Origin of the sequence: Pontibacter lucknowensis (assembly GCF_900156415.1) — a bacterium.
GTDB lineage: Bacteria > Bacteroidota > Bacteroidia > Cytophagales > Hymenobacteraceae > Pontibacter > Pontibacter lucknowensis.
This window is the reverse complement of the sequence record NZ_FTNM01000001.1, coordinates 749168-806838: the sequence shown is the minus strand read 5'-3', so window position 1 is coordinate 806838 and position 57671 is coordinate 749168. Positions and strand designations below refer to the sequence as shown.

Annotated in this window: 52 protein-coding genes and 1 tRNA gene (2 of these 53 running past the window's edge); 23 read left to right on the top strand and 30 right to left on the bottom strand. The window is 51.2% G+C overall.

Annotated features, from left to right (window positions below; genetic code table 11):
* On the bottom strand, positions 1 to 913 hold the 5' portion of the coding sequence (locus BW972_RS03595; protein ID WP_007660504.1) for a type III polyketide synthase. Its footprint begins 209 nt before the window's first position; only the first 913 of its 1122 coding nucleotides appear in the window; the start codon lies at positions 911 to 913; the stop codon falls past the left edge of the window.
* A 174-nt stretch (positions 914 to 1087) separates the two neighbouring features.
* A complete protein-coding gene (locus BW972_RS03590; protein ID WP_007660505.1) occupies positions 1088 to 2197 on the bottom strand; it encodes an NAD(P)/FAD-dependent oxidoreductase in 1110 nt (369 codons plus the stop codon).
* Between the two features lie 194 nt (positions 2198 to 2391).
* Here BW972_RS03590 and BW972_RS03585 point away from each other — a divergent pair, with 194 nt between their 5' ends.
* Positions 2392 to 2727 carry a T9SS type A sorting domain-containing protein gene (locus BW972_RS03585; RefSeq protein ID WP_007660506.1) on the top strand — a complete coding sequence of 112 codons (336 nt, stop codon included), beginning with the start codon at positions 2392 to 2394 and terminating at the stop codon, positions 2725 to 2727.
* Positions 2728 to 2797: 70 nt separating this feature from the next.
* Here the strand turns inward: BW972_RS03585 and BW972_RS03580 are convergent, their stop codons facing one another.
* From BW972_RS03580 to BW972_RS03570, 3 genes are all read right to left on the bottom strand, one after another.
* Positions 2798 to 3133 (bottom strand): hypothetical protein, encoded by a 336-nt coding sequence (locus BW972_RS03580; RefSeq protein WP_007660507.1) that lies wholly within the window; start codon positions 3131 to 3133, stop codon positions 2798 to 2800.
* A gap of 148 nt (positions 3134 to 3281) precedes the next feature.
* Positions 3282 to 3356 (bottom strand) — tRNA-Arg (locus BW972_RS03575).
* Positions 3357 to 3426: 70 nt separating this feature from the next.
* A complete protein-coding gene (locus BW972_RS03570; RefSeq protein ID WP_076421091.1) occupies positions 3427 to 4680 on the bottom strand; it encodes a Pycsar system effector family protein in 1254 nt (417 codons plus the stop codon).
* Between the two features lie 365 nt (positions 4681 to 5045).
* Here BW972_RS03570 and BW972_RS03565 point away from each other — a divergent pair, with 365 nt between their 5' ends.
* A complete protein-coding gene (locus BW972_RS03565) occupies positions 5046 to 8855 on the top strand; it encodes a metallophosphoesterase (protein WP_234986283.1) in 3810 nt (1269 codons plus the stop codon).
* Between the two features lie 80 nt (positions 8856 to 8935).
* Entirely contained in the window at positions 8936 to 9985 is a 1050-nt protein-coding gene (locus tag BW972_RS03560; protein ID WP_076421089.1) for a DUF6268 family outer membrane beta-barrel protein, read from the top strand.
* Positions 9986 to 10063: 78 nt separating this feature from the next.
* On the opposite strand, the gene ppk1 is transcribed toward BW972_RS03560, so the two are convergent.
* The 3 genes from ppk1 to hflX all read right to left on the bottom strand — a co-directional run bounded on the left by ppk1 (position 10064) and on the right by hflX (position 14194).
* Positions 10064 to 12160: a polyphosphate kinase 1 gene (ppk1, locus tag BW972_RS03555; protein ID WP_076421086.1), complete on the bottom strand. Its 2097-nt coding sequence runs from the start codon at positions 12158 to 12160 to the stop codon at positions 10064 to 10066.
* A gap of 97 nt (positions 12161 to 12257) precedes the next feature.
* Positions 12258 to 12752 carry a SixA phosphatase family protein gene (locus BW972_RS03550; protein ID WP_040574717.1) on the bottom strand — a complete coding sequence of 165 codons (495 nt, stop codon included), beginning with the start codon at positions 12750 to 12752 and terminating at the stop codon, positions 12258 to 12260.
* 233 nt (positions 12753 to 12985) lie between these two features.
* A complete protein-coding gene (hflX, locus tag BW972_RS03545; RefSeq protein WP_076421084.1) occupies positions 12986 to 14194 on the bottom strand; it encodes a GTPase HflX in 1209 nt (402 codons plus the stop codon).
* Positions 14195 to 14405: 211 nt separating this feature from the next.
* Between hflX and rfbC the strand changes: the two genes are divergently transcribed.
* Positions 14406 to 14948 (top strand): dTDP-4-dehydrorhamnose 3,5-epimerase, encoded by a 543-nt coding sequence (gene rfbC, locus BW972_RS03540; RefSeq protein WP_007654104.1) that lies wholly within the window; start codon positions 14406 to 14408, stop codon positions 14946 to 14948.
* A 128-nt stretch (positions 14949 to 15076) separates the two neighbouring features.
* Here rfbC and BW972_RS03535 read toward each other — a convergent pair whose 3' ends face one another.
* From BW972_RS03535 to BW972_RS03525, 3 genes are all read right to left on the bottom strand, one after another.
* Complete coding sequence (locus BW972_RS03535) at positions 15077 to 16252, bottom strand: T9SS type A sorting domain-containing protein (RefSeq protein WP_076421081.1); 1176 nt, start codon at positions 16250 to 16252, stop codon at positions 15077 to 15079.
* A 674-nt stretch (positions 16253 to 16926) separates the two neighbouring features.
* Positions 16927 to 17637, bottom strand: a complete 711-nt coding sequence (locus BW972_RS03530; RefSeq protein WP_007654095.1) for a hypothetical protein — start codon at positions 17635 to 17637, stop codon at positions 16927 to 16929.
* Between the two features lie 293 nt (positions 17638 to 17930).
* Positions 17931 to 19217, bottom strand: coding sequence for a UDP-N-acetylmuramoyl-tripeptide--D-alanyl-D-alanine ligase (locus tag BW972_RS03525; protein WP_076421078.1), 1287 nt, complete (start codon positions 19215 to 19217; stop codon positions 17931 to 17933).
* Between the two features lie 107 nt (positions 19218 to 19324).
* On the opposite strand from BW972_RS03525, the gene BW972_RS03520 reads away from it, so the two are divergent.
* Together BW972_RS03520 and BW972_RS03515 are read left to right on the top strand one after the other, a co-directional pair.
* On the top strand, positions 19325 to 21586 hold the full coding sequence (locus BW972_RS03520) for a T9SS type A sorting domain-containing protein (RefSeq protein ID WP_143731827.1): 2262 nt from the start codon (positions 19325 to 19327) through the stop codon (positions 21584 to 21586).
* Positions 21586 to 21963: a hypothetical protein gene (locus BW972_RS03515; RefSeq protein ID WP_007652794.1), complete on the top strand. Its 378-nt coding sequence runs from the start codon at positions 21586 to 21588 to the stop codon at positions 21961 to 21963. The genes BW972_RS03520 and BW972_RS03515 overlap by 1 nt, the downstream gene beginning before the upstream one ends.
* On the opposite strand, the gene BW972_RS03510 is transcribed toward BW972_RS03515, so the two are convergent.
* The 3 genes from BW972_RS03510 to BW972_RS03500 are packed head-to-tail and all read right to left on the bottom strand — an operon-like array spanning position 21955 to position 24577.
* On the bottom strand, positions 21955 to 22728 hold the full coding sequence (locus BW972_RS03510) for an amidohydrolase (RefSeq protein WP_076421072.1): 774 nt from the start codon (positions 22726 to 22728) through the stop codon (positions 21955 to 21957). The genes BW972_RS03515 and BW972_RS03510 overlap by 9 nt on opposite strands.
* Positions 22729 to 22784: 56 nt before the next feature.
* The gene (locus BW972_RS03505; RefSeq protein WP_007652784.1) at positions 22785 to 23933 is read right to left on the bottom strand and encodes a pyridoxal phosphate-dependent aminotransferase; all 1149 of its coding nucleotides are present in this window, start codon (positions 23931 to 23933) and stop codon (positions 22785 to 22787) included.
* 59 nt (positions 23934 to 23992) lie between these two features.
* Positions 23993 to 24577 carry a uracil-DNA glycosylase family protein gene (locus BW972_RS03500; RefSeq protein ID WP_007652783.1) on the bottom strand — a complete coding sequence of 195 codons (585 nt, stop codon included), beginning with the start codon at positions 24575 to 24577 and terminating at the stop codon, positions 23993 to 23995.
* A 62-nt stretch (positions 24578 to 24639) separates the two neighbouring features.
* Here BW972_RS03500 and BW972_RS03495 point away from each other — a divergent pair, with 62 nt between their 5' ends.
* Positions 24640 to 25227, top strand: a complete 588-nt coding sequence (locus BW972_RS03495; protein ID WP_076421070.1) for a hypothetical protein — start codon at positions 24640 to 24642, stop codon at positions 25225 to 25227.
* Positions 25228 to 25245: 18 nt separating this feature from the next.
* Here the strand turns inward: BW972_RS03495 and BW972_RS03490 are convergent, their stop codons facing one another.
* From BW972_RS03490 to BW972_RS20000, 6 genes are all read right to left on the bottom strand, one after another.
* Positions 25246 to 25689 (bottom strand): acyltransferase, encoded by a 444-nt coding sequence (locus BW972_RS03490; protein ID WP_076421068.1) that lies wholly within the window; start codon positions 25687 to 25689, stop codon positions 25246 to 25248.
* A 233-nt stretch (positions 25690 to 25922) separates the two neighbouring features.
* The gene (locus tag BW972_RS03485) at positions 25923 to 26753 is read right to left on the bottom strand and encodes a hypothetical protein (protein WP_076421065.1); all 831 of its coding nucleotides are present in this window, start codon (positions 26751 to 26753) and stop codon (positions 25923 to 25925) included.
* 155 nt (positions 26754 to 26908) lie between these two features.
* Positions 26909 to 27316, bottom strand: a complete 408-nt coding sequence (locus BW972_RS03480) for a response regulator (protein ID WP_007652775.1) — start codon at positions 27314 to 27316, stop codon at positions 26909 to 26911.
* Between the two features lie 70 nt (positions 27317 to 27386).
* On the bottom strand, positions 27387 to 28988 hold the full coding sequence (locus BW972_RS03475; RefSeq protein WP_076421063.1) for a PAS domain-containing protein: 1602 nt from the start codon (positions 28986 to 28988) through the stop codon (positions 27387 to 27389).
* 182 nt (positions 28989 to 29170) lie between these two features.
* Positions 29171 to 32542 carry a transcription-repair coupling factor gene (mfd, locus tag BW972_RS03470; RefSeq protein WP_076421061.1) on the bottom strand — a complete coding sequence of 1124 codons (3372 nt, stop codon included), beginning with the start codon at positions 32540 to 32542 and terminating at the stop codon, positions 29171 to 29173.
* 153 nt (positions 32543 to 32695) lie between these two features.
* A complete protein-coding gene (locus BW972_RS20000; protein ID WP_076421060.1) occupies positions 32696 to 33223 on the bottom strand; it encodes a hypothetical protein in 528 nt (175 codons plus the stop codon).
* A gap of 103 nt (positions 33224 to 33326) precedes the next feature.
* Here BW972_RS20000 and BW972_RS03460 point away from each other — a divergent pair, with 103 nt between their 5' ends.
* The 4 genes from BW972_RS03460 (at position 33327) to BW972_RS03445 (ending at position 37459) form a co-directional block, all read left to right on the top strand.
* Entirely contained in the window at positions 33327 to 33812 is a 486-nt protein-coding gene (locus BW972_RS03460) for a hypothetical protein (protein WP_076421057.1), read from the top strand.
* A gap of 412 nt (positions 33813 to 34224) precedes the next feature.
* A complete protein-coding gene (locus BW972_RS03455) occupies positions 34225 to 34974 on the top strand; it encodes a class I SAM-dependent methyltransferase (RefSeq protein WP_076421055.1) in 750 nt (249 codons plus the stop codon).
* Positions 34975 to 35171: 197 nt separating this feature from the next.
* Positions 35172 to 35966, top strand: coding sequence for an alpha/beta fold hydrolase (locus BW972_RS03450; protein ID WP_076421474.1), 795 nt, complete (start codon positions 35172 to 35174; stop codon positions 35964 to 35966).
* Positions 35967 to 36064: 98 nt separating this feature from the next.
* Positions 36065 to 37459 carry a CPBP family intramembrane glutamic endopeptidase gene (locus BW972_RS03445; RefSeq protein WP_076421053.1) on the top strand — a complete coding sequence of 465 codons (1395 nt, stop codon included), beginning with the start codon at positions 36065 to 36067 and terminating at the stop codon, positions 37457 to 37459.
* A gap of 70 nt (positions 37460 to 37529) precedes the next feature.
* On the opposite strand, the gene BW972_RS03440 is transcribed toward BW972_RS03445, so the two are convergent.
* The 5 genes from BW972_RS03440 to BW972_RS03420 all read right to left on the bottom strand — a co-directional run bounded on the left by BW972_RS03440 (position 37530) and on the right by BW972_RS03420 (position 43221).
* Positions 37530 to 38618 carry a J domain-containing protein gene (locus BW972_RS03440; RefSeq protein WP_234986282.1) on the bottom strand — a complete coding sequence of 363 codons (1089 nt, stop codon included), beginning with the start codon at positions 38616 to 38618 and terminating at the stop codon, positions 37530 to 37532.
* A 53-nt stretch (positions 38619 to 38671) separates the two neighbouring features.
* The gene (locus BW972_RS03435; RefSeq protein ID WP_076421049.1) at positions 38672 to 39301 is read right to left on the bottom strand and encodes a hypothetical protein; all 630 of its coding nucleotides are present in this window, start codon (positions 39299 to 39301) and stop codon (positions 38672 to 38674) included.
* Between the two features lie 68 nt (positions 39302 to 39369).
* Positions 39370 to 41127 carry an ABC transporter ATP-binding protein gene (locus tag BW972_RS03430; RefSeq protein ID WP_076421047.1) on the bottom strand — a complete coding sequence of 586 codons (1758 nt, stop codon included), beginning with the start codon at positions 41125 to 41127 and terminating at the stop codon, positions 39370 to 39372.
* A gap of 186 nt (positions 41128 to 41313) precedes the next feature.
* Positions 41314 to 41760, bottom strand: coding sequence for a PepSY-like domain-containing protein (locus BW972_RS03425; RefSeq protein WP_007652756.1), 447 nt, complete (start codon positions 41758 to 41760; stop codon positions 41314 to 41316).
* Between the two features lie 105 nt (positions 41761 to 41865).
* Entirely contained in the window at positions 41866 to 43221 is a 1356-nt protein-coding gene (locus tag BW972_RS03420; RefSeq protein ID WP_234986281.1) for a mechanosensitive ion channel family protein, read from the bottom strand.
* A 219-nt stretch (positions 43222 to 43440) separates the two neighbouring features.
* Here BW972_RS03420 and BW972_RS03415 point away from each other — a divergent pair, with 219 nt between their 5' ends.
* Positions 43441 to 43968: a DUF2911 domain-containing protein gene (locus BW972_RS03415; protein ID WP_076421046.1), complete on the top strand. Its 528-nt coding sequence runs from the start codon at positions 43441 to 43443 to the stop codon at positions 43966 to 43968.
* Positions 43969 to 44054: 86 nt separating this feature from the next.
* Here the strand turns inward: BW972_RS03415 and BW972_RS03410 are convergent, their stop codons facing one another.
* Positions 44055 to 45002 carry a glutamate--tRNA ligase family protein gene (locus tag BW972_RS03410; RefSeq protein ID WP_234986280.1) on the bottom strand — a complete coding sequence of 316 codons (948 nt, stop codon included), beginning with the start codon at positions 45000 to 45002 and terminating at the stop codon, positions 44055 to 44057.
* 248 nt (positions 45003 to 45250) lie between these two features.
* Between BW972_RS03410 and BW972_RS03405 the strand changes: the two genes are divergently transcribed.
* From BW972_RS03405 to BW972_RS03365, 9 genes are all read left to right on the top strand, one after another.
* Positions 45251 to 46861 (top strand): sensor histidine kinase, encoded by a 1611-nt coding sequence (locus tag BW972_RS03405; RefSeq protein ID WP_076421043.1) that lies wholly within the window; start codon positions 45251 to 45253, stop codon positions 46859 to 46861.
* A gap of 1 nt (position 46862) precedes the next feature.
* Entirely contained in the window at positions 46863 to 47615 is a 753-nt protein-coding gene (locus tag BW972_RS03400) for a LytR/AlgR family response regulator transcription factor (protein ID WP_083674059.1), read from the top strand.
* A gap of 200 nt (positions 47616 to 47815) precedes the next feature.
* Positions 47816 to 48379, top strand: a complete 564-nt coding sequence (locus tag BW972_RS03395) for a Crp/Fnr family transcriptional regulator (RefSeq protein WP_040573442.1) — start codon at positions 47816 to 47818, stop codon at positions 48377 to 48379.
* 83 nt (positions 48380 to 48462) lie between these two features.
* Positions 48463 to 48885, top strand: coding sequence for an inner membrane protein YiaA (gene yiaA, locus BW972_RS03390; RefSeq protein ID WP_076421041.1), 423 nt, complete (start codon positions 48463 to 48465; stop codon positions 48883 to 48885).
* Between the two features lie 72 nt (positions 48886 to 48957).
* A complete protein-coding gene (locus tag BW972_RS03385; RefSeq protein WP_076421038.1) occupies positions 48958 to 49923 on the top strand; it encodes a DUF2157 domain-containing protein in 966 nt (321 codons plus the stop codon).
* A complete protein-coding gene (locus tag BW972_RS03380) occupies positions 49913 to 50989 on the top strand; it encodes a DUF4401 domain-containing protein (protein WP_076421036.1) in 1077 nt (358 codons plus the stop codon). Before BW972_RS03385 ends, BW972_RS03380 begins: the two co-directional genes overlap by 11 nt.
* Positions 50979 to 51494 carry a GDYXXLXY domain-containing protein gene (locus tag BW972_RS03375; protein WP_076421034.1) on the top strand — a complete coding sequence of 172 codons (516 nt, stop codon included), beginning with the start codon at positions 50979 to 50981 and terminating at the stop codon, positions 51492 to 51494. The genes BW972_RS03380 and BW972_RS03375 overlap by 11 nt, the downstream gene beginning before the upstream one ends.
* A 30-nt stretch (positions 51495 to 51524) precedes the next feature.
* Positions 51525 to 52010, top strand: coding sequence for a hypothetical protein (locus BW972_RS03370; protein ID WP_076421032.1), 486 nt, complete (start codon positions 51525 to 51527; stop codon positions 52008 to 52010).
* Positions 52011 to 52014: 4 nt separating this feature from the next.
* A complete protein-coding gene (locus tag BW972_RS03365) occupies positions 52015 to 52455 on the top strand; it encodes a hypothetical protein (protein WP_076421031.1) in 441 nt (146 codons plus the stop codon).
* Positions 52456 to 52462: 7 nt separating this feature from the next.
* Here BW972_RS03365 and BW972_RS03360 read toward each other — a convergent pair whose 3' ends face one another.
* Entirely contained in the window at positions 52463 to 52987 is a 525-nt protein-coding gene (locus BW972_RS03360; RefSeq protein WP_007652727.1) for a YfiT family bacillithiol transferase, read from the bottom strand.
* A gap of 136 nt (positions 52988 to 53123) precedes the next feature.
* The gene (locus BW972_RS03355; RefSeq protein WP_007657356.1) at positions 53124 to 55499 is read right to left on the bottom strand and encodes a TonB-dependent receptor; all 2376 of its coding nucleotides are present in this window, start codon (positions 55497 to 55499) and stop codon (positions 53124 to 53126) included.
* Between the two features lie 259 nt (positions 55500 to 55758).
* Here BW972_RS03355 and BW972_RS03350 point away from each other — a divergent pair, with 259 nt between their 5' ends.
* Together BW972_RS03350 and BW972_RS03345 are read left to right on the top strand one after the other, a co-directional pair.
* Complete coding sequence (locus BW972_RS03350) at positions 55759 to 56106, top strand: DUF4174 domain-containing protein (protein WP_234986279.1); 348 nt, start codon at positions 55759 to 55761, stop codon at positions 56104 to 56106.
* A 10-nt stretch (positions 56107 to 56116) separates the two neighbouring features.
* Entirely contained in the window at positions 56117 to 56740 is a 624-nt protein-coding gene (locus tag BW972_RS03345) for a hypothetical protein (RefSeq protein WP_007657361.1), read from the top strand.
* 30 nt (positions 56741 to 56770) lie between these two features.
* On the opposite strand, the gene BW972_RS03340 is transcribed toward BW972_RS03345, so the two are convergent.
* Entirely contained in the window at positions 56771 to 57319 is a 549-nt protein-coding gene (locus BW972_RS03340) for a lipocalin family protein (protein ID WP_007657363.1), read from the bottom strand.
* A 13-nt stretch (positions 57320 to 57332) separates the two neighbouring features.
* Positions 57333 to 57671, bottom strand: partial view of a GNAT family N-acetyltransferase gene (locus tag BW972_RS03335; RefSeq protein WP_007657364.1) — the 3' portion only. Its footprint extends 93 nt past the window's final position; 339 of the gene's 432 nt are visible here — the last part of the coding sequence; its start codon lies off the right edge, out of view; it ends in the stop codon at positions 57333 to 57335.

Here is a 57671-nt window from a genome sequence, read left to right as displayed (position 1 = left end):
GGCCGAGTTCCTGCTCTATCACCTCGAGTATGCGGCGCCCGCCAGGGTGTATGGCAAACAGCTTGATCTCCGAAACGGTAGTGCGGAGGCCTTGCAGCAAACGTTCTGTGAGTTGTTTGATGCCGTTTTTGATCAGATCCGGAACATACGAGGAGAGGGTCATCTCAAAACCTGTGTCGCCGATGTGCCATGCCATTTCGCGTTTGCCGGCAGGCGCCAGGTCACAGTGGAAAGACTGCAGCTCCAAGCTTACCTCCCGACAAGGCTGCCCCTGCATGAGCACTGCCGCTGCGCCATCGCCAAAGAGCGCGTTCGACACCAGATGGTCCTGCTCCTGATTTTTCTGAAAGTGGATGGTGCAGATCTCGGTGCACACTAGCATCACCCTGGCACTTGGGTCAGCCTTGCAGATGGCGTCGGCCAGCTTAATAGCATTGAATGCTGCATAGCAGCCCATGAAATTAACAGCCGTGCGCTGCACACAGGAGTTCAGTTCGAGTCGCTCCACAAGCTCAATATCGAGACCGGGGGCATACATGCCCGTGCAGCTCACGGTGATCAGGTGGGTAAGGCTCTGCAGGGTAGTATCGCTGACCTGGGCCAGGCAATTGCGAACCGCCTGCTCTGACAGGTCGAGGGCGTGCTTGCGGTATACCTCCATGCGCTGCTGCACCGTGGGGAAGGGCTCGAGGTCATGCGTGTTGGGGAAGAAGGTATAGTCTCCGTTTTGTCGGGTGAAGTCTTCGAGCACGCTGTAACGCTGGCTTATGCCTGATACGCGGTAGAGGGCTTTGAGCTTGCGGCTTCCTTGCTCATCGAGCTGGTGAGCCGCTGCCATAAAATCGGCCACCTGCATCTGAGGGATTTTGTGTGGCGGGTTAGCCGTGCCGATACCGCATATATAGCTTTTCATAAGCTGGTGTGTGCTAAGAATTTGTTTCAAGGCAATTGGAATGCTATGGGCTTGCCCGTCTGTCATAGGTATAGCGGCAACAGGCAAGTAAACACTATGTTTGTGCTTCTTCCTAAAAAGACGCAGCCACAGGTTTGGATAAGTACGAAAGCGACCGTTTTAAGATGTATAGGTTTAGAAAGGCTGACCGTGGGTTTGGCGCATGATCAGGCGCACCGCTGCGGGCAGGTAACGCAGTGTGCCTACCGCCAGCTCCGAGAGCAGCGGGTTGCCAAACAACCGCTGCACGGCACGCCCAACCTGCAAGCGTTGTTCAAACTGCTTTTTCCAAGCCAGGGTATATCCCCTCTCCAGTGACTCCCGATTGTGGCCGTTTTCAAAATAGCGCACCACCTGCTCTGACGCCAGTTTGCCTGCGTGTATGGCCATGGCCATGCCGTTGCCGCAAAGTGGCGTGATCATACCGGCCGCATCACCGCACATCAGCATGTGGTGCTCCACACAGGTTTTAGTGGCGAAGGATATCTCATTGATAACTTCGGGGTGTTCATATAGAAACTCAGCCTCTGCAAAAATGCGGCGAAGGTGCGGGTTCTGCTGCAGTATGGCCTGCTCCATGGCAGGTATAGAACCGTGGCGGCGCAGGTTCTCGCGGGTAGTCAGGTAGCAGAAGCAGTAGCGGCCGTCCTCAATGGCGGAAATGCCGGCATAGCCGTCTTTGAAATTGTGAAGCGCGATCAGGTCGGTGGGCATGTCGAAGCGCAGGTGGTACTTCACGCCGATGTAAGGGGAGCGCCTGGTAAAGTAGGAGCGGTTGAGCTGGCGGTCGAGGGCACTACGTTTGCCGTAAGCGCCAAGTACGATTTCTGCACGAAGGGTGTCGCCGTCCGAGAGTTTTAGTGCAAATCGGTTATCCGTGAACTGCACGTCCTGCACCGCCGTCTGCAGCCTTACCTGCACTCCTTTGGCCAATGCCACCTGGTACAGGAAGTGATCCAGGGTATAGCGGCTTATGCCAAACCCGCCCAGGTCGAGTGGCGACTCCAGCGTAGCCCCTTTGGGAGAGGTGAGCATAAAGCGGGAAATAGAAGCCGGTTGTAGCGTTGCCGGATCAGCTCCGATACTGCGCAAATAGGGAAGTACTTCGTTTGAGACATACTCTCCGCACACCTTATGCAAGGGGTAGGACTTTTTTTCGATGAGCGTCACAGAAAGCCCTCGCCCGGCTAGTGCAATTGCACTGGTTAACCCGGCAAGGCCCCCTCCGATAACCACTATCTGCATAATTGACAAGCTTTATGTTTTAAGTCCAAAAAAACTTTCGGCTATTTAGTGAAAGCATTCGTTCTGGTGCGTAAAATGCAAGAACAAATTATCACTCCAGACGTTAACAATATGGAACAACTTTTGTATATACTAAGAAGGACAAGATCTTAATTTTCAATATGAAGCAAATTATACTTACTCTCTTTTTCTGTATGGCAGTTTTACTGGCACAGGCCCAGGTACGGGAGCCGGCTCCGGGACAAACTGAAACAAAGAATAAGAGCTTAGAGCAACAGGAAAAAGAGGTTGCCATATACCCTAACCCCAACAACGGGGTTTTTACGATTTCGTTTGCCCAGCTAGATGCCCGGCAGGTGGAGTTGCGTATTCTGAATGTGATCGGCAATGAGGTGTATCAGGAAGTGATCAGCCGTCCGGACATTCAGACAACCAAAACCGTAGACCTGACCCGGCTTGCCAAAGGGCTGTACTATGTGAAGATAGAAGCTGAAGGCTACAGTTCTGTCAGAAGGGTTGTAGTTAAATAAGAAAACATGCATTTACAACGAAGGCCGCCCTGCAAGCAGGGCGGCCTTCGTTGTTTTAGGCTTAAAGGGTTTATTCCGGCAGGATGGCCTTGGATACAAAGCCGGTATAAGCGGTAGTGTCGCGGTGCACTCGCGCTTTTACAAACATGGCATCGGAAGTGTCGAGCACCTGGATGAGCTGTGTGGTGTCAAAGTGCAGCAGGCTGTTTGCCTGAAAGCTGGCTGTTTTGTAGACCTCTCCACCAATCAGAGGTCTGGTGGCGTATAGCACGTCTGCAGGGAGCCCTCCGGTCTCGCTGGCTACGGTAGCTTCAGAGTCGTCCGCTTCCATACTCCGCTGTTCGCTGTTGCAGGCCGTAATGCTGACAAAGATAGCCAGCATGCAGGCAGTTAAAGTTGTTTTCATGGTGTTAGAGAGTGGCTTCAGCTCTAATATAGGGAATAAAATATGAAATCGGAAATATAGCGTCGTTGCAAAGTAGCTCAGACTCTTCCTATTAAGTGGAGCCAGTAGGGGTTAGTTCCCCAAATACACTGAAAAATAACTCTTGCATTGGTGGCCCTGTCAGGAATCGAACCTGAATCTAGAGTTTAGGAAACTCCTATTCTATCCATTGAACTACAGGGCCAGGTAATCCGGAATAAGCTTCCGGGCAGCCTGCACAAATTTAGCTTAATTCCGACTATTTACAAGTTCGACTACTGCTGCGGGGTTTGCTCCTGTGCTGGCAGTCCCTGTGGGGTCGGTTCCACGATAGGTGCATCATACAAGGCTATTGAAATGCCAAAGGCGATTACCGTAAGTACCAATCCCACCATAAAGATGGAGTAGGAGATGCGCAGGATCTTGTACTTGCGGCTCAGTACTTCGCCCAGGTAGTAAATGTCGGTAATCATGTTGGTGTAAAGCGACTTTTTGTCGCGCATGATCTCATGCATGCCATTCTGGAAATCCTCCAGTGGAATATTAGTGAAGTTACCGAAGAAAAGCAGGTTCACCTTTTTGCTATTGATCTTTTTTCGGTTGAAAGAGAAACTCGTCACTTCAGGCTGCGCTGAGATGATGGCGAAGATGACAGAGCCAAGTGTGGTGAGCAGCAGCATGCCGACGGGTATAAGCAGCGAGCGGTGCTGGGCAAACTCAGCTCCTGTAATGGAGGTCTTGGTACTGAGGTACGTGATGATTACCGACATGATAATGGCGTTAAGGCTGATCATCATGTTGGCCTTGTTATCGGCAATGGCGCTCAGGTTGAGGTGAGTACGATAGGTGTTGCGAAACATAGTCTCGATACCGCGCTTCGGCTGGGCGAGTGTTTCGCGTTGCTCTTTCTCTTCCTTTTTTTTCTTTTTCGACTCTTTGTGCAGCTGGTTACGCTGCTCCTGTATGTTCAGGCCAAGCTGCGCGGCGTATTTATGCTGGGCTTTGGCGGTATAGAAGGTTGTGGAAAGCAGAAATTCCATCTGAAACTGCGCCCACTCCTGATCTGAGAAAAACTTCTCTTTAAAGATCTCCCACTCCACGCGCAGCAGCTCGGCTGTGGCAAAAAATGTTTCTTTGCCAATGTTTGCCATATCTGCATCAATAATAATCTCCTGCAGCAGTGTTTCAGGCTTGGTGCCGTGCCTGGTGGCCATGATGCAATCGGTTACGCGGGTAATGCGCTCAGGCGGGTAGTTGTTTTCCTGCAGCCACGAGGTGGCGAAACGCACGCTCTCCTCTTCGTGTCCGTCGTAAGCGGTTACATAGCCGGTATCATGAAACCAGGCTGCCAGTTCCAGGTCCTGCAGCTCTTCCGGGCTCAGATCGTATAGCTCTCCCAACTGGCGTGCTTCGTTGGCAGTCTCGAAGGTGTGTTTATAATTGTGATAAACAAGCTTTTTAGACAGTTGTTCCTTAAAAAGCCTGAAAACGTACTCACTGGCTTGTTTGACGATATCTTGTTCTTCCATAACGGTGTTTGCCGCCATTGTCAGGTAGCTCTGCAGTAGATGCACAGTTGTGAGCGGCGGTTGAAGGTGGTGCTAGTATTCTTTTGCCGTTACGGTGAATAGCGCTTTTTGTTGAAAAGAGCAATCCCGACGCTCAAAACGCTCTATATAGTGAAGCAATAACTTAATGCCGCCGCCATACGTTATCTATTTCAGCCCGGACGCAACCGTGGCGCACTTTCGGGCTCTGATACCAACCATGCATTACCAAACCCAAGCACCGCTTTCAGTCCTCTCCGTACGGCAGCAAACCCATCGTCAGTCGTTGTGTTTATACCGTCACACTTGCTTTTGCTAGACAGGACATCCCGTACACACAGAACCTTATGAAAAACCGTCTTCACCTTATTTCTGTTATCCTGCGTCCCCTGGCCGTGGGCTTCTTCTTGATACTCCTACAGGCCTGTGCCACCAAAAAACCTTACTACAGCCGTGACGTGCTCAACTGGGAACAGAAAGAGCCCAAGCCCGACAACAAAGTAAACTACACCGTGTTCCTGATCGGTGACGTGGGCGCTCCTGACTTAAAGGAACAGGAGCCTTCGCTGAAGCTCATGCAAAAGCAGATGAACGAAGTGGGGGCACAGAGCGCGACCATCTTTTTGGGTGACAATGTGTACCACAATGGCCTGCCTGAGCCGGGCCGTTACGACCGGGAGGTATCGGAGCAGCGCCTCAATGCGCAGCTTGATGTGCTGCGTGGCTATAAAGGAGAGAAGTACATGATCCCGGGCAACCACGACTGGAACCACAGCGGCCGCGGAGGTATAGAGTATGTGGTGCGCCAGCAAAACTACGTGAACGAGTACCTCACCGAAGAAGGCATAGTGGTAGGAGGCGATTTTTACGTGCCCGGCGATGCTTGCCCCGGCCCTTATGAGGTGAAAATAAGCGATGACGTGGTACTGATTGCGCTCGACTCTGAGTGGTGGCTGCACCCCTGGGAGCGTCCCTACGGTGCCGGCAGCAACTGCTGGGCCTCTACAGAGGCCGACTTGCTGGTGAAGCTCGAAGACATTATTGAAAAGCACCAGGGCTCTAATATCGTGGTAGTGGCGCACCACCCTTTGTTTACCCGTGGAAATCACGGCGGCTTCTTCACCCTGAAAGACCACGTTTTCCCCCTCACCATGCTACGAGACTGGATCTACCTGCCGCTGCCTGTGATCGGGTCCATCTATCCTTTTGCCCGCAAGTACGGCGGCATCCTGCAGGATATTCCGCACCCACGCTACACGGCTTATATCGAAGGGCTGCTCAACATATTTGATAAGTATGATAACATCGTGTACGCCGCAGGACACGAGCACTCGTTGCAGCACTACAAGTACAACAACCTGACGCACATCGTAAGCGGCTCAGGCTGTAAGACACAGCATGTAAAGCCGGGTGGCACGGCCATGTATACCCACGAAGTAAAAGGTTTTGCCAAACTGCTTTACTATGAAAATGGAGAAGCCTGGGTAGAGTACTGGACGCCGGTGGGCGATGGTTCAGAGGGCACCATGACTTTCCGGACGCCGCTCTATGCCAAGGAGCCCCGCCGCAAGAGAGGAGCTGTGGTCGATGAGACCAACTACGCTGACAGCACCATTGTAGTCGCTGCCAATGACGACTACACCGCCAGAGGCCTGCGTCGCACGCTGCTGGGCGAGCATTACCGCCGCGAATGGGCCACCCCCGTGGAAGTGCCACTGTTGGATATGCGCAACGAAATGGGTGGTCTCACCCCATACCAGAAGGGTGGAGGCAAACAGACAGCCTCCCTGAAAGTGCGCAACCCGGATGCTCGGGAGTATACCCTGCGCACCGTTGACAAAGACCCGACAATGGCCTTGCCGGAGTACCTGCGCCAAACCGCCGCCAAGGCGTTGCTGCAGGACCAGGTATCGGCCCAGCACCCTTATGGTGCATTGGCTATACCTAAGCTGGCAGATGCCGCAGGCGTGTTTCACACCAATCCCAAACTGGTATACATTCCCCAGACGCCCTACCTGCGCCAGTACATGGATGAGTTCAGCAACACACTGGCCTTTCTGGAAGAAGACGCTGACGAAAACCACGAGGACGTGGAGAGCCTGGGCTTTGCCGAAAACCTGGTGGGTACCGATAAGGTGCTGAAAGAGCTGCGGCAGGACAATGATAATCAGGTAAATCAGCAGGAATTCGTGCGAGCCCGCCTGTTCGACATGCTCGTCGGCGACTGGGACCGTCACGAGGGACAGTGGCGCTGGAAAGAGGAGAAGACCGACAGTGGCAAGGTATACATCCCGGTGCCCGAAGACCGTGACCAGGTGTTTTTCAAAGCAGATGGCGTCATACCCTGGCTGGCTACCCGTAAGTGGGGCGTGCGCAACGTGCAGAACTTTAGCCACGACTTCCGCGACATTGTAGGACTCAACCTGAGCGCCCTCACCATCGATCGCTCCTTTACGCCAGCCATCACGCGACAGGACTGGATTCGCATTGCCGAGGAGATAAAAGCAGGTGTGACCGATCAGGTGATAGAAGAGGCCATCAACCAATGGCCGGCAGAGGTGCGGGCGATATCAGGTAATGAGATCAAAGCCAAGCTGCGCTCCCGCCGCGACAAGCTGCCGCAGGCGGCAGAGGCCTACTACGAGCACATCTCTGAAATGGTGGATGTAGCCGGCAGCGACAAGCACGAGCACTTTGTGGTGAACCGCCTGAACGACGAGGAAACGCACCTGACGGTATACAAGATCAATAAAGAAGGCGAACTGCGTGACACTTTGTACAAACGCACCTTCTACACCTCCGAAACCAAAGAGCTGCGCCTGTACGGGCAGCGTGGCAAAGATATGTTTGAGGTGAATGGGGATGTGAACAAAGGAATAATTGTGCGCATTATCGGTGGTAACGACGAAGACGTGATCAGCGATAACTCACGCGTGGCTGGTCTTAGAAGACACACGGTGGTGTATGACACGAAGGAGGGCAACGTGTTCAACTTCGGGCCAGAAACAAAGGACCAAACCAGCATCAGTCCGGATGTGAACTTCTATGACCGTGATAATCACAAACTGCCTTACCTGGGCCCTCGTTTGTCGCTGGAATATAACGTGGATGACGGGCTGTTTATAGGGGCAGGGGTGCTGGCACGCACACATAAGTTCCGCAAATCGCCTTATGCGGCGGAACACCTGCTGGAGGGAAATTACGCCTTTTACACCAACTCCTTTAACGTGCGCTATGCCGGCGATATCCGACAGGTATTCGGCAACTGGAACATCGGGGTAAACGCCGCCATACAGGGGCCGCAGTACCAGCGCAACTTCTACGGCTACGGTAATGATACCCGACAGCAGGACGGACTGGATGACTCCTTTTACCGTGTCCGGTTTAAGCGGGTGAACGTAGGAGCGACGCTCAATAACAACTTAGCGCCATTCTTTAAAATCGGTATAGGGCCGACTTACGACCGCTTCCGGGTGGTGAACTCTGAGCAAGACACATACCTGGTGAACGAGGCAATGAATGGCCGTTTAGAACCGGGGACCTATGACTTTGAGCAGGACCGCTTTGAGTCGCAGCATTATGTAGGGCTGATGGCTTTTGCTGATCTGGACGTGCTGGGCGAGGGCAATCAGAAGAACCCGCGCATTGGGATGCGCCTGCACAACCGCCTGAGTTACAACAAGCAGACAGACGGCGAAGGACTCAGCTATACCCATGTAAGCTCTGAGTTCGCCTTTTACCTGACGCCTAACTTCCCATTCCAGCTCACCTGGGCGGGGCGTCTGGGGGCAGCGCATAATTTCGGTGACTTCCGCTTCTATCAGGCCAACACGCTGGGTGGCATGGACAACATGCGCGGCTACCGCCGTACCCGGTTTGCCGGCCGCAGTGCGATCTTTGCCAATGCCGAGGCCCGCCTGTCGCTTTTCGACTTCAACCTATACCTGACGCCGGGCCGACTGGGCGTGCTGGGCTTGTATGACGTAGGCCGAGTGTACTACGATGGTGAGCGCGACGCCGCCTTCTTCCGCAGTTTACACACGGGCATCGGCGGGGGCGTGTGGGCCGATATCATGCAGAAGAACGTGATTGTGCTGACCTATGCCAAAGGCGACGTGGAGAGGCTATGGACATTAAGCTTCGGCTTTTTATTCTAAAATAATCTAAAGACGTATAGCAAAAAGTGCCGTGATTCAGGCACTTTTTGCTTTTACCGCTCCTTAACAAGCCTTAAACTATGAAATTAATCCTGCCTAAATTACTCCTTATACCTTTGCTCCTGATAGGAGAACAAGCACTAGCCCAGGAAACTGAACGGGACCTGATGGATGTGCAGAAACAAACGATAGATTACGCCAGCCCGGGGGTGCGGGGTATGGGCCGAAGCCGTGGCATTGTGATCGGCTATGAGCGTCTGCCGCAATTCAATATGGAGTCGGAGTCAGATCACCCGGAGGTGGGCAATGGGCGTGCGCGGGTACGGCGGCACAATAAGTTTTTTGTGCGGGCATTGGCTCCGATCATGAACAAGCCTAATAACAAGCTGATCCTGGGTATAGACCATAAATTTGAGGAGTTCAACTTCGAGAGTGTATCACCGGCTTCCTACAGCCTTTACCGTAACCTGGAAGATAAAAACCTGAAGAGCCTGGGCTTGCAGCTGGCTTTCCTGCATTCGTTTGATGAGGTACGCTTTATGCTGGTGCGTGCAAAAGGTGAACTGAACGGGGACTATACCCGCGACAATGTAAACGTATCAGACTACCTGAAAACAACCGTGGACCTGGCCTATGGCTGGAAACGCAGCCCTGATTTTGCCTGGGGTGTGGGCCTGCAGCTTGGCTATACCTTCGGGCGTCAGCGTATCTACCCAGGCATTATGTACAACCGCACCTTCAACGATCGCTGGGGCGTGGAGTCCATCTTCCCGGCTAACCTGCGGGTGCGCTACAATGTGTCCGAAAAAACACTGCTCTATACCGGCTACCGCATTGAGGGTGCCAGTTACAACCTGTACGCCGACGAACCGCCGCTCTCACAGTTCAACGACATTGAGCTGCGCCGCACCGACATTAAGGCGCTGTTGCGACTGGAGCAGGAGATCTATGACTTCCTGTGGTTTGCCGTGGAAGGCGGCTTCCGGCAGTACTACCGCCACCGTGCTTTTGATGTAGTAGGCTCTCGCGACGAGCTGATTACCAATACCCTGGCCGGAGCAGGCTACATCGGTATAGAACTCTATGCAGTGCCGCCCCGCAAGCTGCTGGAGCGTAGTCAGAACAGATAAGTAACTCAGGTCTAGGTATAGCAAAGCCCGACCCGCAGGTATAGCGAGTCGGGCTTTGTTGCTTTGGGGGGCCTACTTCTATTTGCTTGCCGACTCCATACCTGCCGGGATCAGACTGCGCAGATACTCGTAGGTAGCATACTGTGATCGGATATGGGTAGGGCTTACCTGCTCTACATAGCTGTTGTCGATATCGCGAGCCTTGGTATCATCAGCCAGCTGATAGTCTATGATCGTGCGCAATTCCTGGATCAGATCCTTCTGCAGGATCGGGAAAGCCACTTCCACCCGGCGGCTTAGGTTTCGGACCATCCAGTCAGCGGACGCCACATAGTACTCCTCTTTGCCATTGTTGTGGAAGATGTATACCCGCGCATGCTCCAGATAACGGTCCACGATGCTGCGCACCTGTATGTTCTCGCTCAGCCCCTCTACCCCCGGCACCAGGCAGCAGATGCCCCGCACCAACAGATCTATCTTCACACCGGCCTGGCTGGCGGCATACAGTTTCCTGATCATGCGCTCGTCCTGCAGGGCATTCATTTTGAGGATCATAGAAGCAGGCTTGCCTTTTCGGGCATTTTTGATTTCCCGGTTGATCATCTCCACAAAGCGGTCCCGCATGTTGATGGGCGCCATCAGCAGTTTCTTGAACTTCTTGTCATGCTGGCGATCGATGAAGAAGTTGAAGACCTGTTCCACATCCTGCGTGATCTCCTTGTGGGAGGTGAACAGCGCGTGGTCAGCATAAATCTTGGAAGTGTCTTCATTGTAATTGCCGGTGCTCAGGTAGGCGTAGTTCACCAGTTTGCCGTCCTCGTTGCGGGTGATCAGGCCCAGCTTGGTGTGTACCTTGAGATCAGGCAAGCCCAGTATCACATTAGCTCCGGCCTTTTGCAGCTTGCCTGCCCAGAAGATGTTAGACTCTTCATCAAATCGGGCCTTGAGTTCTACTACTACCGTTACCAGTTTTCCATTCTTGGCAGCTTTTACCAGCGACTTAGCAATGGCTGAGTTATCAGCTACGCGGTATAGGGTAGCGCTCATGGCGGTAACTTTCGGGTCTTTAGCAGCTTCATCGAACAGGCGCAACACGTAGCCAAAGGACTGGTACGGGTAGTGTACCAGGTAGTCCCGCTTTTTCATGGCCTCAATCAGGCTTTCTTCCTGCTCCAGGAGCGGATGCACCAGCGTAGGCTGTGGCGTGTACTTGAGGTCGGGTAGGTTGAAGTCCGGGAACTGAAAGAAGTCACGGAAGTTATGGTACTTGCTGCCTTCCACCAGTTCGTCTTCTGATATGCCCGTGTGCGCCATAATGGCTTCGAGCATTGGCTTTGGTGTGACAGGGTCATACAGGAGGCGGGCTGGATAACCCGTTTCACGCTTCTTCAGACTCTTCTGGATTTTAGCCATCAGGCTGCCTGATACTTCTTCCTCAATATCCAGTTCAGCATCGCGCGATACCTTCACGGCATGTGCCTCAAAGCGGGTGTAGTTGGGGTACAGCGCGGGCAGGCAGAAGCGAATCACATCATCCAGGAACATCACGTAACGTTGCTTGCCTACCGTAGGGAGCTTCACAAAGCGGCTGCCATGCTTCTTGGTGGGTATTTCGAGCATAGAGAAGCGCTCGGGCTTCAGATCTTCCTTCTTAGGGTCGAATAGATGCACACCCAGGTATACAGTCTGGTCCTTTAGGAAAAAGTGCGTCTCAGTGTCGTCAAGCAGAAGCGGCAGGATGTGCGGCTGTATGTGCTCGGTAAAGTACTCGCGCACCCACTTCTGTTGCGTTTTGTTCAGGTCGTTCTCGGTGAGGAGGTTGATATGATGCTGGCGCAGGTCTGCCAGTATGCCTTCTCTGAACACCTCCCCGAATTCCTCCTGCTGGCGCTTCACTTCCTGCATCACCTGATCGAATGTATCGACAGGATCCTCGGAGAGTTTGTCACGGGTTTTCTTTTTGAGCTTGATCAGTCGCTTGAGTGTGGCTACCCGCACCTTGAAGTACTCGTCGAGGTTGGCCGAGAAGATAGCCATAAACTTGACACGCTCCAGCAGCGGCACGGTGCGGTCTTTGGCCTCCTGCAGCACGCGGTAGTTGAATGCCAGCCAGCTGAGTTCGCGGTTGATCAGCGGTGTGGTGGTCGGTTTTTTATCTTCGGTATTAATTTCCATGGTTTTGTATGTTGCCCGGTGCGGCGCAATGTGATAAAGGTATGAGCATAGCTTCCAGGTGTGGGGTTATACCTGTGAGCTATGCCGGTGTGCTGTGTTATTTGTGGTTTTTAGGTACATCGTAGAACAATAGCTCGGCATTGTCACGCTTGATGTCATACCAGCTGTCGCAGTTAAAGCGCAAGGCCACTACGCCGGCTGTTGGCATGCTGGCCACATGTTTGGGTGAGAGCATATTGGCAAACTCTGAGATGGATTCATTGTGCCCCACCATCATCATGCTGTCTACATCGGCGGGTGCTTCACGGGCTATCTCAAGCAGCTCTTCGGCACTTGCGCCATACATACGATCATTTACTGCAATATCATCGGCATCGTAATCGAGCTCGCGGGCTACCAGCGTGGCGGTGGTAAGCGCCCGCACAGCAGGGCTCGACAGTATGAGTTGTAGCTGGGCATTGTTGGCTGCCAGTTCCTGCCCCATAAGCGGAGCGTCGTTGCGGCCGCGTTTGTTCAGTGGTCGGTCATGGTCGCTCAGCTCTTCGAACTTCCAGCTGGATTTGGCATGACGCATGATATATAAGGTTTTCATAAGGTAAATCTCTTTCAGAAAGGTATAGCAAGATGCCAGGTACATAGTACGGTTGCTATGCAAGGTGTTTACTGAAAGCAAAGGAAATTTGTTGTGAGGATGGAGCTTAGATTGACTTTGGGGAAGGCTTGGCAGGTATAGCTGAAGGTTAGACAGGTATATTAGGCCCTTGAAAACAAAAAGGGAACAGCCCTTGCCGGACCATTCCCCCTTTCTGATGTTTCAAAAATGGCTTACACGTTGTTTGGGTAGCGCTCAAAATGAATTTCTGCTACACGGCGCTGCAGCTCGGCACGCAACTCATCGATGTTGATACGGTTGGTAGCTGAAATGAACAGGGCTGGGGCATGCACCTTGGCCATGTAGGTCGCTTTCAGGTCGTCGATGGAAGGGCGCACGTTGCTGTGGCCATCCTCGTTGATACCCGCTTCCTCTGCCAGCTCCTGCTCGCGCTGCTCCAGGTACTGGTCTATTTTGTTGAACACCAGCAGTACCGGCTTGTCGGCTGAGTTGATGTCGAGCAGCGTGTTGTTCACTACCGCAATGTGGTCCTCAAACGAAGGGTGCGACACATCCACCACGTGTACCAGCAGATCAGCCTCGCGGATCTCGTCGAGCGTGGACTTAAAGGCCTCGATGAGTTTGGTCGGCAACTTGCGGATGAACCCTACCGTGTCGGAGAGCAGGAATGGGATGTTGTCAAGCACCACTTTGCGCACCGTGGCGTCTACTGTCGCGAAGAGTTTGTTTTCGGCAAACACGTCGGATTTGGAGAGCAGGTTCATCAGGGTGGATTTGCCCACGTTCGTATACCCTACCAGGGCTACGCGCACCATGCCTGCCCGCGATTTGCGCTGCTCAAAATTCTGTTTCTCGAACTTCTCCAGTCGTTCGCGCAAGAGCGAGATTTTGTCGCGCACAATACGGCGGTCCGTCTCGATCTCGGTTTCACCCGGACCCTTCATACCGATACCACCTTTTTGTTTGGAAAGGTGAGTCCAAAGGTTCGTCAGGCGGGGCAGCAGGTACTGGTACTGGGCCATTTCTACCTGGGCGTGTGCCTGAGCGGTTTTGGCACGGAGCGCGAAGATGTCGAGGATGAGTAAGCTGCGGTCCACGATCTTCACCTGCAACTCACGCTCGATGTTGCGCACCTGCGAGGGGGTGAGGTCATCGTCGAAGATCACCATATCCACGTTGTGCTCCTTCACATAGGCTTTGATTTCCTCGAGTTTGCCGCTGCCCACAAAGGTGGCACGGTCAGGCTTGTCGAGTTTCTGCACAAAGCGCTTCATGGTTACGGCGCCGGCTGTTTCGGTCAGGAAGGCCAGTTCGTCGAGGTATTCGTTAGTTTGTTCGTCGGTTTGCTTATAACCAGGCACAGCCACCAGCACGGCGGTTTCCTGCGGCTTGGCGGTTTCGTAGTATTTTTGTTTACCCATTTTCAGATGTTAAGCGTAGCGGTTTGTCAGCCTTTTTTCGGCGTGAATCATTGTACGTAATTGTTCCCGGCCCCGGTCAAAATTAGCAGGTATAGCGCCGTGGAAGCAGGCAGGATGGACGCAAGTTAGTTGAAAAATTTCAGAAGAAAGGGGAAAAAACCTAACTTGCCACCCTTCTAAAAGAACCAAAGCAGATCCATTTACACCAGCTATGCAGCATAAGACCTATCACATTGAAGGCCTGATCGAATTTATACCACGCGTGTTCCGCGACGAGCGTGGCTGGTTCATGGAAACCTACAATGCCAGCATGTTTGCGCCCTTCGGCATCAACCCGGTCTTTGTGCAGGACAACGAGTCTGTTTCTAGAAAAGGCGTGCTGCGCGGCCTGCATTTTCAGAGGCCGCCTTATGCGCAGGGCAAACTGGTGCGGGTTGCTTCGGGCCGTGCGCTGGATGTGGCGCTCGACCTCCGCAAAAACTCCCCCACTTACGGACAGCACGCCACCTGCATACTCGATGCGGAGCAGCATAACATGCTCTATATTCCGGAAGGCTTTGCCCACGGCTTTGTAGCGCTGGAAGACAACACCAGTTTCCTCTACAAATGCACCAACCTGTATCATCAGCCATCCGAAGGCGGTATCCTCTGGAACGACCCAGCCCTGGGTATAGACTGGGGTATAGCCCAGCCGCTGGTTTCGCCCAAGGACGAAGTACTGCCGCTGCTACAGGATTTTGTCTCGCCGTTTTGAGTGCCTGGACAAAAGAACTTAAAATATTGGCCAATTGTCTGATTTTTTAGATTTATGATGTCTCCTGCTTATAAATGACAAGGCCCACGATTAAAACAATCGTGGGCCTTGTTTATTCACCAGGGTGGTTACTTCTTTATTATCATTCTTCTGGTCGTGGATTTGCCCTTATGCTCTATTCTGAGCATGTAGGTGCCAGCAGGTATACCTTTTGTGCTAACTTTGGTTTTCTTGCCCTTGGCTTTGCCGGAAAGGCGCTGGTTTCCCTGCAAGTCATACAAGGTATAGCTGTAGCTCTCGTCTGAACTTCCGGAAAGTTCTAAGGTGAACTCGTCTGCGGTGACTGGATTCGGGCTAAACATAGGCTCTGCACCATTGTCGCAGTCGCGGATCTCGTAGAGCATCACAAACTGCTGTGTCCAGCCGAGAGGAGTTTCAACCTCTAAGCCGATTGACATGCGGGAGCTAAAGTTAAACCCTGCTGCCGTTACAGTAAGTGTTGAGCCTGTTAAGTCGCCGTGGCTGCTCACATTGCCAACTGCCCAACGGTAGCGCGATGGCTGCCCCTGATATCCGTTACTGTAAACAGGAGCAAAAGTGTGCTGTTCGTAGGGGCAGGTAGGGTGTTTGGCACTGCCAAAATAGCTGAAGTATAAAATTTCTGGTTGGCCCACCCAAACATTTTTGGTTAAAGTGCTACTGCCACACTGCGCACTATTGGCCGTTACCTTTACCCAGCCTGCGCCACTGTAACCGGGCCGCTGCGAGATCGCTACGGTCGTTGACGTGCTTTGCAGCGGTGACACTTGCCCATTAATGAGGATGTTGCTACTGGCCTCCCAGGTATAGCTGGTAGCACCGGCTACTGAGGTTATGCTAAAGGAAGATGCAGTATTTCCTATATCGTAAGGTGCGTTGTTGAACGTCGGTGTAGGCAGGCTGCTGTTGTAGTTGATGGTGATAGGTGTTGAGTTGACCGCCTTGTTAGGGGTGGTGCAGGTAATGTTGGCCGCTACCGATACCTGCCCGCCATTCGTGCCGCTCGGTATGGCGGAGATAGAATTGCCGGAAGCAGATCCCGAAATCGTCCAGCCCTGCGGAAGCGACCAGGTATAGGATGTGGCTCCCGTCACGGCTGGAACCGAGAGGTTAACAGGGTTTCTGTCGCCGCAGTGCAAATTGGTTTTGGAAGCAGTGATTGCGCTTACCTGAGGTTCGCGCGTAATAGTGAGTGTGCTGTAATTGCTATAGAAGTTTACCCTTGGTACACTGCTTATGCTGCATTCCTGGTTCAGGCCTCTCACTTTTACCTGGCCTCCGGACCCTGCTGCAGGTATAACCGAGATGGAGTAGGAAGGAGTCGTAAAGGTGCCCGTCTTATTGTCATTAGTGCGCCAACCGGATGGTAGCGTCCATTCATAGGTGTCTACATATAAAGTAGAAGAATAGGATGGGTTAGAGCTGCTTGGGGTGTTAGGAATTGCGAGCCTATCTATAGCTAACGTTATAGGGGCTGTGCTGCACCAGTCTATACTGTGGCTTGATTTTGCTACGTTGTTTACCTTAACTTGTGAGGGGTTAACACCGTTTATAGATTTGATTATGACGCCACCAGTAGTTGGTGTGCCATCATTAGATTTGTTGTTACAGGACGTAATTGTTACTTTTAATTCTCCTTTATTTGTTACATCGTTCCAGATTACTTCTACAGAACTGTTGGATGTAGTGTAATCATCACTGCTGTTAGTAATGTAAAATTTGCCGTTGGTAATAGACCATTTAAAAGAGCAGCCTGCATAATTGGCAGAAGCAGAACCACCTGCTGGAAAAGCTGTATAAGCAATTCTATTTCCAGGACATTGGGGAACTCTGCCATCAGGCGTTAAAGCTGTTTTGCAGCTAATAAAAATGGGGCTATTAAGAATAGCAGTAAGAAGTAGAGCTTCTTCATAAGTTTGTTTTTAGGTTAATTTAAATTTTAGAAAGTCCAGTTAAGATTGACAAACGTTATTGGGATGTAGGAAAAAACAAGTTTGTTGGTAGTATAGTCAATATAGGTCTTGGGGTTGCCGAAACTATCGTACTCTGGTGAGTATGTTTTGAGAGAGAGTACGAGATCTTGCGAGCTTTTTACTTTGCTTAAGTGGAATGCTGTTTCTGTCGATAAATAAAATCTGGTGCCAATATTAATGCGGAAGCCAATAAACGGTCTTATTCCGAAAGAGGTGGTAGTAAGAAGATCTTTTGAATGCTTCTCTATTACACCATATGGGTCCGGTTCACTGAATTCGTCCCACATCTCTATATTCCTCACTTTCTGCTGATAAAAACCATCAGTTCCGTAATACAGTGTGAATAGTTTGCTGAGCGGTCTCTGCCATTCGTAGCCAATACTTCCCCCAAAGAGAAAGTCTGTAATTTCGTCACGACGATTTGTGTAAGACTGCGTAGAGTCAGACTTGGCATACATCCCCTCTGCTCCAAACCGAATGGCCCCATTACGGGAAAACTGGTATTTGTACATAAGATGCAGCGGCATGCGGCTAGCAGGGTCAGCTAATCTATCAAGTATTACGTGCGTGTTTATGACAATATGGTGACGGTATAACGCTATTGAATCCTGCGATTGGGCAGACGCAAATTGGCAGGCGAAGAGAAGGAGGAAAATTAGAGAGTATTTGATTTTCATAAAAGGTAGGGGTAAATGGGTAATAATTATATGCGAATATATTTAAAGTTATATGTATAATGTTATCTATAAAAAGTAACTTATATTTAATTTATAATAAATATTATTTTATGTATCTGATGTTGGTTGATGTTGTAATAAGATATATTTTTGATTTAAATAATATCGGTTTGAGTCGTATTGGTAACAAAGTGGCAGACTTAAATTAAAACGAACAGAATAAATAAAAGCGCCTGGTAAAACGGGTCTACCAGGCGCTAACTGTTGTACTGATTAAAGAGTAATCTCTAGCTCTACAACACCTCCACCAGCGTCTCCAGCCCCATACCTCTGGAGCCCTTCACCAGCACATAGCTCTCCGAAACCGGATTAGCCTGCAACCAGCTCTGAAGCTCAGGCTTTGTAGCGAAGTAATGGAATTTGCTGTCAGTTTCAGCCGCATGCTTCATCTCCGGTCCGCAAAGCAGTACCGTGTCAAAATTCTGTTCGGCTATGATCTCACCAATAGCTTTGTGCTCGGAGGCACTTTCAGTGCCCATCTCCAGCATATCACCCACGATCACCACCTTGCGGGGGGCGTTCATGCCGCCAAAGTTTCGGATAGCCGCAGCCATCGAAGTAGGGTTGGCATTGTAGGCGTCCAGAATCAGGGTGTTGCTGCCTTTCTGCATCACTTGCGAACGGTTATTCACAGGGCTGTAGTTGGCGATGGCGGTGTTGGCTTTCGCCAGCGACACACCGAAATACTTGCCTATACAGGCCGCGGCCGCCATGTTCTCATAGTTGTAGCTGCCTACCAGTTGAGTATTTACCACGTTACCTTCCTCGTCTTTGTACACCACGTAAGGGGAGGCCTCCAGCAATTCGCTGTGGTAAAAATCGCCTTGGGCAGGGTAGGTTACTTTACTTTCAATGCGGCGGCTCATGCGCATCAGGTGCTCATTGCCAGTGTTCACAAACACGGTGCCGCCATGCTCCAGCAGGTGCACGTACAGCTCGCTCTTGCCGCGGGCCACACCCTCCAGGCTACCAAAGCCCTCCAGGTGCGCCTTACCGATGTTAGTAATCATGCCGTGCGTGGGCTGGGCAATGCTGCTCAGCAAAGCAATCTCCCCGATGTGGTTGGCGCCCATTTCGATGATCGCCATTTCGTGCTCGGGCTTGAGGCGAAGCAAAGTCAGCGGTACACCAATGTGGTTGTTGAGGTTGCCCTGGGTATAGAGGGTGTTGAACTTTTGGCTCAGCACGGCATAGATCAGCTCCTTGGTTGTGGTTTTGCCGTTGCTGCCTGTGATGCCGATCACCGGTATGCTGAGTTGCCGGCGGTGGTGACGGGCCAGGTCCTGTAGTGCCTGCAGCGTGTCTTCCACCACAAACACGTTGTCAGATGCCAGCGTCGGGTCGTCTACCACAGCGTATTTGGCGCCTTTCTCTAAGGCACCCTGCACAAATTTGGCTCCCTTAAAATTAGGTCCGTTCAGGGCAAAGAACAGGCTCTGGTCCTGCGGGGCACGGGAGTCGGTGCTGACGTGGCGGCACTCCAGGTATTTTTGGTAAAGAAAGTCGATGCTGTTCGGCATGAAATGCGTATTTTTAGTCTATAAATTGGTGGCAGCATGCTGAGCTTAGGTATAGCCGACGGCTGCCATGGCAATATACAATCAAAACGGCAAAAGCAACAGCCCGATTGCCCAACGAACTGCCTATGCGCTACCTGTTTTACATCCTCCTTTTTTTGCTGCTCATACCTAATGCGTTTGCTCAGGAACCCTTGCGATTCAGCCAACGCAGTGATATTCCGGTTACGGCTAATAGTGCCCAGTTGCAGAATCCCTGGGGTGGTGGGCTCAACACCCCGCAGTTCTCCACCATCGACCTGAACAAAGACGGTCGCGACGACCTGTTTATCTTCGATCGTATGTTGCGCAAGGTCTATACCTACCTGGCTGTCCAGCAGGGAGGTCAGTGGCGCTATCAGTATGCGCCCGAGTATGAAGTCATGTTTCCGGCCGAACTGGAAAACTGGGTGCTGCTGCGTGACTACAACTGCGATGGCCTGAAAGACATTTTTACGAGTACACCCCTGGGTATACGGGTATACCGCCAGGAGGCAAGCAGCAACAAGTATCCGACTTTTGTGCTGGCACAGGATGCCCTCTTTTACCGGAGCCGCAATGGCGTGAACACCATCAATATGCAAATGAATATTTCCGATATACCTGCCATTGTGGACATGGACGGCGACGGCGACCTGGATATCCTGCTGTCGGAGTTTTCGGGGGGCTATACCCTGGAGTACTACCAGAATATGCAGGTAGAAGAAGGCAAGCCCTGTGGCACGCTGGAGTTCGCGCTCGGCTCCGATTGGTGGGGGCAGATCACGGAATGCCATGGCTGCAACAATTTTGGATTCGGGATACAGTGCCGTATGGCCGCACCGCTGCACTCCGGTCACGATGGCTCGGCTTTGCTGGCGATAGATCTGAATGGCGACGGCGCAAAAGACCTGTTGATGGGAAGTGTGGAGTGCAAAGACCTGGTGATGATGGAAAACAAAGGCACTAGCACATTGGCCCGCATGGAAAGCTTTGAACCCGTTTTCCCTGTTGGCCCAAAGCCAGCCAGTTTTAATCTGTTCCCGGCGGCTTATTACGAAGACGTAACCTTCGATGGTATACCTGACCTGCTCGTAGCCCCAAACAGCAACGAGAACATGGGGAACCTGGAGCTGCAGCGCTCGTCCTGGCTGTACCGCAACACCGGTTCAGTCAGCCAGCCAAACTTTGAATTTGCCCAAGACAACTTCCTGCAGAGCCAAATGATCGACCTGGGCGAAAACGCCTACCCTGCCTTTGCGGATATTGATGGCGACGGCCTGCTTGACCTGGTGGTTGGAAACGGGCGGTCGGATCGCAATGGCCGCTTCGTAGCGACGCTCAGCCTCTATCGCAACACCGGTACTTTAGCTGAGCCCGCCTTCACGCTTATCACAGACGACTACCTTGCCCTGTCCACTAAGGACATGTTATCACTAAAGCCATCCTTATTTGATATCAACAAAGATGGAGTACTTGATCTGGTCCTGACTTATAAAATGGCAAACGAGCAGCATGGTTCAGGGCATCATGGGGGGAGCACGACACAGATTGCTTACTTCATAAACGATGCGAAATCCGGACAGCCTGCCGCTTTCAATACGGCTCGCCTGTTTCACCTGCATACCCTGGCTGATGGTGATACTCCTCACTTATTTCAGGTAGATGCCCAGCGAGTAGATATGCTGGTTGGTAAAGCCGGTGGTACGCTGGACTACTATCGCTCTTCCGGAAACGGCTTTGTGCTGGAGAAACAAAGCATCGGCGGAATCAAATTTGACTTCTACCGCCGCAACCTGGCGCCAGCTGTAGTGGACATAGACGGCAACGCCAAGCTAGATCTGCTCACGGTGGATGACAGTGGGGCCCTGCGTATTTACCGTGATTTCCTGGATCATCTGAACGGCGACTTTACCGAGACGACCGAGGTGTTGGAAAACGAGCTGACAGGAGAAGCACATGCCACCCGTTTTGGTCGCGGACTCGGTCTGGCTGTGGCTGAACTGGGCGGACCTTACCAGCTATACCTGGCCATTGGCACGCAGGGAGGAGGCCTATACCTGCTGCAGCAAACAGGCGGCAACTACGGTAATCCAAATGATAAGCCAAGTGGCCTGGGACTAAAGGTATACCCGAATCCGGTGGCCGGAGCGCAGGAGCCTGTGCAGGTGCAGGCGAGTGAGTCAGTATCGCTGGTACTGCACGACATGATCGGGCGCAAGGTATACGATGGGGCTGACAACTACAACCGCCGCCATACCTTAAGGTTGAGCCATCTGAAAGCCGGCGTATACCTGCTGCGCGCCACCTCCCGCAACGGCTGCCACGAAACCCGCAGACTGGTAGTACACTGATGCAGGCCTTTCTGTTAATAGACCTTTCGGAGGAAAGCAAATTTGAGAAGCCCATCCTGCAGTTGGTGCGGCAGCACGCGCCGGCTATACCTGTCTTTGATGTAGACGCTAAGTCCGATGCCACCTTGCAACAGTACGCTGTGCGCCTGCTTCAGGAAAATCCCGAAACGGTGGTGTGCGTAAAGGGTGGGGCAGGAGATTTGAACCGGCTGATGCCCTTGCTGGAAGAACTGCTTTTGCCGCATCCGCAGCGTCACCTCCTGCTCGTGGGGCAGCAACCCCGTCTGCTGCGCATGCTGCAGTCCCGGCCAGGTATAGCCTATACTTTTCTGGCAGATGAAGACGCGCTTCGCCAGTTTCTGACAGAATCAGTTTAACGTAAAATCGTCGGCATCAAGGTGCGCCGGGAAAGCTTCTCTGAAATCGGTTAACTCCTGCTTGCTCAACGTGATGGTGTGCATACCTTCCGCTTCGGTGGTTTCGAGGAGCTTATACCCTTTGGGGTGGATAATGGCTGAGTCGCCGGAGTACGGATGCCCGTTTCCGTCCGTGCCGACGCGGTTTACGCCCACCACATAGCTCAGGTTCTCGATGGCCCGGGCCTGCAGCAGGATGCTCCAGGCATTGGCTCGTGGCTTAGGCCAGTTAGCTACGTAGAGCAGCAAATCATACTCGCTACCTACGTTGCGGCTCCATACCGGGAAGCGCAAGTCATAGCACACCAGGGGGCAAATTTTCCAGCCTCTTAACTCCACCAGCAGCTTCTCTTGTCCTGGGGTATAGGTATGGTGCTCCTTTGCCATCCGGAACAGGTGGCGCTTGTTGTAATGCTCGTAAGTACCGTCCGGACGCACCCAGTACAGCCGGTTGAAGTACTGCTCACCCTCCCGCACGATCACACTACCCGTCAGCACAGCCTCGTGTTTCGCTGCTTCCTCCTTCATCCACTCTAGCGTAGGTCCTTCTGTCTCTTCCGCCAGCCCGGAAGCATCCATGCTAAAACCCGTCGTAAACATCTCGGGCAGCACGACCAGGTCTGTGTCGGGTGCTACTAAGGCTAGTTTTTCAGAGAACATGCTTCGGTTAGCAGCAGCGTCTTGCCAGTGCAGGCTGGTTTGGATGATGGTTACACGGAGGTCCATTTTTTAATGTGCTAATATCTTGAGGAAGAATGATTGCTATTTAAAACAACCGACAACTATAGCTTGACCAGCTTCTCTGCCGCTTGCCTTAGCGTCTCTTCACTTTTGGCGAAGCAGAAGCGCAGGTAGTGGTGGTCGGTTTTGTTGTGGTAGAAGGCCGAGACAGGTACAGAGGCTACACCGATTTCCTGTGTCAGTCGCTTCGCAAAGTCCAGGTCGTGCTCCTGCGAGATCGCGTCATACTTCAGCAACTGAAAGTAGGTTCCCGCCGAAGGTATAAGCTCGAATCGTGACGGCTTCACCAACTCACAAAACAGGTCGCGCTTGGCCTGGTAGAAGTCGGGGAGGGAGCGGTAATGCTCCTCGTTATCCATGTAGTCGGCGATGGCCAGCTGCAGAGGCGTGACAGAGCAGAAGGTGATGAACTGGTGCATCTTGCGCAGCTCAGCAGTAAGTGCAGGAGGCGCTACCACATAGCCTATTTTCCAGCCGGTGGTGTGGTAGGTTTTCCCGAAGGATGAAATGACAAAGGACCGCTGCCGCAGCGACTCGATCTGTAGGGCGCTCACGTGCTCTTTGCCGTCAAACACCATGTGCTCGTATACCTCGTCGCTCATAATCAGAATATCCGTGCCGTCGGTCAGGTTGGCCAGCTTCTCCAGGTCTTCACGCGGAATCACAGCACCCGTCGGGTTGTGCGGCGTATTGATGATGATCATGCGGGTACGGCGCGAGATGTTCTTCTTCAGCAACTCCCAGTCAATGCTAAAGTCGGGCAAGGCTAGGGGCACATAGATCGGGATGCCACCCGCCAGCCGAATGGCCGGTGCATAGCTGTCGTAGCAGGGCTCCAGTACCACCACTTCGTCGCCTGACTTTACGACCGCCGTAATGGCCGCAAAAAGTGCCTCCGTCGCACCGGATGTTACAGTTACTTCCTGGTCCGGGTCCGGGCGGTAACCGTATACCTTCTCCGTCTTTTCGCTGATCTTATGACGCAGCGCCGGCATGCCGGGCATGGGGGCGTACTGGTTATAGCCTTCCTGCATGTACTTGGTCACCAGCGCAATCAGCTCGTCGGGACAGTTAAAATCCGGGAAGCCCTGCGACAGGTTGATGGCTCCGTGCTCATTGGCCAGCGCCGACATCACAGCAAAAATACTGGTGCCGACATCAGGAAGTTTGCTGCCTGGGTAGTTGATCATAAGGTGGTTTTATTGCTGATGAACGAAGATAATATTTACGGGGTAGATACCAAGAAAATTTAGCCAAGGGTCTGGGCCACGAGCTGCTGCAGTACAGGTATAGCCTCCTCCTCAAACCAAGGATTGCGTCGGAGCCAGAACTGGTTTCGTGGCGAGGGGTGAGGCAGCGGCATATACCTGGGGAGGTAGTCTGCCCAATGGGTAACGGTTTCGGTGAGGGTTGGTTTGGCGGCTCCGCCCAGAAAGTAATCCTGGGCGTACTTGCCTACCAGCAGAGTGAGCTGGATGTTGGGCAGCAGCGGCAGCAGTTGCTGGTGCCAGTGCTGAGCACACTCAGGTCGGGGCGGCAGGTCGCCGCTTTTGCCTTTGCCGGGGTAACAAAATCCCATCGGAACGATCGCAACCTGCTGTTCATCATAAAACACTTCCGGATCAATGCCCATCCATTGCCTGAGGCGCTTGCCGCTCTGGTCGTCCCAGGGTACGCCACTGGCATGTACCTTCGTGCCCGGCGCTTGCCCCACAATGAGCAGTCGTGCTGAAGGGGCCGCCCGCAGCACTGGCCTGGGGCCATGTGGCAGGTGCTCAGCACAAAGCCGGCAGGTGCGTACCTGGTTCAGTAAAATGTCAAGCGAAGTGGTCATACTGTGTGCAAAGGTACAGCGATCTGCTAACAAAATGCGCTCTAAACTGTATATAGTGGGGTATGCAGCAGCTTTGTCGAACTTTACTGTTATTTCTCTTCAGCTTTTCGCTCCTCCTGCCGGGCCATGCCCAGGAGCAGCCCGCCTATAAGAACGCCTTTACTGTAAAGTTCTTCGGTTTATCCATGCATTTGCGCCCAACGCCATACCCGGAGCTTTTCAAGAACCGGCTTGACCGGAAAGGTATAGCCGTGCTGAATTTTGGAGGTATAGTAGGCTACGACCGGTTTGTGGTACGCGAAGTCATCAGTGTGCGGGTAGAGCAGGGGCTATACTCCGACTGTGCCTCCTCGCTGGCAGGCTTCACACACCTGGGTTGGCGCGGACAGATATTCAAGGCAGGGCGACATTCCCTGAATGGTGGCTTTGGCCCCACCCTGGTATACCGTCGCGACTGGAACCGACTGCAGGGCTACGAAGATGATGGCTACTTTAACCGCAGCGGTGACTGGCAGTACAAGTTTTACTGGTACGGCGGTGAGTTTGAGTACAACTACCAACTGAAGGGCCAGTATGATCTGTCGCTTAACCTGGTGCCCGGCATACCAGAACTGGTGTCGTTTGGCGCCGGGTTCAGGAAGCGTTTCTGAATTTCATGGGGTGTGCCGCTACCAGCCGCGCTCATCCCAGTCCTCGTCGCGACGACTCTGATGCCGGCGCCGCTGCTCTCGCAATGGGGGGAGCTGCTCGTGCTGCTGCCATCGGTCGCGGGCATGCTGGTTCTCGGGGCTGTAGTGTTCATTGCCATCCCGCCATTCTCTTGTTTCCTCTCTTCGGTGTTGCGGGTGGTGATCGTCTGAAAAGCCGTGTTGGTGTTGGTTTATATTTTCTTGCTGCCGCCGCTCGTGTTGTTGTTGCCTGTACTCATGTCGCTCCCGCTCTTCCCGTATGCGCATTTCTTCCTCATACTGCCTTCTCTCACGGTCATGCATAAAGGGTCTGGGCTCTTCCCAGCGGCTGCGAAAGTTCTGCTGCTCTACTTCGTGGCGTGGGTGCGGACGACGTGGGCGTTCATGCCGCTCATGATGTCTTTCTTGTTCCTCGTGATGCATTTGTTTTCCTTTTGTTTTCTAAGATGTGTGAAAATAAGTGCCGCCACAGGAGTCTGTACGACATAGGGGCCAGAGTCAGGTATGTGACAGCACCGGATTTTATGTACGGGCACACGGGCCTGATGTTTATAAGCGACCGCATTCAGCGCAAAAAAAGGCAGCCCGCCGTTGCCGGCGGGCTGCCTTCATTACTAATCTACTACCAAAGTAACCTAATCTGTCTGCTATACGCATTAGCGGCGGTTACGTTGGCTTCTGTCAGTACCTTTATAATAATCATCGTTTCCAGAGTCAATCTCGTCGGCCCAGCGCGGACCACCTTCATAGCCACGGTCAAAGTTGCGGTCGCGGTAAGACTCCCCACTGTAACGGTTTCGGCTGCTCAGTTGCTCGGCTCTGCGCTCAGAGTCATAGCGGTTGCGCGGCTGGTAATCGGGGTCATCAGAGTGCATTATATCATCCCAGGTGTCGCGTACACGCTCAAAGAAACCACGCTTGTCGCGGTTGTCCGGTTCCACGTCAGGTGAGTAGCGGCCTTCGTTGTACCAATTGTGTGAGCCGCTGCCGTAGCGGTAGTCGGTTTCCTTGTAGCGGCTGCGGCTGCCTGGTCCTTCACGCCACAAACTGTCCTGCGAGGTAGGGGGCTCGTTGTAGTTGCCCGGCTGCGAACCACCGCCCATCTGCGGACGGTAAGGCTGCTGGCTACCGCTGTCCTGGCCTCTGTAACCATGGTTCAGGTATTGGCTCTCGTTGCGGTAAGGGCTTTCACTGCGACTGCCATAGTGCCCGCTCTGGAAAGAGCCTTGATTGCTCTGATAGGTAGCAGGTCTGTTGCCTAAGTAGTGACGGCCACTTTCAGCCTGTCGGTCGCGGTCCTGTGCTCCTCTCGGGCTGGGACCAGTGTGGAAGTAATTGCCCTCATCCCACTTTCTTTCGTTTTGGTCCTGGCCTCTGTAGGCGTAGCGTTTTGAGTGCTGTTGTTCTCTATCTCTGTTGTATAGTTCCCGACCGATGCGCTGATTTTCCTCACCAGGCCTTCCGTGGTTTTCTCCTCTGTTTTCCATAATTCTATTTTAGTTTTAATAAGCGATGTAAAAGTTTAGCCTTGCGGCGGCGTTATTTTTTACGGCTTACAGGGGCTATTGTTGGCAAAGCGTCAGGTATAAAAAAAAGACGCCCCTCGTGAGGGCGTCTCATTAAACTATCAGATAAGGTATTGCTAAAAATAGGTTTCCATGATCTCACGCACATCGGCCTCAGCCAGTGGCTTGGAGTAGTGCCTGCGTACCTCCGGATATTTTTTAAGACGTTCCAGGTCATAAAAGCTGGCCGAAGAAGTAAGCATCAGCATGACGGTGCGCAGCTTGCTATCTTCATCAAACCGCTGGTACTCATCGAGAAACTCAAAACCGTCCATCACAGACATTTTGATATCAACAAAAATAAGGTCCGGCTTCGGATAGTTCTCTTCGCCGCTGAAGGCTTTGTTGAGGTAGTCGAGAGCTTCTTCGCCATTGGTTACCACCCTGATGTCCGATGCAGCTTCCATACGGGACAGCAGTCGCTGGTTTAGGTAATTGGTTGTATCGTCGTCGTCTATAAGCAGGATAGTCTTTACAGATTTCATAATTGGTATTTTGAGTTCTTTTACAAAGTAGAGCCTTTTTTGTTTTAAAAAAAGACAAAAATCAGAAGTGTCAGGATTCACCTTTGGCTAATGCCTCCGCTCTCTGCCTGGCCCTCACCAGACTGGTTACTTCGATTGCTGAGATGATAATGCCCTCTACGCAGGAAGTGCTGTCAAATAGGGGCTGGTATTTGAAGTTGATATAGGCATCGCGCAGCTTGCCGTTTAACTCGTCATCGATCTGAGTACGGAACTCGTTGATGTAAACGGTGCGGCCTTTAGTGTATACCTCATGTAGCAGGTCAAAAAAACCAAGCGACTCGAGCTCTGGCCAAAGTTCACGGGCAGACCGGCCTATGTAGTTCCTATTGCCGTAGAGTTTGTATACCCCAGGTGTCACATACTGGCACACATGATCCGGCCCATGCAACATGCACAGGTGTACCGGCGCTAGACGCAGTATGCTCTCCAGCCTGTCATCTTCACGATAGTCCCCCTGGTTTTTCTGATCGTCAATGTCCGTGAAAGTGCCAATCCAGAGCGTGATGTTTCCGTCTGAATCACGCATCGGCAGGCCCCGATCTAGGAACCAGCGATAGCTGCCATCTATGTGGTGGCGTATACGATATTCTATCTCGAAGCTACTGCCTGAAGCCACAGCGTTGTGCCAGCTGGTGAGCACCATGGCTGAGTCTTCGGGATGTACAGCGCTGATCCAGCCATCGGTCTGGCCAGGACGCATACCTGTGTAGCTATACCAGTTGTCGTTGAAAAAAAGCACTTTGCCTTTTGGAGAGGCAGTCCAGGCCATGTGCGGGAGCACCTCCAACAGGTGACGGAAGCGAGCGTCACTTTCCCGAAGCGCCTCCTGTGTGTCTCTGTTTTGCGTGATGTCGATAATAGAGCCGATGGTCCGGATAGGATTGCCTTTGGAGTCATAGGCCGTGTAGCCCTGGTCAAGTATATAGGCATAACTGCCATCCGCTTTCTGAAAGCGGTATTCTCCCTTCCAGGTGCTCTGCTTGCTGGCCAGTGCCTGCTGTATGCTGCGTTGCACTTCCTCAAAATCATCCGGGTGCACGCGTGAATCCCATGACTCGCCACCCGGACCCATTTCTTCTGGCGTATAACCCAAAACTTCCTGCAGCCCCTCGCCCCATGTCATGCGGTTGTTTACGATGTCGTATTCCCAGGCAACGGCCTTGGTTGCGTTAGTGAGCAGGTTTAGCTGTTCCTGACGCAGCTGATGCACACGATCGATCAGGACCTTGTCGGTTATGTCGCGGACCTCATGCACCAGATATTGTACCTCCCCAAATTCATTCATGATAGGGATGGTGGTTGTGTTCCAGTAGCGTTCTTCAAAACCGTTTTCTGTCGGAATGTCGTAGCGAAGCATTTCGAGATTGTGCGGTTCCTTATGTACCAGCACATGCTGCAATGATTGGTGCACGGAGCCCTCTGAGTCCACTTGCGGATTGTCGGGATTATTAGGGAAAATATGGAATACATGCTGCCCTATGATCTCGTCGCGCTTTACATGCGTTTGCTGCAGCAAAGCATCCGTAGCATCTACGATGACTAAGTCAGGCGTCAGGACAAGGTATAGCCCTGTCAGAGCCCTGAAGATGGGCTCTAGTGTAGGTACGGATGTCGGAATTTTAGAGTGCACAGGTACTAATTTAGACTTAAGTTTGGTTTTCGTAGCATAGGAGTTACTAAAATAGCAAAATTTAGTCTAAGAATTACCTAAATCGTTTTACTTCCCAAAAAAATAGGTCAGCCGCACAGAGCCATGTTATTTGTGATGCCTTGTGCAGCTGATGAAGCATTATGGGAATATCATTCTGAAGTCTACCCCCTCACAGTAGCTTTTACGTCAAGGCTGTCAAAAACTTCCCGGGCATCAGCGATGCTCTGGATGTCCTCCACAATTACAATGAGTTTGTCTTTGGCCTCTTTTAATCGGGAGCGACGTGAATGCTGCTGCACGTATTTGAGGATGTTGCCAAAGGTCTCGGATTGGAAGTAAGCATCGTTGTTTTCGCTCGGCAGGTAGCCTTTCATTACCTCTTTCTTGATGGTGAGTTTCTCGAAACCCAGCTGCTGGGCCTGCCAGCGCAGCTTTACGATCTCCACCAGCTTCTGCACCTCTTCCGGTAGCGGCCCGAAGCGGTCGATGATACTGGCCTGTAACTTTTCCAACTCCTGCAGGTCTTTGGTGCTATCGAGTTTGCTGTAGAGGTTAAGGCGCTCCGAGATGTTGCCTACATACCAGTCAGGTATAAGCACCTCCATGTCGGTTTCGATGTTGCAGTCACGTACAGGCTCCACAAACTCGGCCAAGTTGTCTTTCAGGAACAGGTCACGGAACTCGGTCTCCTTCAGTTCTTTGATGGCGTCGTCGAGCACCTGGTGGTACATCTCAAAACCGAGGTCATTGATGAAGCCGCTTTGCTCGCCGCCCAGCAGGTTGCCTGCACCGCGTATATCGAGGTCGCGCATGGCGATCTTGAAGCCCTCGCCGAGATCAGAGAACTCCTCGAGTACGCTCAGGCGCTTGCGGGCATCGGTCGGCAGACCAGCCACAGGCGGCGTGAGCAGGTAGCAATAGGCTTTCTTGTTGGAGCGACCGACACGGCCCCGCATCTGGTGCAGGTCTGACAGGCCGAACATATGCGCCCGGTTGATGATGATAGTGTTGGCGTTCGGAATGTCCAGACCCGACTCGATGATGTTGGTCGACACAAGCACATCGTACTCGCCTTCCACAAACTTCATCATGCGCTTTTCCAGCGTCTCACCGTCCATCTGGCCATGGGCATAGGTGATGCGGGCGTCCGGAACCAGCTTGAGGATCATGTTGGCGATTTCCTCGATGTCCTTCACGCGGTTGTGCACAAAGAATACCTGGCCACCGCGTTTCAGCTCCGCAGCCACCGCATCACGAATCAGAATCTCGTCGAACACATGCAGTTCGGTTTTTACAGGCTGGCGGTTTGGCGGAGGCGTGGCAATCACGCTCAGATCGCGGGCACCCATCAGCGAGAAGTGTAATGTTCTAGGTATAGGCGTGGCTGTGAGCGTGAGCGTATCCACGTTTACGCGCATCTCTTTCAGTTTCTCCTTGGTCTTCACTCCAAACTTCTGCTCCTCATCAATCACTAGCAAGCCAAGGTCTTTGAACTTGACATCTTTGCTGGCAATGCGGTGCGTACCTATTAAAATATCCACTTTGCCATCGGCCACACGCTGCAGGGTGTTCTTTATGTCCTTGGCTGTTTTGAAGCGGTTGATATAATCCACTGTGACCGGGAACTGCTCGAGTCGGTCGCGGAAGGTCTTGAAATGCTGCATGGCCAGTACAGTGGTCGGTACGAGTACCGCCACCTGCTTTCCGTCGCAGGCTGCTTTGAAGGCGGCACGTATGGCCACCTCCGTTTTGCCAAAACCTACGTCGCCGCACACGAGACGGTCCATCGGGTGGGGCTGCTCCATGTCGGCTTTCACATCTTCGGTAGCTTTGCCCTGATCCGGGGTGTCTTCGTAAATGAACGACGACTCCAGCTCGGCCTGCAAAAAGCCGTCGCGGGTATAGGCGTAGCCAGGCGCGGCTTTGCGCTTGGCGTATAGCTGAATGAGCTCGGCGGCAATGTCCTTTACCTTGCTCTTTACTTTCTTCTTCTTGTTCTCCCACTCCGGCGAGCCTAGTTTGCTCATGGTCGGCGGACCGCCCTCTTTGCCGCTATACTTGCTGATCTTGTGCAGCGAGTGAATGGACACGTACAGCAAATCGTCGTCGCGGTACACCAGTCGGATGGCCTCCTGCAGACGGCCGCCAACTTCCACTTTCTCCAGCCCCGCAAAGCGTCCTACGCCGTAATCCATGTGGGTAATGTAGTCGCCCGGCTGCAGGGTGCGCAGCTCCTTCAAAGTCATGGCTTTGGTTTTGGAGCGGCCTTCTTTGGCTTTGTGCTGGTAGAAGCGGTCGAAGAGCTGGTGATCGGTATAGCAGGTGATCTTGAGCTGCTCGTCGATGAAGCCCTCCCGCAACGAAACCGCCAAATGCTGGAAACGCATGTCGTGGTCGAGCTCGTCGAAGATGGTCGTGAGGCGGTTGATCTGGCGCGGTGACTCGGTGGCGATGATGTTCACAAAGCCTTTGCTCTGCTGCTCGTGCAGGTCTTTTACCAGTCGGTTGAAATCTTTGTTGAATGAGGGTTGCGGCTTGGATTGTAGCTGCATTACCTCGGTGTCTTTGTAGTTGAAGCGCTTGCCAAACTCCACGATGCTGAACTTCTCGAGTAGCTTCTTGAACTGCTTCTGCGTCTGGAACAGCTGCTCCGGGTCTGACACGATCTGGGTGCCGCCGCTACCTTCCATCAGCTTGTCAAAAGCATGTGACGCCTTGTCGAAATACTCGTCAATCACATCCAGCGTCTGGCGCACATCCTTGAACCAGATGGCTGTGTTCTTGGGCAAGAAGTCGAGGAAAGCCTCGCGTGTTTCCTGCAGCAGTTTGGTCTGCACGTTCGGTATGATCGAGATACTTTTCTTCGTCTCTACCGACAGCTGCGTGTCGGGATCGAAGGAGCGGATACTCTCAATCTCGTCACCGAAAAGCTCGATGCGGTAGGGCAGGTCGTTTGCGTACGAGAAAACATCCACAATACCACCGCGCACGGCATACTGACCGGCCTCGTACACAAACTCGGTCCGCTCAAAGCCATACTCGGCCAGCATCTCGCTCAGGAAATTCACATCCAGTTTTTCACCCACCTTGGCCCCCAGCGTGTTCTCCACCAGCGATTTTTTGTTGATCACCTTTTCGGTGAGCGCCTCCGGGTAGGTCACGATCAGCTCGCCCTTGTCAGACTTGGTGTTAAGGCGGTTGAGCACCTCAGCCCGCATCAGGATGTTGGCGTTCTCGGTGTCGTCGAAGCTGTAAGGGCGCTTGTAAGATGTCGGAAACAGCATGACCTCCTTCTCGTCGCCGAGCAGGTTTTTGAGGTCGGTATAGAAATAGGCCGCCTCCTCCTTGTCATGCAACACGAAGAGTTGATGCTGCGGGTGCAAGGTATACACGGCCGAGGCCATTACGGCATCCAAACTTCCCGCCATACCTTTGAGTTGCAGGCGGTAGGGTTTGTCGGCTTTTAGTCGCTCGGCAATGGTCTGCACCATCCCGTCGAGTCGGTACAGCTCTAAAAAATCAGTTACTTTCATTCAGTTCTAAAAGTCACAAAACAGCAAAGGCAGAACACAGGACTTTTCGATAGTCGTGTTCTGCTGGTTGTAGTTTACAAAGATACGGAAGTTATGGTTTTTTGGGGGAGGGGTTTTAGCTAAGCTCAATTGTTGAATCCGGAATTCTTCTGGTTAAAAGTAGTTTAGCATTACGAGCACGATCAAAAGCATGATGACATTCATAACGGTCGCATTCAGCAGTTGCTCCTTGTTGTTCCACATGATTACACCAAGCAAGGAGATTAATGCAAATGTGATGGGTATGAACATAAGTGTTCCAAACATTCCAGCCTCTTGTGTCAAAGGTTTTTCAAGTGAGGGCACCTTTATGGTTCCTCTCTCTATTATTTTCAAAAGAGGAGAACTTGTTATTTGAACCGAGTCAGCCTGCTCAAGATGCATGAAGGCAGTTGCTCTGAAAGGAATTCTAAAATTATCCGTGATTAAGACAACGTTTTCTAGAGGTTTTGTAACGCGATTGTAATGTATGTTGCGAAACGTTGCATAAGTTTCCTCAATTTCTAAAATTCTTTCCTGATGGACAATGCGAGGGAGTAGGAGGACATCCAGGCAGAATAATGCGGTGATAAATAAGCAACAGACATTAAACCCTCTGCATATCTGGAGGACTATGGGTGGGAGAGAGTTAGCATACGCCATACATGGTAAATATAAATACTGATGAATGATGTTGAAAATTGAGGCTCCTTTCTATTGTGTTGCCTAATTTGCTGTTAAAAACTTTATATATTGTATACACACTATGGAAACACCGCTGCTCCGCTATAGACTGACTGACCCGATCGGCTTCTCGACGAAACTATACGCCGTAATTATTGTCGCTGGTGGCATCTGGCTGTTTACGCTCTATCCATTAGTTGGTGTCCTTATGATCCTGTTTGGCATTTTTCCACTGATCCAGTACAAGTGCCTCGAACTCGATCTATGCCAAGGTACTTATTGCCTGGGGGTGAATATACTAGGGCGCACCGTTGGCACCAGAGAGCCGTATCCTGGCTCTAAATGTATTTTTCTAAAGAAGAACAGATCCACTTCTTCTGGTTCACACCGCTCCTGGCGACCTACCGTATCCACTTCGTTTGACAGCTATTTATGGCTGGAGGATGGTACTAAAATTCCACTATCGTGCGACAGCAACAAAGAAACAGTGATGCTAAGAATCCAACCTCTCGCGCAGGAATTGCAAACAGAAATCAAGGACCTGACAGCTCCCCTCTCACATATCTAGTATCGAATCATCCTTCTCTACACAAGAGTTCATGCCACCTCCTTTTTTATTTTTGTAAAATACTAGTATCCATCACACAATTGGAGTTTATAAGTTTTGCAATTATTTGTATTTTAAAAACATATAATTGTTCATATCGTAATTGATTTATATTATATAATTATAATTATTAAAATTTATATTGATATAGTTTAAAAATTAGAAATTTATGGCAAGCTGCTTAATCTGCTAAATAAGTTTGGTTTTTTTGATTCTTAGAGGATTAGACTGTTTATGCGAACTAACCAAGTTTCCTTGGAGCTTGACAGAGTCAGCTTTATGTGACTTTATATCATAATGGATTCATTCCGAGCATCACAATGAATTTATTCCAATAGGATGCATATCAATTACTAACCTAAATAATAGCATCATGACAACGCAAACCTTAAAAAAGATGAAGCACTTCTTAATTGAGAAGAACTCTAAGAATCCTATTTTTTTAGAGCGATTTCCGGATATAAACTATGAAGGAAAGAGGGTGATTGACCTGGGATGTGGGTATGGGGCACTGACAGTAGACATGGCGCAGCGGGGAGCCAGCCAAGTGATAGGTGTTGATATAGAGCCCAATCGGATAGAGGATGCCCGTGAAATAGTACGGAGTGAATACCCTGAGGTAGCTGACCGTATCAGTTTTGTTTGCTGCAATCTAAGAGATTTGCCAGATGAGGGGTTTGACCTGATCATATCCAAAGCTTCATTTGAGCATATCCTGAGCTTGGATGTATTACTGGAGGATATGCGGGATAAGCTGAAAGTAGGGGGTAAGATTGTAACCGGATTTGGTCCTCTTTACAATTCGCCCTGGGGTGACCACCGTAGGCTGCAGCACAAACTGCCTTGGACCCACGTTATATTTGGGGAGCAGCATTATATAGATAGATTAAATAAGTACCGAAAGGAGAAGGTGAAAAGTATTTATGATCTAGGCCTAAACGGCTATTCTCTTAAAGAGTATATCAGTATGTTCAACAGTGTGGAAGGCATGATGGTGACTGATTTTAGAACCAATGTCAGTGATAAGCTCTCTATGAAATTGTTTAAAGTTATTTCCCATTTCCCATTCATGCGGGAGTATTTTACTTACAACATTTATTGTGTGCTGGAGCGAGTAAGGTAGAGGCCACACTGCGATTTAAAGAACCGAGTTCTTTCTGGCTAAATCAATAGTTATCTTCTTTCCACAGTAACCAAATACATCTCGTTAAATTAATCTTATTAATACTTCGTATAAGCATATTAGTGATTGTTGTCTGAGGCAGTATATATTGATTGTACCTGAAGGGGGGATGAGAGGAGCACTTATTGGAGGATACAATGGATGTGGTCAAACGAAATAACATACATACCTTTGGGAAAGGAGATCAACCGCTTATGTTCGGACATGGCTTTGGCTGTGACCAGAACATGTGGCGCTTTGTTACACCTGCCTTCCAGCAGCATTATAAGATCGTGCTGTTTGATCATGTAGGAGCGGGTAATTCTGACCTTTCTGCGTATGACACTGGCAAGTATGATTCCCTCAACGGCTATGCAGCCGACATACTGGAAATGTGCGATGCACTGGAACTAGAAGATGTGATCTTTGTGGGGCATTCGGTGAGTGCCATGATGGGAGTGCTCAGCGCCATCAGAGCCCCAGCTCTGTTTAGCAAGCTGATTCTGATCGGGCCTTCGCCCTGCTACATCAACGACGAAAACTATGTCGGTGGATTTGACCGGGCCGATGTATTATCCATGCTGGCGTACATGGAGCACGACTACCCGCTTTGGGCCGATACCTTTGCCCCTTTGATCATGGGTAATCCAGATAAGCCCTCGCTGGGGGAGGAACTGGCCCAAAGCTTCTGCAACACCGACCCCGATATCGCCCGGCACTTTGCGCAGGTCACTTTTCTGTCAGACAACCGCCCGGACCTGCCCAAGCTACAGACCGATGCTTTAATCATGCAGTGTGCTGAGGATATTATTGCTCCGGCGGAGGTCGGGACCTATTTGCATAAAGCCATCCGAAACTCTACGCTGGTGCAAATGAAAGCCACTGGCCATTGTCCTAACCTGAGCGCTCCTATCGAAACCATTGCCATTATGGAGGACTATCTTAAGGTATAGCCGAATAAAAAAAGACACAAGAATTCATGGGGTCATAAAATATAGGTATATTTTTATATATTTAGATTGTGATCAATTTATTGTTGTTTAGACTTTTTATGCTCCATTCATTTACGCATCAACTGAAACAAACTGCCTCCGATATTTGGGCTTTCCTAAAGAATCCGAAAGATCAGCCTGCTGAACTTGATAGTAACGCCTATAAATGGCGTATTCTGCTGATTATTCTTGTCATCGACATGGTGCTGATGTTTGCACTGATGGGGCCTATTCAAATGGTAGAATGGCTCGGGTGGTACACGGGTAATAGCCATGCCATTATTGAATCGATGCGATCAATGCCTGTATGGGCTTTTCTGTTGATGGGTGTGCTGGTGGTGCCATTCCTTGAAGAACTAGTGTTCCGCTACGGCTTAAGGTTTAAAAACGGTTATATGGCGCTGCTTGCGGTAGCGGCAGCTATTGCATTAGGCGTACTGGCTTACAATCTGTTTCCTTTGGAAGGGGCTATCGGTACATGGGTTATGTTAGGTATGGCATTAGTGTTTTACGCCTTGAACGCCGATACAATCACACGTTTCTGGGAGAAAGTATGGGGCAAAGCATACGGGGTATTCTTCTACCTCGTAGCGTTGGCTTTCGGTCTTATGCACATTATCAACTACACCGATTTTGACTACACATCGGCTGTTGTGCTGCTTATCCCAATACTGGTGGCTCCTCAGATTGTGGCAGGTATGCTGCTTGGGTATATGCGGGTAAAGTATGGCTTTTTCTGGGGCTTTTATTTACATGCCATTCATAATGCACTGTTCTTTGGGTTGGCACTGGCTACGATGGGTGCCATGAAAGAAAAACTACATATCCAGAATGAAAACTATACCCTGCAGGTGGAAGAACGCATGCTGTATGACAAGCCCGCTACTGCATTCAGGTATACAGGAACAGATTCAGTAGTATTTGAGAATCATAAGCTGCACGATGTGGTACTGGATTTACTGGATAAGAAGTCCTCTTTAGTAAAATTTGGCAAAACAAAGCATCAGCACACAGCCATAAACCTAACCTATAAAACCCATACTGCTGCCGATATAAGTCACAACAAACAGGTAGTGCTAGCGCAACTGCAGGAGTTATACAAATTTGATGTGACCTACCGTTCACAGAAACAGGATGCCTGGGATGTGTCCATTGCCGACAGCAGCTTGCTGGCGAGCAATGCTGTGGCAGACATTGGGAAGTCTACAGTGTTATATAACGATGAGGGTATCACATGCGAAAACGTCACCTTAGGCGAACTGGTAAGCGCTATCGAAACAAATTTTAAGGTGGGACTTATCTCTGAAAGAAAACTTCTGGAGTCAGGTAAGTATGACATTAAACTTCCTAAAGGGGATTTCAGCCAGACAAAGGAGGAATTGGAGAAGAAATATGGTATCCTGCTGCAGTCAAGGATGGAGCTGGCTGATCTGGCAGTCGTGTCTTTTAAATAGGAGAAGCAGTAACTCTTGGTATAGGCCTCGCGGGTTCTGCAAACTCTGTGAGGTCTTTTGAGTCAACATTTTACTTCAGCAATACCTTAATCTGAACCGGGTCCTGCAGCACGCGCAGGTTCTGCTTCAGCTGCTCCAACTCATAGGTCAAGCTTTCCTTGGCCTGCTTAAATTTCTGGTTCATCTGCTTCGGGCTTCCGCAGAAGCGGTCGTAGAACGTGGCGTTGGGGCCGAAGATGAATCCGTTGAGTTCAGCCTGTAGTTCGCTTAGCTGTTCATCCAGTAGCCTTACATAGTATTGCAGCTGCTCGTCGGGCAGTTTGTCGAGTGCCTGGCCATGCTCTTGCATAAACTCCATCTGAAGGCGCAGCAGCTCGAAGAAGTCGTCGTGGTGGTAGGCTTGCGTCACGCGCTTCATGGCTTCCTCTTTCCAGGCGCGTTTGGTTTCGTCACGCTCCTTGTCGGGGTGCAGCTGCTTGGCCAGGTCGGTATATACGCGGCGACTGGCTTTGCTGATATTGCTGAGCTCTGCCTTGGCTTTTGCCTCTTTCTCTTTCTGGGCTTTGGTTTTGCGGCCTTTCTGGCGGTTTTGCCTGGCTCGTTCCCGCTCTTCCTCTTCCCGGTCCAGTTGGGCCTGCAGGTGCTCGTACTCGTCAAGTTCATCCCTGTTGTCAGGTATAGCGGTCTCTTCCTCGCTGATTGTGTCTTCCTCTGGAGAATCTTCCTCGTCAGCTGCGTATACCGCTCGCTCGGCATACGGGACCTCGGCATATCGGTCGTGCAGGGCTATCAGGTCCTGGCGCTCATAGTTCTGGATAAGGTCCAGTGCGATGTCGGCAATGAGCAGGGCGAGTTTTTCTTTCTCCCTGAAACTGAATAGTGGGAGGGCAAAGGCCTCGTCCAGCAGATGGGCCAATGCAGCCCGCTGCTCCACCTGCTGCATGATGATGGGGCGCAGTTCCTTCTCAATCCGCTTCTGGGCCAGGTCCATGCTATCGCGTCGCGAGGTTAGTTCCTGCTTCAGCTGCTCTATCTGTGCCACTTTCTTATTGAAGTCCTGCTGCAGTTTGCTCAGTCTGCGCTGGTCTTCAGAGGAGATTTGTGGCGTGAGCGAGGGGACAGGTTTGTCAGACTTAGGAGCAGGCATAGACTGTGACAAGTATAAAAAGGAGGTATAGCGCCTGCAATTTACGGATTAACCAGCGCTATACCTTACTGCTGGGCGTCGAAAGGTATAAAGCGGTTATTCTGCAGCAGGTATAGGGTGGTGCGGTTGCCGTCTAGCACGGACACGCCGTCGGTTCTGAGGTTAGTGAACTGCTGCTGACGTGGGTTGCGCACAAGCGAATCCTGGGGGGCTAGTTTGAGCTGCAGGGTGCTATACCTGCGGTCGTTCAGCTGCTGCGAAGGGTATGCTGCTACTTTCATTTCACGGACCTGCGATGTGCCGTAGTCCAGAAAAGCCAGGATGTGGATGGAGTCATTCTGCAGCACCTGCACTGCGTAGTCGGGATGGCGATTGCCGTTGAGGTTGCCACGCAGGTATAGGGGGTTGTCTACCTGCAGGCGGCGGTTCGACATAGTCTGGTCGGTAAGCACTACCACCTCGGTTTGCGGCTGGCGCTGTTGCAACAGGGTAGTCAGCGTGTCGGGCAGCGGATGCAGAATAGCGCCCTCGTCGGTGGTACGGGCCACACTGTCGATAGCGGTTTTGGTGTCGGAGTCGATCTGGCTGTCGATCAGTTCATCGTCGGCAGCGCGGTTGTAGTTGCCGTCAGCAGAGTCGGATCCGCAAGAGGCGAGGGCCAGCAAGCAGGTGATTATAGAGAGGTATAGTTTCATAGGTATAGTGTTCTGCTTTAATGTGTTGCTTTGCATACCGCGTGCGCTGGCAGAAAGTTGCAAAGCATCTACCGGATCAGCTCCACCTTACGCTCGCCTATTTGCTGGCGCCACATAGCGTAGTACAGACCTTTTTGCTCCACTAACTCTGCATGGTTTCCCTGCTCTATGATCTTTCCTTTTTCGAGCACATAGATGGTGTCAGCGTGCATGATGGTGCTGAGGCGGTGGGCAATCAGGATGGTGATTTGCTCCCGCAGGGCAGATATTTCTTTCACAGTAGCCGTGATCTCTTCTTCGGTGAGCGAATCGAGGGCGGAGGTGGCTTCATCAAAAATAAGCAGGCGCGGGTTGCGGATAAGGGCGCGGGCAATGGAAAGGCGCTGCTTCTCACCACCCGACATTTTCAGCCCACCTTCCCCTATCTGGGTGTGGATGCCCTGCTCGGAGCGGGAGAGCAGGGTGGTTGCGGAAGCCTTTTCCATGGCACGTACTACTTCTTCGTCAGTAGCGTCCGGTTTCACATACTGCAGATTCTCCTTGATGGTGCCCGAAAACAGATTCGTCTCTTGCGTCACAAAACCCAGCTGCCGGCGTGCCTCGTTCAGCCAGATTTCTTTCACGGGTGTGCCATTGTAGTAGATCTCCCCACTGGCCGGCAGGTATAACCCCACCAGCAGTTTCACCAGCGTGGATTTGCCCGAGCCCGACGGTCCCACGAAAGCGATGGTGTCGCCGGTGTTGGCCTCAAAGGAAATGCCATCGACGGAGTTTTGCGGAGCGCCCTTGTGCCGGAACACCACGTCCTGAAAACGCAGTTGCTGCAGCGGCCCCACGTCAATCGCCGACTCAGGCCTTGTCTCGACGGGCTTGTTCATCAGCTCAGCGAAGTTATGCAGCGAAGCTTCGGCCTCCCGGTAGGTCAGGATGATAGTACCCATATCCTGCAGCGGACCGAATATACTCACCGAGATAAACTGCATCGAGATCAGCTCACCGGTAGAGAGCACATCCCGGAAGATCAGCCAGAGCAGCGTGAACAGGATGGACTGCTTGAGCAGATTAAGGGCAGTGCCCTGCAGAAAAGAGAGCGTGCGCACCCGCTTTACCTTGGCCATTTCCAGCGAAAAGATGCGCTCGGTGTGTTCGCGCAAGCGCCTTATTTCGGGGTAGGTCAGGCCAAGGCTTTTCACCAGCTCAATGTTGCGCAGCGACTCCGTGATCACCCCCGACATCTTGTTGGTAGCCCGGTTGATGGAGCGCTGCATGGTCTTGATCTTCGCGCTCAGCAAACTGGTGAGTCCGCCGAGTACCACCATCCCGATAATGAAAATAGGTACCAGCGCCCAGTGTTTGGTGATAGCGTACCATACCAGGAAGCCCACACCCACCAGTGACGAAAAGAGAATATTGATAAAGGAGTTGATGAATCGCTCCGTGTCACGGCGCACCCGCTGGAGGATAGAAAGTGTTTCGCCACTATTCTGGTCAGCGTATTCCTGGTAAGAGAGTTTAAGGGTCTGCTTGAGGCCGTCGTTGAAGATCTGCACCCCAAACTTCTGCACGACCAGGTTGGTAAAGTACTCCTGGAAAGCCTTGGCCAGGCGAGAGAGCAGTGCGACAACCACAGCCAGCAGCATTAGCCACAGGGCACCTTTTACCCGCTCTTCGCTGGTCATGGTGAAAGGCGGCGTGGCGTAATCGTCGATGATCTTGCCGAAGATGATGGGGTCGACGAGCGCCAGCACCTGGCTGATGCCGGCAAGTACTAAAGAGAGTATAACAAGCCCGCGATGGGGCTGCAGGTAGTTCCAGAGTACGCGCATGGGCCATAAGGTAAGTTCAGGTTCTCCTCCTACGCGGGTATTCGGCGCAAGTATACAGTTCGCCTGTATCTCCCCTTAGAGCAGTATGTCATGCCGAGGCAGGTATAGGCTTTTTTAGGGCATAGGCAAAAGAAATGCCCGAAGCATAGCCCCGGGCATTTCTTTTAATATTTAGAAGGCAAGTAGTTAGTCCCAGTAAGCTGGGTCCGTTACTTCTTTTCCATCCTGTGACAGTACAACCTTTTTATCCTGGGGTTTCTGTTCAAGCTCTAACTGGTAATAGGTGTTGCCGTCTTTCTCCACCTGCTCGATGTCGTCCAGGCGCATGCCTTTGTAATTCTGGCTGATGGCAGTGCGTATATTTTGTGGCAGGTCTTTCTCCTCCACATCACGCTTGGTCATCAGTATTTTACCAGATGGGTCAATCATCACAGTATGGTCGATACGGTCTATGTCAAAATCAGCCTCGTAGTTCTCACCGTGCTTTTCCCACTCAAGGTCAGTGGCGTTGGTATACTTTTGCGACAGTGCGCTTTTCACAGCTTCAGGTACATCCTTTTCGGCTACGTCCTGCGCCTCAACCGCTACAACTGAACCTATTACGAAGGCAAATCCAACTAGTATCTTTTTCATAACTCCTGATTTTTAAGTGTTAAAAATTAGTATGCTACAAGTTTACGGTACAATTCTGAAGCAAATCTGAGCTTTGCAGGTTTCTGATAGTAAATTAGTTGTGGTTTAAGATTCACTGTCGTTTCTGGGGCTGGCTTTTGTAGGAATGCCATCCGGACTGATGAACTGCACCTGCTGGCGTGGGTATACCGGAATGATCTTGCCAACATACTCAGGCTTGCTCAGTTCGTTGGTGATGCGCAGGGTGAGTTCGCTCTTCCACTTACGGCGCTCGCGCGCGCCCACCAGGTAGCGGATGGTCACATTGGTCCACGACTCGTCCATAGACACGAACACCTGCGGCTTGTCCGGCACGGCATCGTCCAGCCCTGCCCGCTGCAGGAGTTGTGAATAGGAGGCAGCTGGAGTCTTCATGTAGTCACCCAACAGGCCTAATGCCACACTTTCCAGCACCTCCATGGCCAGCGGCACGTCCGACTCGTTAGCCACGCCTACATCCAGCTCGTCCCACACATAAGGGAAGTCGCCGGTCAGGTTGATGACCGTTCCCGTCAGAACTTCATTGTTTGGGAAAGTGACCAGGCGGCCGGTTGGCTGCTCTGCCCGTACGAAGCCCGGCTGATAAGGCGCCCCGATCTCCCACACAGTAGTAGTCAGGAAGTCGATGCGGTATACGTCGCCAAATACCTCGCCTACCCGGATACGGTCACCCACGCGGTAGTAGCCCTGGTAGGAGTTCATGAGCCAGCCCGTAAAACTTTCAATAGGCGTTTGCAGTGACCACGATAAGGCCAGGCCGATGAGGCCAAAAGAACCAACCAGCGCCCGTATGTCACCAGCCACGACGCTGAGCGCTACGCCTACTGCCAATAGCCAAACCGCGATGGAGACAAGCGAGATGATGGCGCTGGAGCTTTGCCACTTGCCGATGGTGCGCTGCAGGATAGCCCGTAGCATACGCACCAGCAGCCAGGCCAGCACCAGTGTGGCCAGCGCAATCAGGATCTTGGGGAGGTTGAAGATGAAGCTTTCCCAAAGACCCTGTAAGGCCCCAATAGCTTCTTCTGCGGCTTCTTTGGTAGATCCATTTTGGGTTACCACTTCTGAAGCTGTATCTCCGGGTACCAGCTCCTCTACGGCCACTTCCTCCACCACGGCTACTGAGTCCGGGCCGTTTTCCTGCGCAAGGCCTGCTTCGCTTGGAGCAAACATCAAGAGGATAAAACCCGTGATGGCCACAGCCAGGATCGAGGCCTGTCGGAAATTACGAAGCCGGTTCTGGGCGCCTTTCACAGCCGAGCCCCGGGCCGGTTTTCTTCGGCGGGCTTTTGTGCGGAGGTTTCTGCGGGTGGGAGCTGTGGTATAGCCCTGCGGCTGACTGGTGCCCCGTGTGCCGGCACCCGTTGTAGAGACGCGTAGTTTTCGTGTAGAAGTTCTTCTGTTTCGGTTAGTGGAAGGCATAGGCTTCGCGGCTTTCTCAATTGTCCTGCCGTATTGTAGCAGTTTTTCTCTATACGGAAGAAAGGCGGGTATGCTGCAAAGGGCTAGTAGCGGGGGCAAATCCTTTGCTTCGGTCACACAATTTGGAGCTGCTGCTGCTCGTTAGCTAATTGGTTGATAATCTTGTGGTAGGATATCGATCTATTGCCTATCTTTCTGCCTAAATCAAAATAAACTACTATGAAAAATCTACGATTTCTGAATGCGCTTGTGATGCTGTTCATCGGCATAATGGTATCATCCACAGCCTGTGCGCAGGACGCCAAGCAAAAGGCCAGTCCGCCAGCTACCGCCTCCGGAAAGGTGGGCGATGCGACCATCATCATCAATTACAGCAGTCCGTCTGTAAAAGGACGCACCATTTGGGGCGAACTGGTGCCTTATGGCAAGGTATGGCGTGCCGGGGCAAACGAAGCGACCACCGTTACCACCGACCGCGACGTCATGGTGGAGGGGCAAAGGCTGCCAGCTGGCACCTACAGCTTCTATGCTATACCTGGCGAGGACGAGTGGACAGTTATTTTCAATAAAACCGCCAAGCAGTGGGGCACACAGTACGACGAGAAGCAGGATGTGCTGCGTGTGACGGCCAAGCCGCGCCAGGCCGACACGATGAACGAACGACTTGTGTACGATGTGAAAAATGAAGGAATTGTGCTGCGGTGGGAGAATCTGGAAGTGCCCGTGATGGTTCAGGCGGCTAAATAAAGCGCTTAATTTTATTCAAAGCCCTGCTGCGTGTTCAGGTATAGCCTGGAAGGTAGCAGGGCTTTTTTGTGCCCATTGGTCGCGGGCTATACCTGTAGTGCTTGTCGTGGCAGGTCTTTTAGCTCAAACTGCTGCAGGAAACTTTGCGCGTCGGCTATACCTGCATTGTGCCAGCCCAGCAGTTCAGCCAGCTTTTGCCAGAGCTGCCTCGGGGTAAGGCCGGCCTTGCGCATTTCGGTGAGCGAGAGGGCGTCGTGCGATTTGGATAGTTTGCTGCCCTCGGCGGTAATAAGCGGGTGGTGTACAAAAGCTGCATTGGTAAAGGCCGCGGCGCCGGTGTGCTGCGCCAGGTATAGCTGCGCCGCCGTGGAAAGCATCAGGTCTTCGCCCCGCACGATCAGGTTCACGCCCATGGCCAGGTCATCTACGATCGAAGCGATCTGGTAGGCAGGTATACCGTCTTTGCGCCGCACCACGAAGTCGGGCATTTCGAGGGCCAGCGCCACAGTGCAATCGCCGAGCAGTTGGTCCTGGAAGGTGACGGTGGTCCCCTCCGGTATACGCACGCGCCAGGCGGCATTGGGGGTATCGAGCGGCAGCTGGGTGTCGCGGCAGGTGAGCGGGTATAGCCCCTGCGGCGACAGGGCTGCTATCTGACTACGGGAACAGGGGCAGGCGTAGACCATACCCTGCTGCACCAGTTTGTTGAGTTGCGCCTGATAAGCCGGAAGCCTGAGCAGTTGGGAGTAGTTCTCCTGAAAATCTTTGGGATTGCGCGGTCCTTCGTCGTATTCGAGGCCCATAAAGTCGAGTGTCTCGAAAATGTCCTGCAGGTACTCGGGGCGGAAGCGGGCATTGTCGAGATCGTCGATGCGCAGCGCTACGATGCCTTGCTGCTGGCGGGCCAAGGCCCACGTAATGGCAAACGACAGCGCATTGCCCAGGTGCAGAAAGCCGCTGGGGGTCGGGGCGATGCGGGTTTTAATTTGCTGTTTCGTTTCCACAGGTATAGCGCTGGGTTTGATTTTGACCAAAGGTATAGCTGCTAATTCTCAAGTCAAATTAGAAACTGTTAAAATGCTTGAGGATGAATTAGGGCCTTGGTGCTACGGCCAATACGGATGGCTCCCTGCAGGTTCAATCACTGGCAGGCGGAATTGGCGGCAATTTCAAATACTGCACAAAACAACACATCTGCTATTTCAACCACTGTCTTTAATATTTTAAGGTTTTAGTTTCGCTATTATTGCTACAAGTTTGATGAAAATCAAATTTAGCTATTATGAAAAAGATAACCTTCATCCTTCTCAGCTTCATCACTGCCCTCTCTACGGTCAATGCGCAAAAAGGCATTGACTTTTCTCGTACATACGCTGCTGGGGGAAAATTACTTATGAGTGTGGATAGTTCAGCCAAAAACGTCTACTATGCCAATGTGTTTCCCAATCAACCTCGGACCTCATTTAATTATTTGCCTGACGTTAACAATGTAAGCATCCAAATTTATTTTAAAGAGACAGATAGTGTACAGCATTATCGCTACACCATTTTGGAGGATGACAAACCTATTGTGGTAAACAAGTCGATTGACCAAGCGCGGCTAGCAGATGTTGATAGACCAGACGAAGTATTCAGATCTACCTCTCTTGGCGTTTTTCCTATTAAAGGCAAAACCATCACAACGATAATCTACAGCATCGAAAAACCACTCAACATTGACAAAGCTGTTTTTTACGGGAAGCTTATTTCAAGAGCAAAAATCTTAGGTTTTTCAAAGCGCTTCGCTACTGATAAAGGCGTGGATTACAGCTGGATCACCGACCTAAAAGAAAAAACAGACTTCACTTTCACTGAAAAAGACGACGAATTAACCATCGTAAAAGACAGATCAGTTAATGACTATCTCTACTATATCACAATAAAAGACAGGCAAACAAATAAAATAATTTTCGAATCCACTGCCTGGCAATATGGCTACTACGTTGAAGATCATCAGTTTTTGCCTTATGTGAAGATTGACAAAAGCCTTTTCAAAAAATCAGGAGATTATGAAATCATCATTCAGCCATTGATTGAATGGACTGAATGCCGTGATTGTGATATTTCTGCAGAAGAAATAGAAGGCTATATAACCAGGCATACGCTCTCTGTAACTGTAGATGAAGTAAACTACACCAAAAAAGAACTTCTGCTCTATAGTTTGCTTGTCGGGTTTTTAATTGGATTAGTTTTTCTGGTTATCATCTACCTCAACAAAAGGAAAAATAAAAAGCGGCTGGCAGAAAATGAGCAGCAAAAAAACACTGCAAAGCTCCAGCTTAATTCTATTCGGTCCCAATTGAACCCTCATTTTCTGTTCAATGCACTCGCTGGCATTCAAAACTTAATGAACAGAAACGAAATAGACAAAGCCAATAAATACCTTTCTAAATTCGCCAGGTTGACCCGTAACGTGCTTGACGATAAAGAATTGATAAGTTTATCACAGGAAAAGACTTTACTGGACGATTACCTGCAAATGGAGCAATTGCGGTTCGGCTTTGAATACGAAATTAATCATTCCGAAGACTTAGATTTAGCTAACATAGAAATACCAAGCATGCTACTGCAACCTTTCGTTGAAAATGCGGTGAAGCACGGGATATCGCAAAAGGCTACTGATGGAAAAGTGATCATCACATTTAGTAAACAAGCAAATGATTTGCAGTTAACTGTCACCGATAATGGCAATGGATTTGACCCAGTGAAAAAGACCAATGGTTTGGGTCTGCCATTAAGTGAAAGCAGGATAGCACTCTTAAACAGTATTTATAAAGAAAATCGCTTTACTTTAGCCATACAGTCAACCACTAACGGCACTAAAATAAGCTTAACATTAATCGATTGGCTATAATATGATGAGAGCAGTTTTAGTGGATGATGAAATATCCAACTTAGAAAACCTGCGAATTTTGCTGGAAAAGCACTGTACGCAGGTAACTATAATCGCAACAGCACAAAATGTAAGCGATGCAGTTGATGCTATTGAAAAACACCTGCCTCATGTAGTGTTTCTGGATATTCAAATGGGCGAGCAAACTGGGTTTGATGTGCTCAGACTGCTTCCAACGCGTAATTTTGAAGTTATCTTTATTACCGCCTACGACCAATATGGCATACAAGCTGTAAAATTTGCCGCCTTAGATTATCTTTTAAAACCTATTGATATAGACGAATTGATGACTGCGGTACATAAAGCCGAGCATAAATTGGCAGCACAAATACAAACTTCTCAGCTTGATTTTTTACTGCAACAACTAAAAAAGCCAGAAACGCACGTGAGCACAATTGCCCTGCAGATGCAAAGCGAAATAAGGTATGTTACTTTATCGGAAATTATACGCTGCGAAGCAGACAATACATATACTCACTTCTTCCTTTCGGGTAATGAAAAAATATTGGTTTCAAAATCACTTAAAGAATATGCAGATTTACTGCGGCCTAAAGGATTTTTAAGAACGCATCAAAGTCATTTAGTCAATCCAAAATATGTAAAGAGCTGGTTAAAAGAAGATGGTGGTATCCTTCTTTTAACATCTGGAGAAAAAATACCGGTCTCTAAACCCAACAGAGAAACAGTTAAACAAGCTTTGCAACGGCTATGGTAATATGTGAGTTTTCGTAACAGAGAAAATGAAATGTGCTTCAATTTTTGAAGTATAATGGAGCAAAACTAAGTTTAGCAGTACGGCTTAATGACGCTGCGCAATTCTGCTACACCAGCACATTTGACTCCATTATAAAAACCACCTTCCTTTATTTAAACAACCAAATTCTAACCCCATACCCAAAGTAAAATCGCCTCAACATGAACGCCCTACACCAATGCATCTCCCAGTACCACCCTATTTCTATAGCCGCATGGGAGGCTCTTACCAAAGCATTAACACGGGTAGAGGTTCCGAAGAATTCTTTCCTGGTAAAAGAAGGAATGGTGTGCAACAAGCTGTACTTCCTGGAGCGGGGTTGTTTGCGAGGGTACTACAACTTAGACGGAAAGGAAGTGACGTATTGGTTTGGCTTCGAGAATAATTTCATTACCTCTTTTTACAGCTTCATTTCCCGGAAGCCAGGTATAGAAAACATACAGGTTCTGGAAGACTCCACCTTGTGGGGGATCAGTTCTGAAGCCCTGCACCAGTTGTTCGATCAGCACCACGACCTGGAACGCCTGGTGCGGATCATAAACGAGCAGTACTACATCAGGCTGGAAGAGCGACTGATGGCCATGCAGTTCAAGACGGCTCGGGAGCGGTACGAACAGCTACTGGAAACATCGCCCCATATTCTGCAGCGAATCCCCCTCGGGCAAATTGCCTCCTACCTGGGCATCAGTCAGGAAACCTTGAGCAGGATCCGAAGTCAGGTTTGACAGGCTTCCTTTTTTGACAATTGTCAAAAGAAAGATTTAAGGACTGCTATACCTTTGATTCATCACTTAAACGGAAAAAGAAGATGAATCAGAAACCATCCAACGCATTTGTAGCAGCCTCTTGGGCTACTTTACTTACAGGTATGACCGCCTACCTCATCGGACTGTGGAACGCCGACATGCTACTGAACGAGAAGGGCTATTATTTTGCCATTCTGATGTTTGGTTTATTCTCCGCTATCTCGCTCCAGAAAAGCGTGCGCGACCAGCTGGAAGGTATACCGGTTACCAACATCTATTACGGGCTCAGCTGGTTTTCCACCCTTTTGGCGATCGTGCTGCTGACAGTGGGGCTTTGGAATGCTGATTTGCTTCTGAGCGAAAAAGGCTTCTACGGCATGTCGTTTTTACTGAGTCTCTTTGCGGCCATTGCAGTGCAGAAAAATACCCGCGATAGTTTAGTGAGAGAACTGCCAGCCAAGCATAATGGGGAGCTGTATTATTAAAATGCGCTGAGTAGCATACTCATTACGCATCAACCACCATTTTGAAATGACAGCACCTGTTCAAATGATTCTATGAAATCACTCCTCTCCCGCGACATCATTTACAGCATCGCCAGGCACAGCAACTGGCGCGAGTCAGGTATAGCCGACTGGCTCCGCAAAGAGCAGGTATACGCCGGGCCGCAGGACTGGATCAAGTTTGTCCGGCTGTTTCTGCTCGGCCTTGGAGGGAGTTTCCTGATCTCGGGCATTATCTTTTTCTTCGCCTACAACTGGGCCGACATGCACAAGTTCGTGAAGCTGGGGCTGATCGAAGTGCTCGTACTGGGGGTAACGTTCGCGGCGGTGTTTACCAAACTCAGTAGCACCGTGAAGAACGTGCTGCTCACGGCCAGCACCATGCTGGTAGGCGTACTCTTCGCTGTGTTTGGGCAGATCTACCAGACCGGCGCCAACGCCTACGATTTCTTCCTGGGCTGGACAATGTGCGTGGTGCTGTGGGTGGTTGTGGCACGTTTTCAGCCGCTGTGGTTCATCTTTCTCTTGCTGCTCAATACCACCTTCGTGCTCTATACCCAGCAGGTGGCTACCCATTGGAGCTTTGCGGTGGTGCTGGATGCGATGTTCATCCTCAATGCAGCGGCTGTTGTCATTTGGGAAGCCTTGGCCGCAAAAGGCCGCGTAGGTATACAATACCGCTGGTTTCCGCGCCTAGTGGGGCTGGCGGCGATCACGGTTATCACCATCAGCATGATTTCGGCACTTTTCGAGAGTATAGATCACGACTATGGCTTAGCTTATCTACTCGGTGCGGTTATGTATGGCGCAGGTATAGCCTACGGACTAAAGGTGCGTGATATCTTCTACCTCACAGCTTTGCCCTTTAGCGCCATAGCGGTGGTGACTGCCATCCTGGTGCGGATCGGGGAGAATGTGCCGGAGATTATGCTGTTGCTGGCCACGATCTTTGTGGTGGGCAGCATTACCTTACTGATTCAGTACTTAGGCAGACTTAACCGACAGTGGCATGGCCGATAAAGAACCAATACAACTCGAAGCCCTGCTGCAGGAGATTGCGCAGGAGCAACCCGACTTCCGCTACGACGAAGCGGCTATTAAAGCAGAAGTGGCACATTCTACTTCGCTGCTAAAACGCTGGCCAGTGAAGCTGCTTACCATATTGGGCGGCCTGCTGGCTATGGGCCTGCTGCTGGGCTTTTTGTTCTCGGCGGGACTTTACAACTCAGGTATAGGTTTGCTGCTTTTCGGCGCTGGCTTTCTAATAGGGGCGGAGGTGCTTATCCGTTTCGAAAAAACCTTTTCAGCTGAGGCGGTCGGGGTGTCGCTCAACATTGCTGGTTACGTGCTGCTAGCCATTGGGGTGGGGCAGCTGACCGATAGCGGTACCTCCGTAGCGCTGCTGTTAGGTATAGCCGCACTGCTGGTATTAATCTTCTCAGAAAGCGGCATTTATGTGTTCCTTTCAGTGCTGGTGCTCAACGGCAGTCTGCTGAGCCTGATTTTCATTCACAAGGTATACAACCTGTCGCATGTCCTGGTTGTGGTGCTGGTGGGTGTTCTCACTTTTATAAGTTTATATGAAGCGAAATTGCTGGCCTTGTCGCGGCGCTTTACGCTGGTCTTCGGGCCGGTTCGCATGGGGTTGATCTTCTCCCTGATTATTACGCTGGGGCTGTTTGTGCACCAGAAATTTCTCTCTACCAACATCACCCATTTCTGGCTGTCGGGTTTGTTTTTGATCGGTTGTCTGTTGCTGTTGCTGCACCGTGTGCTGCTGGAGAGTGGGGTGGAGGACAGGAAGACGCTGGCTATTTTCTATACCTGCTGCGCGGTGGTGTTGCTGCCGACTGTGCTGGCTCCTTCGGTGCCGGGCGCTTTGCTGGTGGTGCTGTCCAGTTTTTACATCGGCCACAGAACAGGTCTCTGGGTGGGGCTGCTGGCGCTGGCCTATTTCCTGGTGCTTTACTACTACGACCTCAACATGACCCTGCTGGCTAAGTCGGGGGTGCTGGTGCTCACGGGGACCTTGTTTTTAGGTGGCCTAGACCTGTTAAATCGTTACTTGCGAAGCCATGAAGCGTAACCTGAGAAGTATAATTGTGCTGGTCAACCTGGTGGCGGTGCTGGCCTTTTTTAACCTGTCGGTGGTGGAGAAGGAGGAGATTCTGAAAGATGGTCAACTGGTGCTGCTCGAGCTGGCCCCGGTAGATCCGCGCTCGCTGATGCAGGGCGATTACATGACACTCAGCTATGCCATCAGCCAGACGCAGGAACTGGAGAAACTCCCCAACCGCGGCTATGCCGTTGTGCAGTTGGACTCGCAAAATGTGGCGCAACTGGTGCGCTACCAGCCGGAAAAAGAGCCGCTGAACGAAAGAGAGATCCTGCTCAGGTACAGCAAGGGAAACTGGTCGCTCAACCTCGGGGCGGAGTCCTACTTTTTTGAAGAAGGGCAGGCCGAGACTTTTGAAAAAGCGGAGTATGGCGGACTCAGAGTGGACAATAAAGGCAACAGCGTGCTGGTAGGATTGTATGACGAAAATAGGGCGTTAATCGTGCCGAAGCGGGAGCGGGTTTCTCAGAAATAAACGTTATATTGACTATTATTTCAGAAGCCGATGCCAGCAACTTTACACAGCTATAACACAGGACACTACTTCAGTGCAAGCGCACGGGTATTCGGCTGGATCACTACCGCACTTGCGGTCACGATGATTGTAAATGGCTCGGTGGCAGCCTATGCCTTTCTCCCGACTGCCATCATCACACAGTTGACGCACTATCGCACAGAATTCGACCTGGCGCAAATGACTTACCGCGAAGGGGTACTCTTTGCAGGTATGACATTCGGCAAAACGCTGCCGCTCGCTGGTATTGATTTCCTCTTCCTGAAAAAGAACAACTATAAACAGGTGAGCGAGTCGAGGGGGTCGATGAGTACCTTTCAATTTGTGAAATACGACGGCTATATCAAGCTGTCTGATAACGTAAAACTGCACCTGCTACAGCGAAAATCAAAAGAGCAGGCCATGCAGGAGATGCAGCAAATCGCACAGGACCTGCAGGCAGAATTACGCGACTTAACCGAAATGAAAATACAGTAAGGATATGCGTATTAAGAATAATCTGATAGCAGGTATAGTACGCGGGCTAGCTTACTATGCAGGAGGTTTTGCGCTGGTTTGGCTCACTTACCTCGTGTTTGGCTGGGAGTATGCACATGCTCCGGGGTTACACCATTTAGTTGGTTTGTTGGTGTTGGTGGTGGGAGCTTTGATGCTGATACGGCGCATCATTATTGTATTTGCAATTCCAGCCGATACACATAACAAAGGAGCGCTTTTGGTCCATGCTGTGGCGGTGGTTAGTTTTATCTTCTTCTTCAAACTCATCATCCTGAACGGAGCTATCAAACGCGACACAGGCGATCTGGAAATTTCTGAAGCACTGACGCTCGACCACAGCGCCCAAACCCTTCTTCTCACAAACGAACTGCAGGATACACTATTTTACCAAGTGGCAGATTCAGTACATTTGAAGATCCAATAACAGCCTTTTACCAATCCATCCTTTTCTTTAGTTCAGTAATATGTGCCAGGTGGTGCTCACCGTGCCAGGCGTATAGCCCAATGTGCTGCCGTATGGTTTGCTGGCCGGAAACCGGGTGAACAAACGTGCGGTTAAGCTGCTCGGGAGAAAGTTGGTGCAGCATCAGGACCCAGCGCTGATGCAAGGCGTGCAACAGTGTGAGCGAAATGCCCGGATCTGCTGTTTTGGCCTCTGGAAGCTCTGCCCAAGCTACCTCATCGTAAGGTCGGATAATTGGGTTCTCTTCTGTCAGGGCCAGTTTTTGGCGGGTATAGCCATTTAGATGACTGTCTGGTAGGTGATGCACAACCTGGCGCACAGTCCAGCCTCCGGGTCGATAAGGCGTATCAAGTTGTTCATCCGACAGGTTGGCTAGGGCTTGTGCCAGTTTTGTAGGCAGACTGCCGATAGAGAGAATAAAAATGTTCAGTTGATCTTCCGAAATGCTTGCGTCGAGGTCGAACTGACCGATAGGGTAGCGAAGTTTGTCCATAGTTTATCAGAGCAGAACTTAAATATAGAGAATACCGGCAGACCTTATACCTGTTACCCACATATATTTCTGTACCTTAAGCAAAACGCCACTCCCAGTTTATGACGGTGGCGTTTTGCTTAAGGTACAGAGTTTTCTAGAACTCCACTCTGTAATTCAGAATCGGCAGCATGCCCACCATGTGGCGGGTTACGACTTCTTCTTTTATGCGGTCGTACTGCACGCCAAACACATTCTGGCGGTTGGTGAAGTTCTGGATGTCGAGCGACAGGATGTAGCTGGCGTTCGGTCTGTTCTTGCGGTAGCTCACCCGGATGTCGGAGCGGAAGTAGTCAGGCGTCTGCACCCCGAAACGATTGGTCACGTCAAGCACCTCGTACTTCATTTCTTTCGATCTCTCTAAGTCAATCGGGGTATAGCGGTTGCCGCCCGCCCACATCACTTTGCCGTTCAGCCCGATCAGGTTTTGCTTGTTGCTGCCCACTTTAAACTCTTTGCCTGCCAACAGATTTACGATGTGGTTGCCGTTGAAGCGGGTGTCGCGCAGACTGCCATCGCGGGTGCTGTACTTGGAGTCGTAGAGCGAGGTGGTGAGCAAAAAGTAGTAGTTGTTGGTGAAGAACTTCTCCAGCGTCATCTCCACGCCGTAGTTGCGGCCCGTGCCCTCGTTCACCAAGGTTTCGCGGCTGATTCCACGCTCGTAGTTCAGGGCGGAGTAAGTGCTGTTCTCGGCTATACCTACGGGCACGTTGAAGAGGTGCTGGTAATAGGTCTCTACTTTCAGGCGCAGGTCTTCGCGCAGCATCTGGTCGTAGCCCAGCACATAGTGCGCGGCGCGGGTCAAGCCCAGTTTACGGTTGGGTTGGGTATAGTTACCGTCGGGGTGGCGCTGTTGCGCGAAGTAGGAGGTGAGGGCGTCGTGGCGGCTGTGCAGGCCAACGGCGGCGCTAAACGAACGGGCGGCATCGAGCTGGTATTTCATGCCCATGCGTGGCTCTACCACCGTGTTGCCGTTCAGCCCGAAGTACAGGCTGTGCAGACCCGTGTTGAGGGTGAGCTGCTCGGTGAAGCGGTATTTCCACTGCGCAAAAGCCTGCGCTAGTTGCGTGCTGCCGCGCTGGTTCACAAACTCTCCCTCCTCGTACTCGATGTTGCGCCCACCCGCGTAGGAGTCGTAGCCCAGCTGGCTCAGGATGATGCCTGTGCGCAAGGTATGGCGGTTGTTGAACTTGCGGTTGTAGAGCGACGAGAAGCGGGTAGCCTGCTGTGCGAAATCGTGGCGGTAGAAAGGGACAGCCGTGTAATCGGTCTGCAGCGAGTCGACCCATACCTTGTTGCCGCTGGTGGAGAAAGAGAGCGTGGATTCGATGTAATCGTCTTTGCCGAGAAACAGGATGTGGCTTATACCTGTAGAAGCCATGCGCGCCTGAAAGCGGTCGTCGAAACGGTCGAGGTAGCCCTCCCATTTTTCGCTGTCGCGCTCTGCTTTCACGTTCTGCTCGCTCAAACCGCCCAGTCCCCAGAAAGAGAAGTAGCCTGCTTTGGCTGTGGGCAGGTATAGCTTAAAGGAGAAATCCTGAAAAACAGGCACGGCTTCGCCCGAAATTTTCACCCCAATTTTATTGAGCATGGCCAGCGTGGAGTAGCGGTAATTCGCCAGATAAGAGGCTTTGGAGCCAGCCTTGAACGGTCCCTCGGCGGCGAAGTCTATCCCCAGTATACCTGCCTGCAGCGCATACTCGCGCTTTTCGTTATTGCCGTTGCGCAGCCTGATGTCGAATATACCTGACAGTGCATTGCCATACTCGGCTGGGAAAGCGCCTGTGTTGAAGTCGGAGTTGTCGAGCATGTTTACGCTCAGGATGCTCACGGCACCGCCCGCCGCGCCCTCTTCGGCAAAGTGGCTCGGGTTGGGCACCTCAATGCCCTCTACACGCCACAGCACGCCCCGTGGCGAGTTGCCCCGCACCACAATCTCGTTGCTCATGTCCTGACTGATGCCTACGCCTGCGTAGTTTTGAGCGGCACGAGCCGGGTCGTTCACGCTGGCGGCATAGCGCTTGGTCTCTTCCACTGAGATGGAGCGGGAGGAGATCATGGCCATCTCGTTGAGCGGATTTCCCTTGCTCTGCTGCTCGGCGCTGATCACGACTTCCTGCAGCTTTTTGAAGGATTCGCTCAGACCGATGTTCAGCACCAGTTCCTTGCCCGAACCAAGCAACAACTCCGGCAATACCTGCTCTTCGTAGCCCAAGTAACTGATGCGCAAGGTATGACGCCCCACTGGTACTTTGTCGAGGCGGAAGTCACCCGTTGCATCGGTGGTGACGCCCATCGGAGGGTCGATGGTAAGGATAGCAACTGTGGCTCCGATGAGTGGTTCCTGCGACTCCTTGTCGATGATTTTGCCCCGGATGGTTTGGGTGAGTTGCTGACCGAGGACAGTGAGCGGGACACTAAAAAGTAAAAGCAGTAGCATGGTTGCTAAAGCAGATAATGTATTGATTTTCATGGTTTTATTTTGTGTAGTTGTGGTTGCAGTGTCAAATCAGGGCGCAAAGGTATAGACTTTTATTTTAGATTCATATAATCTATTCATGATATGTTTCAATTTTAGACAAGGTGACCCATTACATCGACTAACCGGTGTTACACCCTGCTTACAGGTACATTCGTATGATGAGAGTATGGGAAAGCAAATGGTGAAAATAACTGTACTTTGTCTGGTATTTCTGCTTCCGATTTTAACACAGGCACAAAAGAAAGAAGATATGAATCTGGAAGTTTACAAATGGGAAAATCAGGTCTTGTTGCTCTTTGCTGCATCTGAAAACGATGCGGAATTTATCAAGCAAAAAGGGCTAAACCGCAAGAACATGCAAGGTATAGCGGAGCGACAATTAGTGGTGCTGGAGTTGGTGCCAGGCGGCAATGCGGCCGATATGCGGGAAGACTTGCTGAAGAAATTTGACGTGGAGGCCGCTGGCTATACCTTGCTGCTGCTGGGGAAAGACGGAATGGAGAAATACCGGAGCCGGACAGCGGTGTCCCTGGAGGAGGTGTTCAAAATAATCGACCAGATGCCGATGCGCCGACAGGAAATGCGTAAACAGGATTAAAACGATTGCCATGACCTTTGACCATCGTCCCCTCCGAAACGAAAAACGATCGCTGATAGCCGACGTGCGTTACCAGCTCATCTCTTTTATCCGATCTTTTACACTGGTGCTTTATGTCGCAGTGGGCATGGCCGTGGTAGGTGTTGCCATGAAGTTCATAGGCCTGACAGGCGGCAGTTTTGTGTTTGTTTTCGCCATGGCTGTACTGATATTGCTGTTTCTGGTACAGGTAGGCCTTTCATTTTTCTACATCGTTTCGAACGTATGGCTAGCCCTGCTGGGAGCACTCAGCAGCTTTTCGCTGGTTACGGGGCTACTGGCGCTTATTTTTCGCTACCAGAACTGGTATGGCTGGCAAGTGATCTTCTATGCAGTAGTTCCGCTTTACATACTGGTGGGCGTGTTGCTCTTCTTATACCTGAAGCGGTTCCGGAAGCTGCACGAGCCGTTGCGCGATTTCTTTTATCGCAACCTGGTCTTTCCGTTCGTTTTTGTACTGCTGCTAGGTATTGTGTCCTTTATGTTCAGCGCCGACCGCTTTAACCGGGAAGAGGACCCTATGCTGCAAGAGTCGCCTATACCTGCCGACGGAGCTGCCGCTGAGGACACCACCGATATGTGGCGGGCTTACTGAGCAACGATCAGGTATAGGTTTCAGCACCTGCTACCCCGCGCAAGGTTGCCCGGTCATTTGCAACTGCTCCACCGGAAAGCCTTTGCTCTTGGCCAATTGCTCCAGCCTGGCATAGGTGGCGTCGTCCATGGTAGGAGTGCGAGAGAGGAACCAGAGGCTTTCGCGGTCGGGCGAGCCCACCATCACATACCTATACGCAGGGTCGAGTTCCAGAATCCAGTAATCCCCTTTGAAAGGCCAGAAAAACTGCACCTTGAGCTTGCTGTTGTTGCTGCCCTCCACCGGAAAAGCCTTGCCCTTCACATCACTCACCTTGTCTTCTTTCAAGCAGGAGTTGTATACCTCCACATAGCCCTCTTCGGTATTAAGTTCATAGTTGGCCGTGGTGCATTGACAGCCTTTGGTGAAGCGCTGAGGTATAGAGGCGATCTCGTACCACTTGCCCATGTAGCGCTCCAGATCCACGGCCGGCACTGTTTCGAGCGGAGCGTTCGTGCTGCTGCAACTGCTAATGATGAATGCGCCGAGCAGTACCGCACCGGCTGTAAGAAGCAATTGTTTCTTTTTTGTGAAAGCCATTTTTTGCAACGTGTTACAGTTGCTTGGCCATCTTGTAGTGCTGAATAGAGCCAAACAACAGGTATGTTTTTTCTACTATTTCATACCCATTGCGGCGGTAAAAGTTTACGGCATTTTCGCGGGCCTGCAATGTCATGGAGGTAGCCCCGAACTGTCGGGCCCGGTCTTCCAGGTAGCTGATCAACAGGTCACCGAGGCGCTGGCCCTGCTTATCGCCCCGCACGCCCATAAAGCGGATCTGTCCTTCCTGCGGTGTGTTGAGGTGCAGTCGGCAAACACCCACTGCCTCTCCTGCATCATCCACGAGCATAGCGTGTATGGCCTGTTCATCATCTTCGGCTCGTTCACTGCC

Excerpts from the sequence above, each read along its gene's own strand:
- BW972_RS03450 (WP_076421474.1), top strand. The coding sequence starts at position 35,172 with ATGGATGTGGTCAAACGAAATAACATACATACCTTTGGGAAAGGAGAT.
- BW972_RS03350 (WP_234986279.1), top strand. The coding sequence starts at position 55,759 with ATGAATCTGGAAGTTTACAAATGGGAAAATCAGGTCTTGTTGCTCTTT.
- BW972_RS03405 (WP_076421043.1), top strand. The coding sequence starts at position 45,251 with ATGAAAAAGATAACCTTCATCCTTCTCAGCTTCATCACTGCCCTCTCT.
- BW972_RS03400 (WP_083674059.1), top strand. The coding sequence starts at position 46,863 with ATGATGAGAGCAGTTTTAGTGGATGATGAAATATCCAACTTAGAAAAC.
- BW972_RS03370 (WP_076421032.1), top strand. The coding sequence starts at position 51,525 with ATGCCAGCAACTTTACACAGCTATAACACAGGACACTACTTCAGTGCA.
- BW972_RS03510 (WP_076421072.1), bottom strand. The coding sequence starts at position 22,728 with ATGGACCTCCGTGTAACCATCATCCAAACCAGCCTGCACTGGCAAGAC.
- BW972_RS03365 (WP_076421031.1), top strand. The coding sequence starts at position 52,015 with ATGCGTATTAAGAATAATCTGATAGCAGGTATAGTACGCGGGCTAGCT.
- BW972_RS03430 (WP_076421047.1), bottom strand. The coding sequence starts at position 41,127 with ATGCGCGTACTCTGGAACTACCTGCAGCCCCATCGCGGGCTTGTTATA.
- BW972_RS03490 (WP_076421068.1), bottom strand. The coding sequence starts at position 25,689 with ATGCATCACGAGGAACAAGAAAGACATCATGAGCGGCATGAACGCCCA.
- BW972_RS03360 (WP_007652727.1), bottom strand. The coding sequence starts at position 52,987 with ATGGACAAACTTCGCTACCCTATCGGTCAGTTCGACCTCGACGCAAGC.
- BW972_RS03415 (WP_076421046.1), top strand. The coding sequence starts at position 43,441 with ATGAAAAATCTACGATTTCTGAATGCGCTTGTGATGCTGTTCATCGGC.
- BW972_RS03355 (WP_007657356.1), bottom strand. The coding sequence starts at position 55,499 with ATGAAAATCAATACATTATCTGCTTTAGCAACCATGCTACTGCTTTTA.
- BW972_RS03395 (WP_040573442.1), top strand. The coding sequence starts at position 47,816 with ATGAACGCCCTACACCAATGCATCTCCCAGTACCACCCTATTTCTATA.
- BW972_RS03380 (WP_076421036.1), top strand. The coding sequence starts at position 49,913 with ATGGCCGATAAAGAACCAATACAACTCGAAGCCCTGCTGCAGGAGATT.
- BW972_RS03425 (WP_007652756.1), bottom strand. The coding sequence starts at position 41,760 with ATGAAAAAGATACTAGTTGGATTTGCCTTCGTAATAGGTTCAGTTGTA.
- BW972_RS03485 (WP_076421065.1), bottom strand. The coding sequence starts at position 26,753 with ATGGAAAACAGAGGAGAAAACCACGGAAGGCCTGGTGAGGAAAATCAG.
- BW972_RS03495 (WP_076421070.1), top strand. The coding sequence starts at position 24,640 with ATGCAGCAGCTTTGTCGAACTTTACTGTTATTTCTCTTCAGCTTTTCG.
- BW972_RS03345 (WP_007657361.1), top strand. The coding sequence starts at position 56,117 with ATGACCTTTGACCATCGTCCCCTCCGAAACGAAAAACGATCGCTGATA.
- BW972_RS03550 (WP_040574717.1), bottom strand. The coding sequence starts at position 12,752 with ATGAAAACCTTATATATCATGCGTCATGCCAAATCCAGCTGGAAGTTC.
- BW972_RS03435 (WP_076421049.1), bottom strand. The coding sequence starts at position 39,301 with ATGAAACTATACCTCTCTATAATCACCTGCTTGCTGGCCCTCGCCTCT.
- BW972_RS03580 (WP_007660507.1), bottom strand. The coding sequence starts at position 3,133 with ATGAAAACAACTTTAACTGCCTGCATGCTGGCTATCTTTGTCAGCATT.
- BW972_RS03375 (WP_076421034.1), top strand. The coding sequence starts at position 50,979 with ATGAAGCGTAACCTGAGAAGTATAATTGTGCTGGTCAACCTGGTGGCG.
- BW972_RS03570 (WP_076421091.1), bottom strand. The coding sequence starts at position 4,680 with ATGGAAGAACAAGATATCGTCAAACAAGCCAGTGAGTACGTTTTCAGG.
- BW972_RS03455 (WP_076421055.1), top strand. The coding sequence starts at position 34,225 with ATGACAACGCAAACCTTAAAAAAGATGAAGCACTTCTTAATTGAGAAG.
- BW972_RS03340 (WP_007657363.1), bottom strand. The coding sequence starts at position 57,319 with ATGGCTTTCACAAAAAAGAAACAATTGCTTCTTACAGCCGGTGCGGTA.
- BW972_RS03445 (WP_076421053.1), top strand. The coding sequence starts at position 36,065 with ATGCTCCATTCATTTACGCATCAACTGAAACAAACTGCCTCCGATATT.
- BW972_RS03480 (WP_007652775.1), bottom strand. The coding sequence starts at position 27,316 with ATGAAATCTGTAAAGACTATCCTGCTTATAGACGACGACGATACAACC.
- BW972_RS03585 (WP_007660506.1), top strand. The coding sequence starts at position 2,392 with ATGGCAGTTTTACTGGCACAGGCCCAGGTACGGGAGCCGGCTCCGGGA.
- BW972_RS03590 (WP_007660505.1), bottom strand. The coding sequence starts at position 2,197 with ATGCAGATAGTGGTTATCGGAGGGGGCCTTGCCGGGTTAACCAGTGCA.
- mfd (WP_076421061.1), bottom strand. The coding sequence starts at position 32,542 with ATGAAAGTAACTGATTTTTTAGAGCTGTACCGACTCGACGGGATGGTG.
- BW972_RS03385 (WP_076421038.1), top strand. The coding sequence starts at position 48,958 with ATGAAATCACTCCTCTCCCGCGACATCATTTACAGCATCGCCAGGCAC.
- BW972_RS03500 (WP_007652783.1), bottom strand. The coding sequence starts at position 24,577 with ATGACCACTTCGCTTGACATTTTACTGAACCAGGTACGCACCTGCCGG.
- rfbC (WP_007654104.1), top strand. The coding sequence starts at position 14,406 with ATGCAGCATAAGACCTATCACATTGAAGGCCTGATCGAATTTATACCA.
- hflX (WP_076421084.1), bottom strand. The coding sequence starts at position 14,194 with ATGGGTAAACAAAAATACTACGAAACCGCCAAGCCGCAGGAAACCGCC.
- yiaA (WP_076421041.1), top strand. The coding sequence starts at position 48,463 with ATGAATCAGAAACCATCCAACGCATTTGTAGCAGCCTCTTGGGCTACT.
- BW972_RS03515 (WP_007652794.1), top strand. The coding sequence starts at position 21,586 with ATGCAGGCCTTTCTGTTAATAGACCTTTCGGAGGAAAGCAAATTTGAG.
- ppk1 (WP_076421086.1), bottom strand. The coding sequence starts at position 12,160 with ATGGAAATTAATACCGAAGATAAAAAACCGACCACCACACCGCTGATC.
- BW972_RS03420 (WP_234986281.1), bottom strand. The coding sequence starts at position 43,221 with ATGCCTTCCACTAACCGAAACAGAAGAACTTCTACACGAAAACTACGC.
- BW972_RS03565 (WP_234986283.1), top strand. The coding sequence starts at position 5,046 with ATGAAAAACCGTCTTCACCTTATTTCTGTTATCCTGCGTCCCCTGGCC.
- BW972_RS03505 (WP_007652784.1), bottom strand. The coding sequence starts at position 23,933 with ATGATCAACTACCCAGGCAGCAAACTTCCTGATGTCGGCACCAGTATT.
- BW972_RS03525 (WP_076421078.1), bottom strand. The coding sequence starts at position 19,217 with ATGCCGAACAGCATCGACTTTCTTTACCAAAAATACCTGGAGTGCCGC.
- BW972_RS03460 (WP_076421057.1), top strand. The coding sequence starts at position 33,327 with ATGGAAACACCGCTGCTCCGCTATAGACTGACTGACCCGATCGGCTTC.
- BW972_RS20000 (WP_076421060.1), bottom strand. The coding sequence starts at position 33,223 with ATGGCGTATGCTAACTCTCTCCCACCCATAGTCCTCCAGATATGCAGA.
- BW972_RS03530 (WP_007654095.1), bottom strand. The coding sequence starts at position 17,637 with ATGAAAATCAAATACTCTCTAATTTTCCTCCTTCTCTTCGCCTGCCAA.
- BW972_RS03560 (WP_076421089.1), top strand. The coding sequence starts at position 8,936 with ATGAAATTAATCCTGCCTAAATTACTCCTTATACCTTTGCTCCTGATA.